49 protein-coding genes (1 of these 49 cut by a window edge) are annotated in these 56,614 nt (G+C 69.3%); 25 read left to right on the forward strand and 24 right to left on the reverse strand.

The features are described from left to right. The 3 genes from dnaG to rpsU all read right to left on the reverse strand — a co-directional run. The coding region (gene dnaG, locus FMQ63_RS21330; RefSeq protein ID WP_194866442.1) for a DNA primase at positions 1–1,361 on the reverse strand (1,361 nt) is incomplete at its 3' end. 332 nt (positions 1,362–1,693) lie between these two features. Then, entirely contained in the window at positions 1,694–2,152 is a 459-nt protein-coding gene (locus tag FMQ63_RS21335; protein ID WP_026114338.1) for a GatB/YqeY domain-containing protein, read from the reverse strand. A gap of 104 nt (positions 2,153–2,256) precedes the next feature. Next, entirely contained in the window at positions 2,257–2,451 is a 195-nt protein-coding gene (gene rpsU / locus FMQ63_RS21340; RefSeq protein WP_002614080.1) for a 30S ribosomal protein S21, read from the reverse strand. A gap of 111 nt (positions 2,452–2,562) precedes the next feature. On the opposite strand from rpsU, the gene FMQ63_RS21345 reads away from it, so the two are divergent. Next, positions 2,563–4,176, forward strand: coding sequence for a HEAT repeat domain-containing protein (locus FMQ63_RS21345; RefSeq protein ID WP_011555171.1), 1,614 nt, complete (start codon positions 2,563–2,565; stop codon positions 4,174–4,176). Between the two features lie 22 nt (positions 4,177–4,198). On the opposite strand, the gene FMQ63_RS21350 is transcribed toward FMQ63_RS21345, so the two are convergent. Both FMQ63_RS21350 and FMQ63_RS21355 read right to left on the reverse strand, forming a co-directional pair. Next, positions 4,199–5,110, reverse strand: coding sequence for a GGDEF domain-containing protein (locus FMQ63_RS21350; protein ID WP_026114337.1), 912 nt, complete (start codon positions 5,108–5,110; stop codon positions 4,199–4,201). Between the two features lie 60 nt (positions 5,111–5,170). Next, a complete protein-coding gene (locus tag FMQ63_RS21355) occupies positions 5,171–6,232 on the reverse strand; it encodes an asparaginase (protein WP_011555169.1) in 1,062 nt (353 codons plus the stop codon). Positions 6,233–6,304: 72 nt separating this feature from the next. Between FMQ63_RS21355 and FMQ63_RS21360 the strand changes: the two genes are divergently transcribed. From FMQ63_RS21360 to truD, 3 genes are read left to right on the forward strand one after another with little or no spacing between them, the layout of a single operon-like run. Beyond that, positions 6,305–7,291, forward strand: coding sequence for a thioredoxin domain-containing protein (locus tag FMQ63_RS21360; protein ID WP_020479170.1), 987 nt, complete (start codon positions 6,305–6,307; stop codon positions 7,289–7,291). Between the two features lie 7 nt (positions 7,292–7,298). Further along, entirely contained in the window at positions 7,299–8,636 is a 1,338-nt protein-coding gene (locus FMQ63_RS21365) for a DUF4388 domain-containing protein (protein ID WP_026114336.1), read from the forward strand. After that, a complete protein-coding gene (gene truD, locus FMQ63_RS21370) occupies positions 8,633–9,667 on the forward strand; it encodes a tRNA pseudouridine(13) synthase TruD (protein ID WP_011555166.1) in 1,035 nt (344 codons plus the stop codon). The genes FMQ63_RS21365 and truD overlap by 4 nt, the downstream gene beginning before the upstream one ends. Positions 9,668–9,759: 92 nt before the next feature. On the opposite strand, the gene FMQ63_RS21375 is transcribed toward truD, so the two are convergent. Further along, positions 9,760–11,169 carry an OmpA family protein gene (locus FMQ63_RS21375; RefSeq protein ID WP_026114335.1) on the reverse strand — a complete coding sequence of 470 codons (1,410 nt, stop codon included), beginning with the start codon at positions 11,167–11,169 and terminating at the stop codon, positions 9,760–9,762. Between the two features lie 17 nt (positions 11,170–11,186). Then, positions 11,187–11,504: a DUF4398 domain-containing protein gene (locus FMQ63_RS21380; RefSeq protein ID WP_011555164.1), complete on the reverse strand. Its 318-nt coding sequence runs from the start codon at positions 11,502–11,504 to the stop codon at positions 11,187–11,189. 77 nt (positions 11,505–11,581) lie between these two features. Here FMQ63_RS21380 and FMQ63_RS21385 point away from each other — a divergent pair, with 77 nt between their 5' ends. Both FMQ63_RS21385 and FMQ63_RS21390 read left to right on the forward strand, forming a co-directional pair. Continuing rightward, positions 11,582–12,637 carry a HEAT repeat domain-containing protein gene (locus FMQ63_RS21385; protein WP_011555163.1) on the forward strand — a complete coding sequence of 352 codons (1,056 nt, stop codon included), beginning with the start codon at positions 11,582–11,584 and terminating at the stop codon, positions 12,635–12,637. Beyond that, on the forward strand, positions 12,634–13,599 hold the full coding sequence (locus FMQ63_RS21390; protein WP_011555162.1) for an N-acetylmuramoyl-L-alanine amidase-like domain-containing protein: 966 nt from the start codon (positions 12,634–12,636) through the stop codon (positions 13,597–13,599). The genes FMQ63_RS21385 and FMQ63_RS21390 overlap by 4 nt, the downstream gene beginning before the upstream one ends. Before the next feature lie 6 nt (positions 13,600–13,605). Here FMQ63_RS21390 and FMQ63_RS21395 read toward each other — a convergent pair whose 3' ends face one another. Both FMQ63_RS21395 and FMQ63_RS21400 read right to left on the reverse strand, forming a co-directional pair. Then, positions 13,606–14,088, reverse strand: a complete 483-nt coding sequence (locus FMQ63_RS21395) for a DUF2007 domain-containing protein (protein ID WP_011555161.1) — start codon at positions 14,086–14,088, stop codon at positions 13,606–13,608. Positions 14,089–14,172: 84 nt separating this feature from the next. After that, positions 14,173–14,535, reverse strand: a complete 363-nt coding sequence (locus tag FMQ63_RS21400; RefSeq protein WP_026114334.1) for a response regulator — start codon at positions 14,533–14,535, stop codon at positions 14,173–14,175. A 169-nt stretch (positions 14,536–14,704) separates the two neighbouring features. Here FMQ63_RS21400 and raiA point away from each other — a divergent pair, with 169 nt between their 5' ends. From raiA to FMQ63_RS21420, 4 genes are all read left to right on the forward strand, one after another. Then, a complete protein-coding gene (gene raiA / locus FMQ63_RS21405) occupies positions 14,705–15,064 on the forward strand; it encodes a ribosome-associated translation inhibitor RaiA (RefSeq protein WP_011555159.1) in 360 nt (119 codons plus the stop codon). Between the two features lie 144 nt (positions 15,065–15,208). Then, entirely contained in the window at positions 15,209–17,251 is a 2,043-nt protein-coding gene (locus FMQ63_RS21410) for an MXAN_5187 family protein (RefSeq protein ID WP_141276699.1), read from the forward strand. Positions 17,252–17,388: 137 nt separating this feature from the next. Then, the gene (locus FMQ63_RS21415) at positions 17,389–17,721 is read left to right on the forward strand and encodes an SMR family transporter (protein WP_011555157.1); all 333 of its coding nucleotides are present in this window, start codon (positions 17,389–17,391) and stop codon (positions 17,719–17,721) included. A gap of 52 nt (positions 17,722–17,773) precedes the next feature. Beyond that, positions 17,774–18,598 (forward strand): class I SAM-dependent methyltransferase, encoded by an 825-nt coding sequence (locus FMQ63_RS21420; RefSeq protein WP_011555156.1) that lies wholly within the window; start codon positions 17,774–17,776, stop codon positions 18,596–18,598. Between the two features lies 1 nt (position 18,599). On the opposite strand, the gene FMQ63_RS21425 is transcribed toward FMQ63_RS21420, so the two are convergent. From FMQ63_RS21425 to FMQ63_RS21450, 5 genes are all read right to left on the reverse strand, one after another. Beyond that, entirely contained in the window at positions 18,600–20,249 is a 1,650-nt protein-coding gene (locus FMQ63_RS21425; protein ID WP_026114331.1) for an ATP-binding protein, read from the reverse strand. Between the two features lie 10 nt (positions 20,250–20,259). Next, positions 20,260–21,630: a peptide ABC transporter substrate-binding protein gene (locus tag FMQ63_RS21430; protein WP_011555154.1), complete on the reverse strand. Its 1,371-nt coding sequence runs from the start codon at positions 21,628–21,630 to the stop codon at positions 20,260–20,262. Beyond that, positions 21,627–22,985: a hypothetical protein gene (locus tag FMQ63_RS21435; RefSeq protein WP_011555153.1), complete on the reverse strand. Its 1,359-nt coding sequence runs from the start codon at positions 22,983–22,985 to the stop codon at positions 21,627–21,629. Before FMQ63_RS21435 ends, FMQ63_RS21430 begins: the two co-directional genes overlap by 4 nt. Next, positions 22,982–25,480, reverse strand: a complete 2,499-nt coding sequence (locus FMQ63_RS21440; RefSeq protein ID WP_011555152.1) for a penicillin-binding protein 1A — start codon at positions 25,478–25,480, stop codon at positions 22,982–22,984. The genes FMQ63_RS21435 and FMQ63_RS21440 overlap by 4 nt, the downstream gene beginning before the upstream one ends. 225 nt (positions 25,481–25,705) lie before the next feature. Then, positions 25,706–26,806 (reverse strand): tetratricopeptide repeat protein, encoded by a 1,101-nt coding sequence (locus tag FMQ63_RS21450; RefSeq protein ID WP_020479132.1) that lies wholly within the window; start codon positions 26,804–26,806, stop codon positions 25,706–25,708. Between the two features lie 197 nt (positions 26,807–27,003). Between FMQ63_RS21450 and xth the strand changes: the two genes are divergently transcribed. The 7 genes from xth (at position 27,004) to FMQ63_RS21485 (ending at position 37,900) form a co-directional block, all read left to right on the forward strand. After that, positions 27,004–27,774: an exodeoxyribonuclease III gene (xth, locus tag FMQ63_RS21455; RefSeq protein ID WP_011555149.1), complete on the forward strand. Its 771-nt coding sequence runs from the start codon at positions 27,004–27,006 to the stop codon at positions 27,772–27,774. Between the two features lie 99 nt (positions 27,775–27,873). Beyond that, positions 27,874–28,074 carry a hypothetical protein gene (locus FMQ63_RS21460; RefSeq protein ID WP_011555148.1) on the forward strand — a complete coding sequence of 67 codons (201 nt, stop codon included), beginning with the start codon at positions 27,874–27,876 and terminating at the stop codon, positions 28,072–28,074. 81 nt (positions 28,075–28,155) lie between these two features. Beyond that, the gene (locus FMQ63_RS21465; protein ID WP_011555147.1) at positions 28,156–30,696 is read left to right on the forward strand and encodes a serine/threonine-protein kinase; all 2,541 of its coding nucleotides are present in this window, start codon (positions 28,156–28,158) and stop codon (positions 30,694–30,696) included. A gap of 425 nt (positions 30,697–31,121) precedes the next feature. Then, the gene (locus tag FMQ63_RS21470) at positions 31,122–33,197 is read left to right on the forward strand and encodes a hypothetical protein (RefSeq protein ID WP_225909404.1); all 2,076 of its coding nucleotides are present in this window, start codon (positions 31,122–31,124) and stop codon (positions 33,195–33,197) included. Between the two features lie 82 nt (positions 33,198–33,279). Further along, on the forward strand, positions 33,280–34,977 hold the full coding sequence (locus FMQ63_RS21475) for an MBL fold metallo-hydrolase (protein WP_011555145.1): 1,698 nt from the start codon (positions 33,280–33,282) through the stop codon (positions 34,975–34,977). Next, the gene (locus FMQ63_RS21480; RefSeq protein WP_011555144.1) at positions 34,977–36,398 is read left to right on the forward strand and encodes an HEXXH motif-containing putative peptide modification protein; all 1,422 of its coding nucleotides are present in this window, start codon (positions 34,977–34,979) and stop codon (positions 36,396–36,398) included. The genes FMQ63_RS21475 and FMQ63_RS21480 overlap by 1 nt, the downstream gene beginning before the upstream one ends. Beyond that, positions 36,395–37,900 carry a radical SAM protein gene (locus FMQ63_RS21485; protein WP_011555143.1) on the forward strand — a complete coding sequence of 502 codons (1,506 nt, stop codon included), beginning with the start codon at positions 36,395–36,397 and terminating at the stop codon, positions 37,898–37,900. The genes FMQ63_RS21480 and FMQ63_RS21485 overlap by 4 nt, the downstream gene beginning before the upstream one ends. Before the next feature lie 31 nt (positions 37,901–37,931). Here FMQ63_RS21485 and FMQ63_RS21490 read toward each other — a convergent pair whose 3' ends face one another. From FMQ63_RS21490 to FMQ63_RS21500, 3 genes are all read right to left on the reverse strand, one after another. Beyond that, the gene (locus tag FMQ63_RS21490) at positions 37,932–38,732 is read right to left on the reverse strand and encodes a glycosyltransferase family 9 protein (RefSeq protein ID WP_225909403.1); all 801 of its coding nucleotides are present in this window, start codon (positions 38,730–38,732) and stop codon (positions 37,932–37,934) included. A gap of 251 nt (positions 38,733–38,983) precedes the next feature. Continuing rightward, the gene (locus FMQ63_RS21495; protein ID WP_216609125.1) at positions 38,984–39,187 is read right to left on the reverse strand and encodes a hypothetical protein; all 204 of its coding nucleotides are present in this window, start codon (positions 39,185–39,187) and stop codon (positions 38,984–38,986) included. 375 nt (positions 39,188–39,562) lie between these two features. Next, positions 39,563–39,763, reverse strand: coding sequence for a hypothetical protein (locus tag FMQ63_RS21500; RefSeq protein WP_216609124.1), 201 nt, complete (start codon positions 39,761–39,763; stop codon positions 39,563–39,565). A gap of 275 nt (positions 39,764–40,038) precedes the next feature. Between FMQ63_RS21500 and FMQ63_RS21505 the strand changes: the two genes are divergently transcribed. After that, the gene (locus tag FMQ63_RS21505) at positions 40,039–42,462 is read left to right on the forward strand and encodes an ABC transporter permease (RefSeq protein WP_011555139.1); all 2,424 of its coding nucleotides are present in this window, start codon (positions 40,039–40,041) and stop codon (positions 42,460–42,462) included. 4 nt (positions 42,463–42,466) lie between these two features. On the opposite strand, the gene FMQ63_RS21510 is transcribed toward FMQ63_RS21505, so the two are convergent. Then, positions 42,467–44,224 (reverse strand): ABC transporter ATP-binding protein, encoded by a 1,758-nt coding sequence (locus tag FMQ63_RS21510; RefSeq protein ID WP_011555138.1) that lies wholly within the window; start codon positions 44,222–44,224, stop codon positions 42,467–42,469. A gap of 107 nt (positions 44,225–44,331) precedes the next feature. Further along, positions 44,332–45,552 carry a M20/M25/M40 family metallo-hydrolase gene (locus tag FMQ63_RS21515; protein ID WP_020478716.1) on the reverse strand — a complete coding sequence of 407 codons (1,221 nt, stop codon included), beginning with the start codon at positions 45,550–45,552 and terminating at the stop codon, positions 44,332–44,334. Positions 45,553–45,838: 286 nt separating this feature from the next. On the opposite strand from FMQ63_RS21515, the gene FMQ63_RS21520 reads away from it, so the two are divergent. Next, positions 45,839–47,455: a GMC family oxidoreductase gene (locus tag FMQ63_RS21520; RefSeq protein WP_043612451.1), complete on the forward strand. Its 1,617-nt coding sequence runs from the start codon at positions 45,839–45,841 to the stop codon at positions 47,453–47,455. A gap of 2 nt (positions 47,456–47,457) precedes the next feature. Here the strand turns inward: FMQ63_RS21520 and FMQ63_RS21525 are convergent, their stop codons facing one another. After that, positions 47,458–47,973 (reverse strand): OmpA family protein, encoded by a 516-nt coding sequence (locus tag FMQ63_RS21525; RefSeq protein WP_011555135.1) that lies wholly within the window; start codon positions 47,971–47,973, stop codon positions 47,458–47,460. 246 nt (positions 47,974–48,219) lie between these two features. Here FMQ63_RS21525 and dgt point away from each other — a divergent pair, with 246 nt between their 5' ends. After that, the gene (gene dgt / locus FMQ63_RS21530; RefSeq protein ID WP_011555134.1) at positions 48,220–49,638 is read left to right on the forward strand and encodes a dGTP triphosphohydrolase; all 1,419 of its coding nucleotides are present in this window, start codon (positions 48,220–48,222) and stop codon (positions 49,636–49,638) included. A gap of 15 nt (positions 49,639–49,653) precedes the next feature. Here dgt and FMQ63_RS38085 read toward each other — a convergent pair whose 3' ends face one another. Next, complete coding sequence (locus FMQ63_RS38085; RefSeq protein ID WP_225909401.1) at positions 49,654–50,394, reverse strand: hypothetical protein; 741 nt, start codon at positions 50,392–50,394, stop codon at positions 49,654–49,656. A gap of 52 nt (positions 50,395–50,446) precedes the next feature. Further along, on the reverse strand, positions 50,447–50,629 hold the full coding sequence (locus FMQ63_RS21540) for a hypothetical protein (protein ID WP_020478714.1): 183 nt from the start codon (positions 50,627–50,629) through the stop codon (positions 50,447–50,449). 96 nt (positions 50,630–50,725) lie between these two features. Here FMQ63_RS21540 and FMQ63_RS21545 point away from each other — a divergent pair, with 96 nt between their 5' ends. Continuing rightward, positions 50,726–51,400, forward strand: coding sequence for an SOS response-associated peptidase (locus FMQ63_RS21545; protein WP_011555132.1), 675 nt, complete (start codon positions 50,726–50,728; stop codon positions 51,398–51,400). A 10-nt stretch (positions 51,401–51,410) separates the two neighbouring features. Here the strand turns inward: FMQ63_RS21545 and FMQ63_RS21550 are convergent, their stop codons facing one another. Continuing rightward, the gene (locus FMQ63_RS21550; protein WP_011555131.1) at positions 51,411–51,800 is read right to left on the reverse strand and encodes a DoxX family protein; all 390 of its coding nucleotides are present in this window, start codon (positions 51,798–51,800) and stop codon (positions 51,411–51,413) included. A gap of 58 nt (positions 51,801–51,858) precedes the next feature. After that, positions 51,859–53,373 (reverse strand): Hsp70 family protein, encoded by a 1,515-nt coding sequence (locus tag FMQ63_RS21555; protein WP_011555130.1) that lies wholly within the window; start codon positions 53,371–53,373, stop codon positions 51,859–51,861. A 260-nt stretch (positions 53,374–53,633) separates the two neighbouring features. Between FMQ63_RS21555 and FMQ63_RS21560 the strand changes: the two genes are divergently transcribed. The 4 genes from FMQ63_RS21560 to FMQ63_RS21575 all read left to right on the forward strand — a co-directional run. Continuing rightward, positions 53,634–54,374: an AzlC family ABC transporter permease gene (locus FMQ63_RS21560; protein WP_225887919.1), complete on the forward strand. Its 741-nt coding sequence runs from the start codon at positions 53,634–53,636 to the stop codon at positions 54,372–54,374. Next, positions 54,371–54,679, forward strand: coding sequence for an AzlD domain-containing protein (locus FMQ63_RS21565; protein ID WP_011555128.1), 309 nt, complete (start codon positions 54,371–54,373; stop codon positions 54,677–54,679). Before FMQ63_RS21560 ends, FMQ63_RS21565 begins: the two co-directional genes overlap by 4 nt. A 99-nt stretch (positions 54,680–54,778) precedes the next feature. Next, positions 54,779–55,621: a pesticin C-terminus-like muramidase gene (locus FMQ63_RS21570; RefSeq protein ID WP_011555127.1), complete on the forward strand. Its 843-nt coding sequence runs from the start codon at positions 54,779–54,781 to the stop codon at positions 55,619–55,621. A gap of 281 nt (positions 55,622–55,902) precedes the next feature. Next, on the forward strand, positions 55,903–56,614 hold the 5' portion of the coding sequence (locus tag FMQ63_RS21575) for an aminotransferase class V-fold PLP-dependent enzyme (RefSeq protein WP_011555126.1). It continues 701 nt past the right edge of the window; only the first 712 of its 1,413 coding nucleotides appear in the window; it begins with the start codon at positions 55,903–55,905; its stop codon lies beyond the right edge, outside the window.

Consider the following 56,614-nt stretch of genomic DNA (forward strand, 5'->3'; position numbering starts at 1 on the left):
GGCTTCTCCAGGGGCGGGGCGGGGCGGTTGGGGCTCGAAGGAGGTGCGTCCCCGCCGGCGGGCTTGGGCAGGGGCACCTTGCTGCGCAGGGCTGCCTCCACGTCCGCAGGCCGCCAGCCGAAGTGCTCGGCCACCGCGCTGAAGAGGGTGGCGCGCACCAGGCCCACGGGGACCTGCCCCACCACCGGCTTGAGCCGCTCGAGCGCTGCCATCTTCTCCTCGAAGCTCGCGGCCTTGCCCTCCGGGAGGAGCGAGGCGAACAGGTGGCTGGTGAGCGGGTGGGCGCCTTCCAGCAGCCGTTCCACGCCCTCCTGGCCCTCTCGACGCGCGAAGGTGTCTGGATCATCCCCTTGCGGCAGCAGGGCAACTCGCGCGGTCGCTCCCGCGGCGAGCAGGGGACCGGAAAGCCGTTCGACAGCGGCAAGGCCGGCCGAATCTCCGTCCAACAGCAGAATCAGCTCGCGGGCCTCGGCGCGCTTCAGCACCTGCATGTGTCCGGCGGTGAGGTTGGTGGAGCACAGCGCCACCGCGTGCCGCACGCCCACCTGGTGGAGGCCAAGGGCGTCGAAGTAGCCCTCTACCAGCACGGCGGCCTTGCGCTTGCGAATCTCGTCGCGAGACTGGTCCATGCCGAAGAGCGTCTCGCTCTTGTTGTAGAGCCGGGACTCGCGCGAGTTGAGGTACTTGGGCCCTTCATCCGCGCCAATCAGACGGCCACCGAAGGCGATGGGGCGGCCCTCCGGCGCGCGGATGGGCACCATCACTCGGCTGCGGAAGAAGTCGTAGTAGCCGTCGCCGCTGTTGCGCTTGAGGACCAGGCCGGCCTTCGCCGCCCACTCCAGCATGCCCAGCTTCTGGAAGCGCTCCGTCAGTGAGGCCCATTCGAGCGGCGCCCAGCCCAGGCCGAACGCCATGGCCGTCTCGTCGGAGACGCCGCGGCTGGCGATGTAGGCGCGGGCGGAGCGGCCTTCGTCCTGCTGCCACAGCATGGCGCGGAAGTGCTCGGCGGCCTGGTCCGTGGCCTCCTTGATTTGCTGCCGCTCCCGCATGCTGGGGTCCTGCTCGGCTTCCAGGTCCACGCCCAGCTCGCGCGCCAGGTCCCGCACCGCATCCAGGAACGTCTTGCCCAGGTAGCGCTGGACGAAGGACACCGCGTCACCGCTCGCGCGGCAGCCATGGCAGAAATAGAAGCGCTTCTCCGGCACCACGTAGAACGAGGGGGTCTTCTCCTGATGGAAGGGACAGCAGGCCTTCCATTCGCGCCCGGCCTTCTTCAGGTCGACATGCCGGGAGATGAGCCCGACGAGGTCCACCCGTTCGAGGACCTCCTGGATCTTGTGCTCCGGAATCACGACTCCCACCCCCTGGCCCACCCCTGGGCGGGCCCAGCCTCTGCATCCTGCCTGACAGGGCTGACGTCGCCTGCCCACCGGCCGACCTGGCGGATCATCCCCATGGGGGCTGAAGCCGGAGCGTTCGCGAGGGCAGGGAGTGGTTGCGGCATGGGGTGGACTCCTGAGGCCCCTGCACGCGACTTCCGCTGGGGGGAGCGGGGGGCACGGCGGGACTGACCCAGGCACTTAATGACGAGGGGCCGAGGGAGCAAGTTTCCGCATCCCTGTCCAGCCCTTCAATGCAAAGGCGCCGCCGGTTTCCCGACAGCGCCAGCGCTGACCTCAGAACGGTGGAATGCTCAAGAGAGCTTCGCGAGCTCGGACTTCACGGCCTCGGAGATGGCGCGGCCTTCCGCCTTGCCGTGAATCTTGGCGTTCAGGTTCTTCATCACCGCGCCCATGTCCTTGGGACCCTTGGCGCCCGTCTCGGCGATGGCGGCACGGACCTCGGCGGCCAGCTCGTCGGCGGTCAGCTGCTTGGGCAGGTAGTTCTGAAGGATGCTGATTTCAGCCTCTTCCTTCTCCGCCAGCTCCGGGCGGCCACCCGTCTTGAACTGCTCCACGGAATCACGGCGCTGCTTGATGAGGCCGGCGATGATGGTGAGGACTCCCGCGTCATCCAGTGCGGACGCGCCGGGCTCCACTTCCTTGTACTTCACCGCGCTCTTGAGCATCCGCAGCACGCTGAGCGTCAGCTCGTTCTTGGACCGCATCGCGTCCTTCAGGTCCGCGTCGATCCGCTCCTTCAGGGTGGCCATGGTCGCAGCTCCGGAGGGTAAGACGTTGTTCAGGGGGACTTCGACGGCGGGAGCCAGGGCACCTGACATCGGTGGCGCCCCGGCTCCACGCGCGAGGCACGCGCCTAGAACGACTTGCGGGCCTTCTTCACAGCGCGCTTCTTGGCGGCGAGGGCCTTCTTCTTCCGCTTCACGGAAGGCTTCTCGTAGTGCTCGCGCTTACGGATCTCGGAAAGGATTCCAGCCTTCTCGGTGGCCTTCTTGAAACGCTTGAGGGCGCTCTCGATGGACTCTCCTTCCTTCACTCGGATACCGGGCATGCAGTCACCTCCTTCCGCCGTACGTAGATGTGGGTGTAGATCAAAAGGGGCAGCGGGTATGACCCACTGAGAGGGAAAACGCAAGGACGCTGGACGAAAAGGCTAAGTCGGATGGACTACACTGTCCGCCTCGTGAGCCCAGCCCTCCTCCTGGTGGTACTCCTGACGACCGGCCAGCAGCAAGGTGGGACCCCGACCCGAGAATGCTGGATGTCCTGCCAGCGGCACGTGACGGATCCATCCCTGCGCGCTCGGACCTGTGGCAGCTGCCTGCCGGGCGGCCGCGTGGATTCCTGGGTGCAGGGCCTGGCGGGGCAGCGGCCCATTCCCCGGGCGCCGCTTGTCTCCGCCATGAAGGACCCGGACTGGCGGGTGAGGTGGGCGGCGGTGCGCGCGGATGCCAGGCGTCAGGGCGTCACGGATCGCCGGGCCCTGGCGGATTGGGTCATGGCGGAGCCGGTGTCGTCCAACCTGACGGCGTGTCTGACGGCGGCTCGCGCCGCGGCGGAGGCCGGGGCTTCCTCCGCGAAGTTCCTGCGAGATGCCGGACCTCGCGGCGCCAATGCCGCGGCCCGCGTGTGGGGGCGGAGGGATGCCATTCGCGAGGCGCTGGAGCTGGAGCTGTACGCGGAGGACCTGGCGGTTCGGGGCTCGGCGCTCGCCCACCTGGCCGGGTTCCTGAGCCGCAAGCCCGCACGCGTCCTGCTGGACGCCATGGCGGCGCGGCCGGAGAGCGTGGATGCGGTCAGCGCCAGCGCGCTCAAGGTGGTGGCCGGGCGCAGCCGGTCGTCGGTGGGACGGATGCTGCTGGATGAGGCGAAGCCCGCGGAGGAGGCGCGCATCAACCGGCTCTTCGCTGTGTATTCGAAGGAGCTGGAGGGCATGCAGCCGGAGCTGACCGTGGCGGATCCACTTCAGCGCCGACGCGCGGTGGAGTCGTTGCGAGTGTATGGGCCGCTGGCGATGCGGGAGCTGGAGCGGGCGCTCGGCGATTCCGACCGGTGGGTGCGCCGGGATGCGGCGCGGGCGCTGGCCGAGGCTGAAGGCGTCCCGCTGCGCACGGCGGCGGAGCGGCGCATCGAGTCGAGTGATGCGATGCAGGCTCGGCCGTGGCTGGAGGCCATGGCGAGGGAGAAGGGGTGTGTGGCGTTCTTCCTGGGGACGGCGCGGGACAAGGCGCTGGCCGCATCCGTCCGAGGGGCCGCGCTGGCGCAACTGGCGGACTGTAGCGAGGGGGCTCGGGACCGGGTGTCCTCGGTGGAGCCGTTTCTGACAGATGCGCAGCCGTTGCTGCGGGCAGGTGCCGTGCGGGCCTTGAGCGGTTTGACGACGCGGCAGCCGGGAGTGTCGGAGGCCACCACGCGTGCGCTGAGGGACGGGGCTCCCGAGGTGGTGAGCGCCGCACTGGAGTTGCTGACGCTTCAACGGCAGACGTCCCGAGGCGATGAGGCCGCGATGCTGCTGGAGTCGGAACATGGGGTGGTGCGCACCGCCGCCGCCGAGGCACTGGAGCAGATTGGCCGCGCGTCACATGTGAAGGCGCTGGCCGGGTGCCTGCGGGAGGACACGGAGGCCGCTGTGCGGGTGGCCGCGGCAACGGCGCTGGGCCGGATTGGCGGAGCGCAGGCGGCGGCCGCGCTATCGGACGCAGCGGCGCGCGACCCGGATTCCCATGTGAAGCACGTATCGCGCGAGGCGCTACGGCGACTGGGCTTCGGCCAGTAGGCGCGGGGGCCGCGCCCGAAACTCAGAGCCCGCTGATGGCCTTCGCGTCCACGCGGTTCCGGCCCGCGCGCTTGGCCCGGTACAGGTACTTGTCCGCGGCGGCGATGAGGTCCTCGGGCTGGGAGAAGTCCGAGTCCAGCAGCGTGGCCACGCCCAGGCTGATGGTCACCTTGATGGGCGTGCCACTGAAGACGAAGTCGGCCTTGTCCACGGCGTACCGGCAGCGCTCCGCGCACGCCAGGGCCTGGTCCTCGGCGGACTCGCGCAGCATCAGCGCGAACTCCTCGCCGCCGTAGCGCGCGAGCAGGTCCTCGGTGCGCACCGTGTCGCTCACCCGCTGGGCGATGCGCGTCAGCACGTAGTCACCGGCCGGGTGGCCATACGCGTCGTTGATCTTCTTGAAGTGGTCCACGTCGAAGAGGACCAGCGACAGCGGCACCCGGTGGCGCAGGCAGTAGCTGAACTCCTTGCGCACCGTCTCCAGGAAGTACTTCTTGTTGTAGACGCGGGTGAGGCCGTCACGCGTGGCGGACTCATAGATGCTGCGCTGGTACTGCTCCTCCAGCGCGTCCTGGATGGAGAACTTGAGGACGGTGTTGGAGCCGATCTGGATCTTGTCGCCGTCGTAGAGCGGGGCGGCGTTGACCTTCAGGCCGTTGAGGTACGTCCCGTTCGTGCTGGCCAGGTCCACCAACTGGAACCGGCCGTCTCCCAGCGCCACCACCTTGGCGTGCTTGCGGGAGATGCCGTCATCCTCGACCTGGAACTGCGCCTCGGAGCTGCGCCCCAGGACGACCTCGGAGCGGTCCAGCTTGAACATGCGCCCGATGCCCGCCGCGGACTTGGCGCTGATGACGATCAGATAGGCGCTCTGCTGCTGGGCACTGCCCAGCAGGTCCGAAATCGAATGGACGGAAGTTTTCTCCTCGGACATCGCGGCACCCATCTTACGGGCCGCCTTTTCGCGGCGGCAAGCATACTGCCCGACTCTCCACTACTCTCCTCGGGGCCGCCGAGTGGCGGGGGGGCCGGCGGGGGCCTCCGGAGCGACTGTCGGCCTTCCGACGGTCAATTCTCCGGCCACCGGGGTCTGGATGTAGCGCGCCAGGGCCCCAGACGAGCCGGAGTGGTAGGCCAGCCCCTGCATCAGCTTCACCAGGGCCGCCGACGGCGTCATGTCCGCGCCGCCCATCGCCCCGGCCTCCAGTGCCGCCGCTCCGGACTCATACAAGGAAAGGTCCACGCCATTCCGGTGCGCCTGGCTCACCACCACCACGGGGACGCCCCGCTCGCGCGCCTGGAGGAAGAGGGGCGTCAGCGAGCGCCCCAGTTCCGGGGCGATGGGGAAGTTACCTGCCCCGTAGGCCTCCAGCACCAGTCCCCGGACGTGCGGTAGCAACTGGAGCGGCAGCGCGGGGTCCAGCCCCGGGTACACCTTGAGGAGGAAGACCTTGGCGTCCAACCGCTCGTAGAGGCGGAAGGCCCCGCGGGACTTGAGGCCCGGCTCGAAGGTGGTGTCCACGCCCAGGGTGCCCAGCACGGGGAAGTTGGGGCTGTCGAAGGCGTCGTACTCGGACACCTTCACCTTGCGCGCCCGGTTGCCTCGGTACAGGCGCGAGTCGAAGCAGATGGTGACCTCGCGGGGCCCGTGCAGCGCGGACAGCACCGCGTCGATGAGGTTGAGCCGCGCGTCTGAGCGAATCTTGCCCAACGGCCGCTGCGAACCCGTCAACACCACGGGGCAGGGCGGGTTGCGCAACATGAAGGAGAGGGCGCTCGCGGTGTAGGCGAGCGTGTCCGTGCCATGGGTCACCACGGCCCCGTCGAAGTGGGGCAGGCGCGCGTGGAGGTGCGCGGCCATCCGGCTCCAGAGCTCCGGCTGCATCTCCGAGCTGTCCAGGTTGCTGAACAGCTCCAACTCGATGTCGGCCAGCTCGAACAGCTCCGGCACGCGGGCCTTGAGCGTCTTGAAGAAGGCCGCGGGCTTCAGGGCGGACGGGCGCCCCCCGGCCATTCCGAGCGTACCCCCGGTATGCAGCAGCAGGACTCTGGGCATGATGAACAGGCGCTTCCCTGCCAAGGCTGGCGTTGCTTTACAAGCCCCCCGCGCGTCGCTAAGACCCGCCGCGTGCTCCTTTTCTGCTGGAAGCGTGTCGTTCCCCTGCTGGCCGTCGCGGTCCTGACGGCCCCAGGGTGCAAGAACCCCGAGAGCGCGGCCCCGACGGGGGGGCAGTCGGCGTCGCCCGCCCCGCAAGCTTCCGCCGCTCCGGCCCCGGCCGAGCCCGCCGCCGCGCCCGTGGACCCGGCCACCGCCGTGTCGGGCATCCCGGGCATGGACTTCTCCTCGCTGTCGCCCACGGCGAAGCGGGAGCTGGCCACCGTCTTCAATGACGAGTTCTGCTACTGCGGCTGCCCCCACACGTTGGGCGCCTGTCTGAAGTCGCACACTCCCTGCAAGCACGCCCGGCGCATGGCGCAGCTGGCCGCGCGGAGGGTGTCCGAGGGCAGCCCGGCCACCGAGGTCATCCTCTCCCTGTCGACGTACTACTCCGCCTTCCGCGACCCGCGGGCGCAGTTCAAGGTGGATGACCGGATGTGCATGGGCCCGGCCGGCGCGCCGGTGACGGTGGTGGAGTTCTCCGACTTCGAGTGCCCGTATTGCGCCAAGGCTCGCCCGGTGTTGGAGGCCTTCGCCAAGAAGCACGCGCAGCAGGTGCGCTTCTGCTACCTGCCGTTCCCCCTGTCCATGCACGCCAACGCGAAGCCGGCCGCCCAGGCGGCGCTGTGGGCGAGGGATCAGGGCAAGTTCTGGCAGATGCACGACGCCCTCTTCGAGCACCAGTCCAACCTCAAGCCCGATGCGATTGCCGCCCTGGCGACGTCGCTGGGCCTGGATGGCGCGAAGCTGGCGGCGCTGCTGAAGACGGACGCGTATAAGGAAGAGCTGGACGGCTACCGCAGCCAGGGGCGTGCGGCGGGCATCAGCGGCACGCCCTCCGTGTACTTCAACGGACGTGCGCTGGACCTGTCCTTCGTGGAGGCGGAGATGCTGTCGCACAGCCTGGAAGACGAGCTGGAGTGGTCCGCCAACAAGAACGCCTGGGCGGCTGACTGACGCCGCCATGACACCCCGCTTCCGCATCGACGCGTCGGCGCAGCTCGTCCCCGAGGACCGGCATGTGCCTTCACCGCTGGCGGGGCGCTCGGGAACGTACGCGCTGATGGCGACGGCGCCCGACCTGCTGGTGTTCTCCCGTACGCCCGCGGAGGGCGGCTCCATTCCGCTGCCGCGCGTGGTGCTTGCGGGGGACGCGGGCGGCTTCCCGCTGTCGGACCTCATCGCCTTCCTCAGCCAGTCGCGCTGGAGCGGCGTGGTGCGCGTGCACTCGCCGGGCGGAGAGCGCTCCGTCACCCTGCGCGAGGGTGAGGTGCGCGGCGCCTCCTCCGACGACCCAGCCGACCGGCTGGGCGAGGTGCTGGTGCGGATGGGCTACGTGGAGCGCGCCCAGGTGGAGGCGGCGCTGCGTGAGCAACCGCCCTCCAAGGTGGGGCGCTCGCTGGTGGAGAAGGGGCTGCTCAAGTCGCACGACCTCTTCAAGTGCGTCACCCACCAGGTGAGCGAAATCTTCCACGCCATCGTCCTGTGCCGGGAGGGGACCTTCTTCCTCATCGACCAGCCGGTGGAGGACAAGTCCGGTCACATCATCCAACTGTCCACGCAGAGCCTGCTGATGGACAGCATCCGGAAGATTGACGAGATGGCGCACTTCCGGAAGCGCATCTCCCACGGCCGGCTGTATGTGACGCGCAAGCGCGCCTCGGACGGCAAGCTGGAGGAGGACGAGGACCGGGTGCTGGGCCTGCTCGACGGCCGACGCACGATTCTGGAGCTGGGGCACGCCGCGCGCCTGTCGGAGTTCGACGTCACCAAGGTGGTCTTCCGCCTGCTGGAGGGCGGCTTCGCCTCGGTGACGGACAAGCCGCTGATGGTTCCTGGCCCGGGCGTCCCGACGCCGATTCCCCAGCCGTCCGAACGCACGGCGCAGGCTCCGGCCCGCGCGCCCGCGCGCCCGGTGGTGACGGTGGATCCGCGCCCGGTGGCCCGCGTCTTCAACTTCATCTTCCGGGAGATTCGCGACGAGGTGGCCAAGCAGGGCATGGATCGCGAGTTCATCGCCGCGGCCAACGCGGCCCTCTCCGGTCAGGGCCTGTCGTCGTCGCCGGTGCTGGAAGGGCTGGCCTTCGCTCCGGATGGCAGCCTCCCGGAGAACAAGCTCATCGAGAGCTTCGAGCGCCACCGCGCGCAGTTGGGCAGTGAGCCCCTGGCGACCTTCAGGCAGGCGCTCAGCGACATGATGTTCTTCCTGCTCTTCCAGGCCGGTGAGTTGCTGGAGTCACGCGCGGACGAGGACCTGGCCCGCCGCGTGAAGGAACTGCTGTCCACGCTCGAGGTATCGTGACGGATTCTGGTTGGCCGCGCCTGACGGCGGAGGTGCCCGGCTGTGGGGGCGCCTTCAAGCTGGTTCCCGAGGACTTCGAGGTCGAGGAGGTTCCCGCCTACCTGCCTTCCGGCGAGGGCGAGCACCTCTACCTCTGGGTGGAGAAGCGGGGCCGTGACACGCGCGAGCTGGTGCGCGCGCTGGCCGCGTCACTGGGCGTGTCCGAGGATGACATTGGCGTGGCGGGGATGAAGGACCGGCACGCCATCACCCGGCAGTTGGTGTCCGTGCCCGCGCGCGCCGAGCCGAAGGTGCCGGAGTTCGCCTTGGACGGCGTCCAGGTGCTGTGGACGAAGCGCCACGGCAACAAGCTCCGCACCGGGCACCTGCGGGGCAACCGCTTCCGCCTGCGCCTGCGCGACGTGAAGGATTCCGGCGCGGCGCGGGAGACGTTCTCCCGGTTGGTGGCGCAGGGCGTGCCCAACTACTTCGGCGAGCAGCGCTTCGGCCGGGCAGGGGACAACGCCGACCTGGGCCGGCTGCTGGTGCTGGGCCAGCGGCTGCCGAAGCGGCCGGACCGTTTCCAGCGCAAGTTGTACCTGTCCGCCTTCCAGTCGCGCCTCTTCAACCAGGCGCTGGCGGCGCGGCTGCACGCGGGGACGCTGGCCACCGCGCTCGCCGGCGACGTGCTGCGCAAGGAGGAGACGGGCGGCCTCTTCGTGTGCGAGTCACCCGAGGTGGACGGCCCCCGCGTGGCCTCCTTCGAGGTGAGCCCGGCAGGCCCGCTCTTCGGGCCGAAGATGACGGCCTCCGCCGGAGCCGTGGCCGAGCTCGAGGCGCGGCTGCTGGCGGAAGCGGGCGTCACGCCGGAGGACTTCAAGCGCGGCGGTGGTGAGACGGAAGGCAGCCGCCGCCCCTACCGCGTCCGCCTGGGCTCGCCCGAGCTGACCGCGGAGAAGACGGCGGACGGCGAGGACCTCTGGCTCACCTTCGAGTTGCCTCGGGGCGCGTATGCCACCGAGGTCCTCCACGAGCTGCTCAAGGACGGCTGAGCCCCGAAACGACGACGCCTCCGCAGGCGCGAGGCCCCGGAGGCGTCTGGTGCGTCGTGCCCCGGCCAGGTGCGGCCGGGGCAGGGCGGTTGTTACTCCGCCACCTTGAACTCGGTCCGGCGGTTCATCGCGCGGCCCGTCTTGGTGCTGTTGGGGGCAATGGGCTGCGTCTCGCCAAAGCCCACGGCCTGGATGCGGCCCGGGTCGATGCCGCGGCGGAGGAGCTGCGCCATGACGGCGTCCGCGCGGCGCTGGGACAGCCGCAGGTTGGAGGCGTCGTTGCCCATCGAGTCGGTGTGGCCCTCGATGCGGATGCGCTTGATCCACGGCGCGTCGCGCAGGGCCTGCGCCACGTCGTCGAGCACCGCGGTGCTCTGCTTGCCGTAGATTTTGTGCGAGCCGGAGCTGAAGAGGATCTGCTTCTTGATTTCAATCCGGTCGCGCTTGATGACGACCATCTTGTACTGCTTGGCGCAGCCACGCTCCTCCTGGACGCCCGGCTCCTCGGGGCACGCATCCAGCCGGTCCACGATGCCGTCACCGTCGGTGTCCTTGTCCGGGCAGCCGCCGTTCTCCGTCGGGCCGGCCTCGTTCGGGCACTTGTCCTGGACGTCCGGCGTACCGTCGCCGTCATTGTCCAGGTCGGGGCAGCCGTCCTCGTCCTGGAAGCCGTCCTTGTCCTCGGGCTCGTCCGGGCACTTGTCGTCCACGTCGAGGATGCCGTCACCATCCTTGTCGACGATGGGGCAGCCCAGGTTCTGCATGGGGCCGGCCTCGTTGGGGCACTTGTCGGCCGTGTCGACGATGCCGTCGCCGTCATTGTCCAGGTCGGGGCAGCCGTCCTCGTCCTGGAAGCCGTCCTTGTCCTCGGCCTGGTCGGGGCACTTGTCCTCGGAGTCGATGATGCCGTCGCCGTCGCGGTCCTTGGGCGCCTCGGCCGGGCAGCCCTGGTTCTCCGGCACGCCGGGGGTGAGCGGGCACTTGTCGTTGCCGTCCAGCACGCCGTCGTTGTCGTTGTCCGGGTCGGGGCAGCCGTCCTCGTCCTGGAACCCGTCCATGTCCTCGGCCTGGTCGGGGCAGGGGTCGTCCTTGTCCAGGATGCCGTCGCCGTCGCTGTCCGTCTCCTCGATACGGACCACCACTTGCGGCTGTTGCGGCTGCTGGGGCTGTTGCGGCTGCGAGGCCTCCGGCCGGTCGCGGACCAGCACCTGGCGCGGGCCACAGTTCTTGGAGAGCTCCAGCGCGCGGGTCACCGCGGCGTCGGCGGTGCGCGCGTGGGTGTCGGCGCGGCCGCTGTTGCCCTGGCTCAGCTCGCCACGGGCGAAGTCGAGGTGGGCCTCGGCGGTGGCCAGCTCCACGGGCGCGCAGCGCAGGGCGCCGCTACGGCGGGCGCGCTCCACGTTGGCCGCGAGCACCTCCGTGTCCGCGCGAATCTTGCTGCCGCTGACACAGGAGAGGGAGAAGAGGAGGGGAAGCAGCGTGACCAGGGAAGGACGCGTCATCGGGAAGCGCTCGGTCATCACGGGTTCGGAGTACGGCCGCCGGGCTCGGTGCTTCCGGCCACGGCCATGGCCTTCTCGCGGGCCTCGTTGGCGTAGCGGGAGGCCTTCACGGCGAAGTCGACGCCGGCTTGATAGTCGGAGTACCCCACCTCCTCGCGGGCCTTGCCGATGTACAGGTTGGCCGCGGTCCACTCGTAGGGCGCGAGCTTCTCCGCCCCGGCGGTGCGCGCGGCCTGAATCTGCACTTCAGCGTCGAGGATGTTCGCGGTGGACTTCACGGGGCCGCACGCGGTGAGCGTCCCCGACACCGCCACCAACGCCATCAGCTTCTTCATAGGGTGGCGCCTTGAGAGAGAGGTGAAACCTGGCGGTCGTATCAATCGCCCCCTGGAGGGTCAAGAATCGGGCAGACGTGCCGGCCGGGGAACCGGGCATGGGGCGGGACTTTGACGGCCGGCGCCGCCCTTGCCATCGTCGGGGGCCCGTGCCTCCGTCCGTCCGCCTCGTCCTCCTGCTCTCGCTGCTCCTCCCCTGGACCGCCCTGTCCGGCCCGGCGTCCGCCGCCAAACGGAACTCCCGGCGCGCGGACACGGACGCGGTCATCCAGGCCGTGGTGCAGGGGGGCGCCGTCCCCGCGGCCGTCTCCCGCCTGCGTTTCCTGCGCGAGGAGGCCTACGCGGCCCGGGAAATCGCCACCACGCTGCGCACCGTCCACGAGGAGCGGCTGCGCCGCAACCTCACCGCGGTGCTTGCGGGGCTGGGAACGCGCGCCGCCGAGCCCACCCTGGCGGGCCTGGCGTCGGATGAGGACAGCGCGGTGCGGATGTATGCCGCGCAGGGCCTGGCGAAGCTCAACAGCCGGCTCACCCAGGTGCTGGTGCCGCTGCTGGAGGACAAGAGCAGCGGGGTCCGCCGCGAGGCGGCGCGGGCCCTGGGCGCCTCACGCAATCCGAAGATGGGCGCCCTGTTGGTGAAGACCGCCCGGAAAGAGCCGGAGGTGGAGGTGCGCGCGGCCCTGCTCGCCGCCGCGGGGGAGGCCGGGGACGCCAAGCAGGCGCCGGCCCTCAAGGAGTTCCTCGCCAGCGATTCGGAGAGCACCCGCTTCGCGGCGGCGCGCGGCCTGTGCCGGCTGGGCTCGCCGGAGGGCTTCGCCTTCGCGGGCAAGCTGCTCGGCTCGGACGACCGCTTCGTGCGCCGGCAGGGCCTGGAGCTCTACGAAGGCGTCAGCGCGAAGAAGGCTTCGCCCGCGCTCAAGCCGCTGCTGGAGGACAAGGACCGCGCGCTGGCCGCCGGCGCCGCCCGCATCCTCCACGAGGGCGGGGACGCGTCGATGTTGGAGTGGCTGGTGCTGGCGTCGTGGAACGCGAAGTCCGACGAGAAGCTCGCGTACGAGCGGGAGCTGGAGACGCTCCAACTGCGTGACGACCGGCGCAAGGCCATCCTCCGCAAGGCGGGTGTCGCGCAATGAAGGTCGTCGCGGTCCTGGCCGCGGCCCTGCTGTCGCAGGCGCCCGCGGTCCCCACGCCCCTGGAGGACGTGGACACCCGGCCCGGTGCCGAAGCGCTCCTGGAGTCGCCCTCGGCGTCCAAGCAGCTCGCCACGGCCCGTCCGGCGAAACCCAATGGTTGGGTGGGGCTCAGCGCGGAGGCGCGCGCCGCGCTCGTGTCGGAGGACGCGGACGCGCCGCTGGCCGGGCGGCTGCTGCGGATGAGCGAGCGCTTCATCAACACGCCCTACGTCCTGTCGCCGCTGGGCGAGGGCCAGGGCGTGGACCCCGACCCCACCTTCCGGCTGGACGCGGTGGACTGCCTCACCTTCGTGGAGCAGTCGATGGCGCTGAGCCTCGCGGGCAGCGAGGACGAGGTGGCGCCGCTGCTCGAGCGCATCCGCTACGCGAGCTCGCCCACCTATGAGGACCGCAACCACCTCATGGAGGCGCAGTGGCTGCCCAACAACATCCGCAAGGGCTTCCTGACGGATGTGACGCGGCGCTACGCGGGGGATGACGCCGTCACGGTGACGAAGTCGCTGACGAAGGTCTCCTGGCAGTCGCGCTCGTCGCAGGCGCTGGGCCTGCCCAAGGCGCAGCATGTGGTGGGCACGTACCCGCTGAACATGCTGCCCCTGGAGCGGGTGATGGCGCACGCGCGCGACATCCCCTCGGGCACCATCCTGGTGGTGATGCGCGAGGACCTGCCGCTGAAGGTCACCCGCATCACCCACCTGGGCTTCGTGGTGCAGCGCAAGAAGCGCACGTACCTGCGCCACGCCTCTCGCGGCGGCTACAATCGCGTGGTGGACGAGGACCTGGAGACGTTCCTGGCCCGCAACGGCCGCTATTCGAAGTGGAGGGTGACGGGCGTCAGCCTCTTCGAGCCGCGCCGCCCCGATGTGGCGAGCGGCGGCTCGGTGGCGCGCCCGGTGCCCTGAGCGCGTTCAGTAGGCCGGTGGCGGCGTGGCGGGGGATTCGGTCTCCCGCTCCTTGGCCTCAGCGGCGGGAGATTCGGTCTCCCGCTCCTCGGCCTCGGCGGCGGCCGCGGCCTCGTCGTTGGTGGCCAGCTCCCGCAGGCGCTCCTGCTCAATCAGCGTCGCGGCCCGGACCTGCTGGTCGGCGGGGACGTGGATTTCCCACCAGGGCAGCACGTTGCCGGTGGTCAGCTTGTCCACGACGCCCGAGCGGCCAGCGCGCACCAGGACGGGGATGTTCGCGTCCTGGAGGAGCTGCGCGTAGACCTCGGCGGTGAAGGGGTCCTCTGCGGAGCCAGCCCGGACGAAGATGCGGGTATCCAGCTCATGCGGGAGCGGCAGCCCCCTGCTGCGCATCTCCTCCGCGCTCACGAGGAGCGGGTTGCCTGGACAGTCAGCGCACGCGTTGACGCCGTCCTGATACTCGGAGCCGCACCTCGCACAGTATTTCATCGCCGTCCCTCCTGCCCGTGGGTGTCTGGAGGGAAATAGTAGGTCTGGGTTCCGTGGAACGGCACCCGGGGCCCGTCACTTCGTTCAGTGTCGAGCTTCGTCGCCCAGCCTGCACACCGCGGCGCTGAGGCGTTCCACGTCGATGGGCTTGCGCAGCACCACGTCACAGTGTTCGGAGCCCTGCACCTGTGTGTAACCGGACACGAGGATGACGCGGGCCCGGGGCTCGCGCTCCTTGACCTTCTGCGCGAGCTCGGTGCCGCACATGCCTGGGAGGGATTCGTCCGTCACCACCACGTCCGGGTGCTCGGCCTCGAACATCTCGAGGCCGGCCAAGCCATCCGTGGCCGTCTTCACGTCGAACTCCGACTCCAGCAGCTCCGCCAGCAGCTCCCGGCTGTCCCCGTCGTCCTCGACCAGCAAGACCTTGATTCGTTCGGCGCCCATGCCCTTGAGAAACCCGCGCGGCGGTGGGGATTCGTCCTTCCCGGATGCGAGCGCTTCGCTGCCCACCCGGCCGGAGAGCAGGGGAGCGTCAGGCGGGCTCCATTAATGGGCAGGGGGTGGCTCACCACCGGGCGTCAGGCTGCCCATCTTTGGGCTCGGAGGAAATGCCATGAAGGTGTTGCTGCGTGGAGTGCACCTGAACCTGTCGGATGCTCTCAAGTCGTATGTCGACGAACACCTGGTGCGCCATATCGAACGGTTCGCGGATGACGAGGCAGCGGAAATCGACATCTCGCTGGTGGACACCAACGGGCCCAAGGGCGGCATGGACAAGGAATGCCGGGTCACGGTGCGACTGCCCGGGCTCTCCTCGGTGCACGTGACGGAGACGGCGGACTCGTTGTTCCCCGCCATCGACGCATCGCGTGACCGGTTGGAGACGAGCCTCAAGCGCATGCTGGGGAAGCGGCGCGACGTTCATACCAACGGCCTGCCCGAGGACGTGGCGGTCGACGTTCCCACCTACTAATCGCGGTTGGCGGTAGCAAGAGCCCGGCCACCCAGGTCGTACACCTGGCGGCCGGGCTCGTCTTGTCCAGTGCCCGAATCTTGCTGGGGCGGAACGGTGAACGCTATAAGCGGAACCCTTCAACCTCGGGCTAAAAGGACGGCGATGGTCCGCCTCAAGTTCCTCGTCTTCGCATTCCTGGTCATCGGACTGGGCGTTGCTCATCTGCCGATGCTGTCGGGACCGCTGCGCGAGCGCGCCGTCGCCGGTGCATCGGCCCAGGCTTCCGCGGGCGCCGCCGAGGTGGCGCGCCGTGTGGATTCTCGTCGTGCCGAAGTGCAGTCGCTGGCGCTGAAGCTCGCGGCCATGCCGGAAGTGGTGTCCGTCGCCGCGCCGCCGCTTCCGGAGCAGCCCGCGCCGCGCAACCAGCGTGAGCGTGAGCGCGAGCGCGTCGAGGTGGATGCCGCCGCCGCCCGCGCCTTCACCGCCGAGCGCTTCGCCGCGGTGCGCAGCGCCGTCGAAGGCTTGATTCCCCAGGAACTCAAGGGCGCGGTGGTGGCCGTGGTCGCCCAGGACACGCAGTTCCACGCGGTGGCCGGGGCCGAGCCGTCCTCGGACGCGGCGAAGCTGGACGTGGTGAGCCTCGTCAAGTCCGGGGCCAGCGTGGTGGATGCCTTCGGTGCGCCGCATGCGTTCGCCGCGGTGCCGCTGTCGTGGAACGCCGGGGCGCCCGCGGTGACGCTGGTGCTGGGCGCGCCGCTGCTGGACGAGGGTGCGCTGGAGGCCGCCGTCCAGGCGTCGGGCGCGGCCGCGCTGGCGCTGGTGAAGGGCGACGCGCTGGCGGGCGTCGCCGGTCCGCAGAAGCTGCTGGCGGAAGGCTCGCTGACGAAGGTCGCCGCGGATGCCTCGGGCGTGGTGCTGAGCACCGGCAAGTTCCTGGAGCTGGGCCCGGTGGCGTTGCCCGTCTTCACCCAGAATGACCCCCTGGGGGGGAACGCGCCGTTGATGGTGGGCGCGCGCCGCGCGCTGGCCAGCACGCCGCTGGAGGTGCTCGCGATCGCCAGCACGCAGCCGGTGCTGGGCATGCTGGCCGCGTATCAGCAGAACGCGCTGTTCGCCCTGGCGGGCCTGCTGGGCCTGAGCCTCCTGTGGACGCTGATGATGGGCTCCGGCCGCAAGGCGGCTGACGCGGAGGCGTCCAGTGGCAGCTCCGACACGCTGAGCCTGTCGGCCGCCATGGCCTCCGCGCCTGCGCCGGCCGCAGTCACGCCGCCGCCGGCCCCCGCGCCCGCCGCCGACCCGTTCGCTTTCGCGCCGCCGCCCGCCGCGGACCCGTTCGCCTTCGCGCCGCCGCCCGCTGCTCCGGCACCCGCCGCCGACCCGTTCGCCTTCGCGCCGCCGGCCGCTCCGGCTCCGGCACCCGCCGCGGACCCGTTCGCCTTCGCGCCGCCGCCGTCGGGAGACCCGTTCGCGAATTCGCGAACGGCGCAGGCTCCCATGGGCGATCCATTCGCGTTCGCCCCGCCGGCTCCGCCTCCGGCCCCCGCGGCGGACCCGTTTGCCTTTGCCCCTCCGGCGCCCCCGCCCGCGGCGGACCCCTTCGGCTCGGCCGAGGCGTTCCCGTTCCCCGCGCCGCCGCAGCAGCAGCCCGCGCACGTGGGGGCGATGCCGTTCGAGTCCTCACCCGAGTCCTTCGGTGGGCCCGAGCCGCTGTCGCCCGCGTCGCCTCGCCGGGGAGCGTTCGCCTTCGAGGACCAGCCCACGGCGGCGTACTCGCTGCAGCAAGCGGCGGACCCCTTCGCCCTGGCGGCCTCCCAGGCCGCACCGGACAGCCCGGAGACGACGCGCGTGGCGGCGATTCCGCGCGAGCTGCTCCAAGCCAGCGCGCGGCCTCCGACGTCGGACGCCATCCCCATGCCGCCGCCGCGCTCCGCCCCTCAGCCCGCCGCGATTCCGCTGCCGGGCCTGGGCAACTCCGCGGTGGCGCTCACCGACGAGCAGCACTTCCAGGAGGTCTTCCGCGAGTTCCTCACCACCCGTGAGCGGTGTGGCGAAGCGGCCGACGGCCTGACGTACGACAAGTTCGTGCAGAAGCTCCGCAAGAACAAGGAGCAGCTCGTCCAGAAGTACGCGTGCAAGACGGTGCGCTTCCAGGTCTATGTGAAGGAAGGCAAGGCGGCCCTCAAGGCCACGCCCGTCAAGGACTGAGCCCGAGCGCGGCCCTGTCCGCTGCTGAAGTGCCGAAGGCCCGTGGTCTCCTCGAGAGGCCGCGGGCCTTCTCGTTTCGGACGTTCGCGCGGGCCGCCTTCGGAGCCGGTGGTTATAGAGGCCCGCGGAGGCGGTTCATGCACAACGCGGTCTATCTGGGGATTGCCATCGTGGCCGAGGTGGTGGCGACCTCAGCGCTCAAGAGCTCCAACGGCTTCACGCGGCTGGGGCCGTCCATCCTCGTGGTGCTGGGCTATGGCGTGGCCTTCTTCTGCCTGTCCTTCGCGCTGAGGACCATCCCCACGGGCATCGCCTACGCCATCTGGTCCGGGGCGGGCATCGTCCTCGTCTCCGGCGTGGCGTGGCTCCTTCACGGGCAGCGCTTGGACGTCCCCGCGCTCGTGGGCATCGGGCTCATCCTGGCGGGCGTCATCGTCATCAATACCTTCTCCAGGTCGGCGGCGCACTGAGGCGCCTGGCGGAGCTCGCCCGGGAGGTGTCGTTGATATCAGGAGGGGGACGATGCAGACGCGGTACGTGCCGAACCTCACGGGGATTCCGGAGACGATGCTCTGGACGCTTCATTCCCGGGCAGGGGAGGCGAAGCGGCCGGACGGCGTCCTGAAGGACGCGGAGGCGCTGCGCATCTACGGCGCCATCGACTACGACTTCGAGAAGTCCTTTGGCCGCGCGGAGCCGTCCCTCGCGATTCGCGCGGTGGAGATGGACCGGAGCATTCGCGCGTGGCTGGCCACGCACCCTGACGGCTTCGTGGTGTCGCTGGGAGAGGGGCTGGAGACGCAGGCGCAGCGGCTGGACAACGGGCGGCTGCGCTGGCTGAGCGTGGACCTGCCGGAAGCCGTGGCCATCCGGGAGCGCTTCCTCACGCCGAACGAGCGGCTGATGCACTTCCCGGTGAGCGCCATGGACCGCGCATGGATGGACCGCGTGGACGCCAGCAAGGGCGTGTTCATCGTCGCGCAGGGCCTCTTCATGTACTTCGAGGAAGACGACGTCCGTCGGCTCATCGTGGACATCGCCGAGCGCTTCCCGGGCGCCGAGCTCCTCTTCGACACGATTCCCCGCTGGCTCTCACGGCGCACGCTCAAGGGGCTGCACCGCACCCGCGCGTACCAGGTGCCACCCATGCCCTGGGGCATCAACCGCGACGCGCTGGAGGCGACGCTGCGGCGGTGGGCGCCGCGAATCCGCCAGGTGGAATTGAAGCCCTACACCTTCCCGCGGGGCTTCTTCCGGTACGGTTACAACGGTCTCAACATGCTGCCCTGGGTGAAGGAACGGTTGCCCGCGCTGGTCCACGTCCGCTTCGCGGAGCGCAGCGTCTGAGTCAGGCCGCGCGCGGCAGCACGAGGCTGAAGCGCGCGCCGTGGCCGGGCTCTCCGCCCACCTCCAGTTTGCCGCCGTGCTCCTGGAGGATGCGCGAGGCGATGGCCAACCCCAGGCCGGTGCCGCCGTCCTTGGTGGTGAAGTAGGGCTCGAAGATCCGGGCGCGGTGCTCCAGGGGAATGCCGGGGCCGCTGTCCTCCACCTCGACGATGGCGTCGGCTTCGGTGGAGCGTACGCGCACGCGCAGGGTGCCACCCGTGGACGCCATGGCCTCCTCGGCGTTCTTCACCAGGTTCACCAGCACCTGGGTGAGCTGGTCGCGGTCCACCCGCGCCACCACGCCCGTCTGGAGCGTGGGCAGAATCTGGATGCCGGTCGGAGGCGTGGCGTACAGCGCCAGCACGCTCTGCGCCAGCTCGCCCAGGTCCACGGGCGCCAGCTGCGGCTTGGGCATCCGCGCGAAGTGGCTGAACTCGTCGACGATGCGGCGCAGCCGGTCCACTTCCTCCAGCACCACACCCGCGCTCTCCTTGAACATGTCTTGGAAGCGCGGGTGCTTCGCTTCTTGCGCGGCCTGGAGCGTCTCCAGCGACATGCGGATGGGCGTCAGCGGGTTCTTGATTTCGTGCGCCAGTCGCCGCGCCACTTCCTGCCACGCGGCGATGCGCTCGCTGGCCATCAGCCGCTCGGTGGTGGCCTTCAGCTCGGACGTCATGCGGTTGAACGTCCGCACCAGCTCGCCCACCTCGCCGCTGGCCTTCACCGTCACCTGGGACTCCAGCGCGCCTTCGGCCACGCGCCGGGCGCCCTCGGTGAGGGCCTCCACAGGCCGCGTCATCCACCGGGACACCAGCAGGCCCAGCAGCACCGCGAAAGTGCCGCCCAGCGCCGCCAGCAGGAGGAAGGCGCGCATGACGCCCTGTTCCGCTTCACGCGCGGCGGCGCGGCTGAAGACGAGCCGCACCGTGGCCGCGTCTCCCAGCGGCAGCGCCTTCGTCACCGTCGGCGGTTCGGCCGTGCCCGCGCTGGCCAGGGGCGTGTCACCCGCCAGCAGCGTCACCTGCGTCTGGGTGAGGCGGGCCAGGTGCTGCGCCAGGCTCTCATCGAGCAGCACGCCGCCCACGGCCCACAGCCGCAGGTCCCCGAAGTCCACCGGGCGCGCGGTGACGAGCGCCGGAAGCTGACGGAGTCCGGAGGCCGTGCGCACCTCCACGCGCACTGGCACGGGCCGGGGTGACTTCTGCTGCGTAACGGCGAAGAGGGCCGGGTCCGGGTCTCCCCGGCGCGCGGGCAGGTGGCCGGAGGAGAGCACCCTTCCTTCGCGGTCGAAGAGGGCCAGCACGCTCAGGCCGCGGCTCTTCATCAGGGCCTCGGCGGTGCCGGCCTGGATGGCGCGGGTGGGGCGGTCGCGGGCCTCGCGGGCCAGGTCCTCCATGCTGGTGCTGTCCACCAGCTCCTCCACCGCGCGGCGGGCCGTGGCGCTGGAGCGCTCCAGGGACTCCTGTGCGGAGGCGGTGGCGGCCTCCATGCGCGCGTCCAGCTCGCGCGACAACGTGTCGCGCAAGCGGGTGAGGGTGGGGGGCACGACGACCGCGAGCGGAACCAGGGCCAGCAGGGCGAAGGCGAGCGCCAGCCGCGTCCTCAAGCGCATGCCGTTCTCCTCAAGGACGTCCTCCCATCGCCGTCCCCTCCGGTGGAAGCACGTGCAGTCCGTCCAGCGAGGGGAGGCCTTGTGCATCCATCATCACCCCGCCCACGTCCGGAGCGAAGCGCATTCCCAGCCCCTGCACGTACAGGGGGACCAGGGGCACGGACGCTGCCAGGGCCAGGGCCCGCTCGCGCGCTCGCGCGTCCCGCGCCGCGGTGGACGCAAGCGCGCCGATGGCGGGCAGCTCCACGCCCAGCAAGTCCTTGCGTCCACCGGCATCCAGCACCACCGCCAGCGCGGGCCCGGGGATGGGGGGCAGCAGCAGCGCGTGCAGCATCAGCTCGAAGTCGCCCTGGGCCCAGCGGGCGCGCAGGGCCGCGCGCGGGAGCGCCTCCAGCGCCACGGTGTAGCCGCGCTCGTGCAGCTTCACCTGGATGCGCTCCGCCACCGCGCGCTGGTCCTCCACCGATGCGTCGTAGCGCAGCGTCACCGTCCGTGCGGGTCTCGCCGACGGCGCGGACGGCCGGGAGCGCGCGGGAGCGTCGAGCATCACCGGCGGGAGCAGGTGCGGCATGGGCTGCGCGGGCGCCTGGACGAAGAGGCGGGTCAGGTCCTCGCGGTCGATGGCGCTCTCCACGGCCTGCCGGAAGTCCGGGGGCAACCGCCGTGGGGAGAAGGCCAGGAAGGTGGCGTAGAGCGGGTCGCCGGCCGTGGTGTCCGTCTCCGACGCGACGCCCAGCTCCACCTGGACCTGCCGGGACGACCACAGCCGTGAGAGGCCGCGCTGGTCCGTGGAGGTGAGCAGCAACCGGTCCAGGTACGGGCGCCCCTGGGGCCAGGCCGTCTGCGCTTCCAGGGCCCCGCGTCCCGCGGCGGTGAAGGGGCCCAGGGCGTTGGCGGAGGCGGGCGGCGCCAGCGCTGGATGGCACAACGCGCGCTCGAGGTCCGGCCAGGGATAGGCCAGCGTCAGCTCCAGCGTGGCGCCCTGGGGCGTCACCTGCCGTGCCTCACCGCGCAGCGGATGGAAGAGGGCTCGGTACGGTGATGCGCCGTCGTGGCTCGCCAGCCGCATCCATGCCCGCGCGAGCGCGGTGGCGGAGGCGGGGCCGGGCAGGGTGATGCGCAGGGACTGGGGCGTGGGGCGTGACAGCTCCCGCGCGAGCGCGGGCTCGAAGCCGCCGTCCCGTGTGGCACGGCACACCGGTGGGGAAAGCAGCCCCAGCAGCGTTGCTTCCAAGGGTGTGTCGGCCAGCGCGGGCTCGGCCACTTCCGGCGGGCCGCCGTGGGCGACGCGCAGCTCCCCCCCGTAACGAGGACGGCCGGCCGCCTGCGCGGACGCGGATGCGAGCAATGCGAGGCAGGCAAGGGTGGAGCGGAGTCTCATGGCGCCCCCTGGCGCAGGAGGAACAGCTCGCTGGTGCCGTCCGGCTTCCAGAGGCCCACGATGACCTCGCGGCGCGTGTCGCCGTCCAGGCGGGCCGTCACCACGTACAGCGCGCGGCCCGTGGGCAGGGCGCCCTGCCACAGCGGTTCGTGCGTGCCGGGGTCGCCCCCGGAGGTGCCGTGCACGCGCAGCACATCGGGGGCGGGGGTGAGCTGAGTCGAGGTGGTGATGAGCTCCGGCACGCCGTCCCCATCCAGGTCTCCCAGCGCGCTGCCGGCGCCCAGGTTCGTCCAGCGCGCCGGTGCCGCGCCCGCGTGCGCGTAGAAGGCCGCGGTGCCATCCGGGTGGACGAACAGCATCCGCTGGGCATCCATGCTCGCGGTGGTGAAGGGCGCGGGCACCGTCAGCGCGCGGCCCTCCGCCAGCTTCAGGGTGGGCGCGAAGGCTGTCTGTCCCGGAACGAAAGTGCCTCGCTCGGTGGCGCCCAGCGGCGCCGTGTCCAGCGTCCCCACGGCGCGCAGGGTGGCGCGGGCCTTGTCCAGCGCCAGCAACTCGCCGTGCGCATGGCGGGTGCTCCACGCGGCCAGCCGGGGGGGCCCCGGCAGGAACGCCAACGCGCCAAAGGGCTCCCGGGTGGTGGCGCTTCCAGCGGGCAGGGAGTCCAGCTCCTTGCGCGCGACGAGCCGCCCCTCCGCGTCGAAGACAGAGACGTCATGCTCCGTCAGGGCCACCACTTCATCCCGGCCATCCCCGTCCAGGTCCCCGGCGGCGAGCGCCGCCAGGGGATGCTCCAGACGCGCCAGCGCCGCGCCCAGCAGTCGGATGCCTTGAGGGCCCGTTTCCGGGGGCGACGTGGGCGAAGTGCCTGCGCCCTCCAACGCGAGCGCCAACACGGTCGGGTCCGCGGGCACCGTCTCCACCAGCGTGGCGGCGGGCTTGGGCGGCCGCGTGGGCGTGCGGCCGGACCAGAAGTTCACCCAGGTGCCAATCACATCACCTCGGGCGCGCAGTTCGCCGCCTTCGACGTTCAGCGAGAGTCGCACCAGCGTCCGGGCACCTTGCGCGCGCGCCAGCGTCTCGGCGGCATCGGCCGTGGGCGCCTCCAGCACCACGGGCGACAGGCCCGCGGAGGAGAGCTGCGAGGCGAGCATCGTGCTCACCGCGCGGCGGAGCTCGGCCGAGCCGCCCGTGACATTCACCGCCACTGGCGACTCCACGCCACGCTGCGCGCGCACGGCCCCCGTCACCTGCCGGGCGAGTCGGGGAATGGCGGCGGTGGTGTCGGCCGCAGGCGCCGCCCGCGCCACGAGCGTGGCCAGCACAGGGGCGAGCAGCAGGGCTCGGGCAGGGCTCACAGTCCCCGCCTGTTGCCTTCGTCGAGGAAGAACTGGTCGGTGGTCACCTGTCCCGGCGGCGGTGCCTCCGCGGTGGGCTGCGTGCCTTCGAGGAAGGGCTCCAGCCGGCCCGGGACGGAGTTGCCCGCCAGCAGTCCGCTGATGGGGTCGATGCGCACTTGCACGACGCCGGGGGGCACCTCGAACTCCCGCGTGGGCAGCCCTTCGTGGGCCACGCGCATGAACTGGAGCCAGATGGGCAGCGCGGCGCGGCCACCCGTCTCACTGCCGCCCAGCGGCGAGTTGTTGTCGAAGCCCACCCATGCGCTGGCCACCCAGTCCGCCGTGTAGCCGGAGAACCACGTGTCGCGGGACTGCTGCGTGGTGCCCGTCTTGCCAGCGGCGGGGCGCTCCAGCGCGAGCACGGCCCGGCCCGAGCCGTCCTCCACCACGCTGCGCATCAGCGACGTGGTGAGGTAGGCCACCGCGGGCGGCAGCGTCTCCTCGAAGGCCGGCTGATGCTCCTCCAGCACCTTGCCGCGCGCATCGCGCACGCGCAGCAGCAGCAAGGGCTCCGCATAGCGGCCATTGGCCTGGAGCGTGGCGTAGGCGTTGGCGGCCTCCAGCATCGTGACTTCACCGGTGCCCAGGGCCAGCGTGAGGTTCTCCGGCAGCGGGGAGTGGATGCCAGCCCGGCGCGCGACGTCGATGGTGGTGGCCGGGGTGAGCGCCTCGATGAGGCGCACGGACACCGTGTTCTTCGACTTGGTGAGCGCCTCGCGCAGCGTCATCGGCCCGTGGAACCGACGGTCGTAGTTCTGCGGCTTCCACGTCTTGCCCGTGTACGGGTCGCGGACGGCTTCAGGGGCGTCATTGACCTTGGACAGCGGCGTGTAGCGGCCACTGCCCATGGCGGCGGCGTAGAGGAATGGCTTGAAGGACGAGCCAGGCTGCCGCTTCGCCTGCGTGGCGCGGTTGAAGGACGAGCGCTCCGCGTCGTAGCCGCCCACCAGCGCCACCACGTGCCGGTTCTCCGGACGGATGACCACCAGCCCGCCCTGCACCTCGGGAACCTGGTCCAGCGCCGCTTCCACGAAGGCTGGCGCGGGCGGTGCCTTGAGCACGCGCACGAAGACGAGCTCCCCCTCCGTGAAGACGTCGGAAATCTTCTTCGGCGCGCTCTTGCCCTTCTGCCGCGCCCAGGAGGCGGCGGCGAAGGCCACCTCGGCGGTGCGGCCCACCAGGTCCACGCGGGCCACGTTGCGCTTGTCGTCCACCTGCATGACGTAGCCCGTGAGGCGCAGGCCTTCCTCCATGGGCTTGAGGCGCACGGACTGCGCCAGGAGTTGGTCCGCGGAGAGGGGCGCCTCGTCTTCGGGCGACAGGTCCGGCCGCTGCTCCTCGGTGCCTTCCTCTTCCAGCGGGTCCAGGGGCGCACCCGCGATCTCGGGCGTCTTCGGCTCTTCCTTCTCCACCTTCGCCAGCGAGGACAGGTCCGCGACGTAGCCCTGGTCCTTCTGCCGGCGGCCCGCCTCCTCGATGCGCGTGGCGATGAGGGCCCGGTATCGCTCCCACTGGCCCTTCTCCAGCGCGCCACGGGGACCGCGGTAGCCCTGGCGCCGGTCCACCGCCTCCAGGCCGTCACGCACCGACTGCTCCGCCGCGAGCTGGAGCTTGGGCACCATGGCGATGTCCACGCGCAGCCCGCCCTCCATCACCGCCTGCTCGCCGTAGCGCGCGATGAGCGTGCGGCGAATCTCCTCCGTGTAATACGGCCCCACCACCTTGCCCCGCCGGGGAGCCAGGACGATGGGCTTCTCCTTCTCCGCCTCCGCCACGTCCGCGGACACGAAGCCGTTGCGCGCCATCTGGTCCAGCACGTAGCGCTGACGCGACTTCGCCCGCGTGATGTTCGTCACCGGGTTGATGCGGTGCGGGAGCTGCACCGTGCCCGCGAGCACGGCGGCCTCGCCCACGTTCAAGTCCTTGGCGTGCTTGCCGAAGTAGAAGAGCGCCGCCTCCTCCATGCCGTAGCGGCGCTGCCCGTAGTAGGACTGGTTGATGTAGAGCGAGAGAATCTGGTCCTTGGTGAGCGCTTCCTCCACGCGTGGCGTGAGAATCCACTCGCGCGCCTTGCGGGAGAAGCTGCGCTCAGGGGACAGCAGCAGGTTCTTCACCACCTGCTGGGTGATGGTGGACGCGCCGGACTTGCGGCTGTTGGGGATGAGGTTCTTGATGGCCGCGCGGGTGATGCCGAAGAAGTCCAGGCCCTCGTGCTTGTAGAAGTCCGCGTCCTCGGCGGCCAGGAAGGCGTTGCGGACGTGGGGCGGCAGGTCCTCCACGCGAATCAACGTGCGCCGCTCGTGCGCGAACTCGGCGCAGAGCGTGCCGTCACCGCACGTCACCTTCGTCACCTGCGGCGGCTGGTAGTTGCGCAGCGCGTCCACGGAGGGCAGGTCCTGGCTGTAGTACGCGTAGCCGCTCGCCAGGGTGATGGCGCCGAGCACCAGGCACACGAGGCCGGTGATGAGCAGCCGCTTCGTCCAGCGCCACAGCCGGGCACCGAACCCCGGTCGCGAAGGCGGCGCGGGGGGAGTGGGTGTGGAGGAATCGGGCGAAGAGGGCATCTGGGGAGCCGTGGTCATTGCGCTGGAAAGAAAGTCCGCAGGTTAGACCGGGGGACACCGAACGGGAACCGCTCTGGAGGCTCGCCCGGCGCAGGGCCTCCAGGCAGGAAGGCGCTACCGGGAAGCAGGCGCCTCTCCCTGGGAGGGGAGCAGCTGCTCACGAGCCGTCCGGGCGCCGGCCATGTCCGCGTGGGCCGTGCGGCGCATCCGGTCCGCGTTGACGCGGGCCTGGACGTAGCGCGGTGACAGGTGCATGGCGGCGGCATAGGCCGCCCGGGCCTCCTCCACCTGTCCGAGCCGCTCGTAGGCCACGCCCAGGTTGTTGTGCACATAAGCCACGTGAGGGAGCAGCTCCGCCGCCCGGACGAGCACGTCCGCGGCCTTCTGGGCTTCTCCGGCACGCAGGTAGGTGAGGCCCAGGTTGTTGAGGGCGTAGCCGTGCTCGGGGTGGAGGTGGACGGCCTGCTCGAAGCGCAGCATCGCTTTCGCCAGCTCACCCTGCACAAGGTGCGCGCGCCCGAGCACCTGATAGGCCTCCACGTACTCGGGATTGCGCAGCACGGCCTCTTCGCCCACGGACACCGCTTCGGCATGGCGGCCCAGGGACACCAGCAGCCTTGCCTGACGCACCAAGGGGCGGGCATCCAGGGGAAGCAGGCGGCCGAGCTGGGCATGGGCACGCACGGCCAGGTCCGTCCGGCCCGTGAGCCCGGCGAGCTCCGCCGCCAGCGCCAAGGCGGCCACGTCGTCGGGGGCGTCATGAATCGCACGGCGACACTCGGTGAGCGCGCCAGCGAGGTCGTCCCAGTCGCGCAACAGGTGGGCCCGGCTCAAGTGGTCCACGCGCCGTCCATGCCTGTGTGGCAACGCGAGCTCGGCGTCCGGCGCGATGTTCGAACCTTCCGATGCGGCTTCGGACGCGGCTCCGACGTGCGCGATGCCGATGTCTCTACGCGTCGCGCGCTGCTCGAAAGCCGGCGGAAACGCGGCGGCGTCACCCCGAGGACTGGCTGCATCCGGTGCCGCGGCGTCCGCATTGGACGTGGACTGCTCCTCCGCGGCCAGCCACGCGCGCAGTGCCCTGGGCAGCGGCGCATCCGCCCACGCCAGGGCCAGTCCGAGCACCACGAGGCTTGCCAGCACCAGCGCGCGCCGCACGGAGGCCGGCGGGCGGAAGCTGGAGTGGGACGTGGGCTTCGTGTGGTTGCGGCGCATGGCGGCGGCCTCGACTGCTGGCGGAGCTCCCGGGACGGGGACTCCGGGGGGCCGTGTGCCGGCCTCCCACCCGGCGTCATTGCGACTGGCGTGCCACGCATGCTCCCAGAGGGACGGAGGGGGCTGTGTGGCCCTGTGGCCACAGGGCCGGGGAAAAGCATGGCGGGGGGCGCGGGCGGCATGCGACGGTCCGCGCGATGAAGATCGCCACCTGGAACGTGAACTCGGTGCGGGCCCGTCAGGAACGGCTGCTCGCCTGGTTGAAGAAGGCCCAGCCGGATGTCCTCTGCCTGCAGGAGCTCAAGTGCGTGGACGACGACTTCCCCATGGAGGCCGTGCGGGAGTTGGGCTACCACGCCGCCGTCCACGGGCAGAAGACGTACAACGGCGTCGCCATCCTCGCGAAGGAGGAGCCGAAGGACGTCGTGAAGGGCCTGTCCGACGGCGTGGATGATTCGCATGCGCGCCTCATCGCGGCGACCGTGGGCGGCATCCGCGTGGTGAGCGCGTACGCGCCCAATGGCCAGTCGGTGGACTCGCCGCAGTACCAGTACAAGCTGGAGTGGTACGGCCGGCTGCGGCGCTACCTGGACACACGGCACAAGCCCGACGAGCCCCTGGTGCTGGGCGGGGACTGGAACGTGGCGCCCGAGGACATCGACACCTATGACCCGAAGTTGTGGGAAGGCCAGACGCTCTTCACGCTGAAGGAGCGGGATGCCCTCCAGCGCCTGGGCGCCTTCGGGCTTTCGGATGCCTTCCGCAGGCTGCACCCTGGCGTTCAGAAGTTCACCTGGTGGGATTACCGCATGCTCGGCTTCCCGAAGAACCTGGGCCTGCGCATCGACCACCTCTACGTGACGGCGCCCGTGGCCGAACGACTGACGGTCGTGGACGTGGACCGCGAGGAGCGCAAGGGCAAGCAGCCCTCGGACCACGCTCCCGTGTGGCTCGAACTGCGCGACTGAAGCGGTATTCGCGAGCGGCCATGTCATCGCTGGCATGGCCGCTCTCCACGAGCACCAGGCACGTGGTGGGATTCGTGCGATGCTCCAGGACCGAAGGCCATGACGACGCCCCCGCCCGAATCGCTGCCGTTTCCCGACAGCCTTTGCCACCGCTGCGCCGCGCCACCTCGCTACGTCCAGTCGAGGACCACGACCTTCATCCTCTGCCCGCTGCTGCCTCAGAAGTACCCGCCGCAGCCGGTCCGCGCGTGCGCGCTCTTCAAGCCGAAGCCGCCGGAGACGCCCCCGGTGTCTCGCTGAGGCCGGTCTCGATATTCCAGAAATCCTGGGCCCATCCTGAATGCCGGGCGCCCCGACTTCCGGCAGGGTAGATTCCGCGCTGTGTCCGAGGAGAAAAACCGGAGTGCGCCACCCGAGGGGACCGATGCGACGTTGCTATCGCCGCACCCGCGTCCCGCCATCACCGACGTGACGGAAGGCGCGCTGTTCGCCGGGCGCTATGTCCTCGAGGATTTGGCCGGGCGCGGTGGAATGGGCGCGGTGTACCGGGCGCGGGACACGCTGGTGGGCGACGTGGTGGCGTTGAAGTTGCTGGAGTTGGGCGCTTCGCCCGCGCCGGAGTGGCTGGAGCGCTTCCGCCGCGAGGTCCGTCTGGCCCGGCGCATCACCCATCGGCACGTGGCGCGGACCTTCGACCTGGGCGAGCACTCGGGCCGCCTCTACCTGACCATGGAGTACGTGGAGGGAGAGAGTCTTCAAACGTTGATGGACCGCGAGCACACGGTGCCTCCCGCGCGGGCGGCGCGGCTGGTCCTGGCGCTCTGTGAAGGCCTGGCGGCGGCGCATGCCGCGGGTGTCGTGCACCGGGACTTGAAGCCGGCCAACGTCCTGGTGGAGGCCCGTGGCCGCGTGGTGCTCACCGACTTCGGCATTGCCCGGGCATTGGCGGGCGAGGGGGCTTCGCGCACGCAGGGACTGGTGGGCACGCCCATGTACATGGCGCCCGAGCAGTTGGAGAGTGGCGAGGTGGATGCCCGCGCCGACCTCTACGCCACGGGCCTGGTGCTCTACCAGTTGCTCACCGGAGCGCCTCCGTTCGCCGGTGATTCGCCCATGGCCGTGGCTGTGGCCCGTCTGAGGCAGCCGCCGCCTGATCCACGTTTGCTGGCGGCGGTGCCGGATGCGCTGGCGGAGTTGGTGCTCGCGTGCTTGTCGCGTGAGCCCTCCGGCCGGCCGCGGGACGCGGCCTGTGTGGCGGATGCGCTGAGGCAGTGGCTTGGTTCTGTCGGCGAGGCCATCGAGCCCAAACATGCCCATGGCGTGCACCTCGGGACGCGAGGACACGCGCTGGGTGGCGATAGCGTGTCCTCCGTGGTGGGAACTCACGGCACGTCCACGCCAAGGTCCAGCGGCGCTTCCCAGGTTTCGGCTGCTACCCATGGCGCGTCCACGCCACAGCCCAGCGGTTTCGGCCATGCCTCGATGTCCTCGGGCGGGCTGGTAGCTCGCACGCCGTTGCGCCCTGATGAGCAGTCGCTGGCGGTGCTGCCGCTGCGCTTCCTGGGCGCTTCAGACCAGGCATTTCTGGGCGACGGCGTGACGGAGGCGCTCATCGACGTGCTGTCGAGGACGCGGGGCCTCCGGGTGCAGAGCAGCGGGGCCACGGAGCGTTTCCGGCAGGAGCGGGACCCTCGCGTCGCGGCGCGCGAGCTGGGAGTGGAGTTGCTGGTGGATGGGACGCTCCAGGCCGCGGGCAAGACGGTGCGCGTGACGCTCCGGGTGGTGGAGGGCGCGTCGGGCACGCAGCTATGGAGCGGCCGTTTCGACGATGCGGATGACGACCCATTCCAGCTCCAGGACCGGCTGGGGCAGCGTCTGGCGGAAGCCCTGCGCGGCGAGTTGACCATCCTGGCCTACCGCTCCACCGTGCCAGCGGAGGCCCTTGCCCTCTACCGGCAGGCGCTCTCCCGGATGCTCGCGCACTCGATGACGGGCGAATTGAAGGACGAGGTCATCACGCCGCTCGAACAGCTTCACGCCTCGGTGCCTGGCTTCCCGCACGCGGCGGCGCAGCATGCGGTGGCGACGCTTCGGGCGGGCTTCATCAGCACCCTGGCGGACGAGGTCGACTGGGATGCCCTGGCGCGGACCAGCCTGGAACGGGCCCGCCAGGTGGCGCCGGAACTCGTGGAGACGAAGCTGGCCCAGGCCATCCTGGCCACCCGCGAAGGCCGGTGGCGGGACGCGGTGGTGGCCTTGCGCACGGCGCTCGACACGGCCCCCACGTTCGCTCCCGCGCTCCAACTCCTCGGCAACCTCCAATGTGAGGCGGGGCGCGCGGACGAAGGACTGCCGCGCTTGAAGCTGGCCTACTCACTGGAGCCGGGCATGACCATCTGCCTGGTCGAGGTGGCGCGTTGCAGTGCGCTGCGTGGCGATGATGCGACCTACCAGTGGTGCATGGCGCGCCTGAACAGTCAGCCCCTGCTGGGCATGCCGGTCCTCATCCTCCGCATGCGGGTCGCGGCCTGGAGGGGCGACATGGACGACGTCCGCCAGTGCCGGGACGCGTTGAACGAAGACCCGAGCCACATGGCCTCCTACGTGGCCACCTACTGCTCGGCGGCCCTGGGCGAGGTGTCGGTGGAGGCCGCGATGGCGACCCTGGACGACATGCTCACCCGGCAGCAGGTGAGCTCGCGCTTCGCGTCGATGGTGTGTCAGCTCGCGGCGGAGTTGATGTGCATCCGGGGCGCGCCCGCCGAGGCGCTGCGTTATCTCCAGCAGGCGGCGAACCTGGCGCTCATCGACCTGGAGTGGATGGACCGCTGCCCGGCGCTGACGCCCCTGCGCGCGCAGCCCGGCTTCGCGGAGGCGCGGCGCAAGGTGCGCTCCCGCGTGGAAGCCATCTGGTCCGCATGAAGCGCTCCTCGGCGCCTGTCCGCGCATCCCCGTAACGGCGGGGAGCTGGACGTAGCACGCGGGGGACACCAGCTTCGCCGGCTGAGGCATGCGGCCGTGCTTGCACGCCACCAGGAACCCGTGGAGCGACTCCTCGGACCATTCGTGCAACAGCAGCCGGAAGCCCCCGCGCGTAACACCCGCATCGGCTTCACGCTGGCGGACACGTCGTCCCGCCAGGGGCCCCGGTACGTGTTTCGCGCCGGGGCTTCGGGCCCTCGCTGCCGGGTGGAGGATGGAGCGCCGCGAGAGTATCAGTTCGCCAATTTTACAAGGAGTGGGGGTCTAAATTGATTTCAGCAATTTACATGGAGAGGTGATTGACCCTGAGCTTCGCGCTCGGGCACGCTTTGCGTCCATTCGCCAGCGTTGCTCGGAGGAAGCCCGTGTCTGTTCAGAGTCCAGGAGAGCCGATCCGGCCCACGGCAGAAATGCTGGATGGCGCGATTGGCGCGGCGGTTGCCGCACTGGAGCAGTTTCCCGTCGCGGAGATGCTGGCTTCCACGGGAGCGGGCGTTCATTCGGTGGACTCGCCGGCGGCGGCAACGCTGGTTCTCCTCGCGCTGGCCGAGAGCGAGGGGGCTGCGAATGCGCATGGGGCGTCCTGCGTGCGGCGGCTGCTCTCCAGTCGCGCGTCGACCGGCTTCTGGCGTTTCTCCCCGGATTCGGAACGGTCGGAAGCGGGGGAGTCGGCCCGCGCGCTGGTGGCGTTGAGGCAATGGAACATGCCGCTGGACCCACCTCCGGCGCTCGCTGCGCTCCTGTCGCGCGACGCAGCGCAGACATCGTCCGAGTCAGGGGCGGCGGCCATCGAGGGTGTTCCCCCTGAAGCAGACGTCGCCACGACCGCGGACCTCCTGCTCCTGGCGGCGCACGAAGGGCGGTCGCTACCGGGCCGCGCCGCGCTTGTTTCCGAGAAGGTTCGAACCCAGGGGCTTCTGGGCTGCGCACGCGGTGAGCCCGCGGTTTCGCCTTTCCTGCTGGGCTATCTGCTGACGCGCTGGGTTCGTCACGTGGGTGACCACTGGCAGCTCGCGGTCCCCCTTCGGGCAGAACTCATTTCGCTCTGGGAGAAGGGGGAGGTGCGCGGCGCGGTGAATGTCGCCCTCGCGATGAGCGCCCTGATGAACCTGGGGCGTCCGACGGACGTCAACCTCTTCGAGCGGACGTTGGATTCCATGGCGTCCCTGCTGCTGAGCGGGCAGAGCGAGGAGGGGCTCTGGCCCGTGGCGCCGCTGTACGAGGCCGGGGACGTCGTCTACGGCTCGCTCGAGGCATCGGCGGCGCTGTGTATCGAAGCGCTCGTCCGGTACGTCCGAATCGCGCGCATCGCGGCGGAGCGGACCGACAACTTCCTCCCGGGGGCGCTCCCGCCTCGGTCGGGCACCTGGAAGGAGACGTTGGCGGCCTTCGACAATGATTATCCGCCCGCGCTGTTTTCTCCCGAGTCGCGAGCCCGCCTGCTCGCGCTGGGTGAATGGCTGCCCGCGGCGCTGGAGGGAGATGGGGGCTTCGAGGTCCGGCTGCTGGAGGGGACGCCTCGGGTGGACTTCATCCTGGGGATCAAACACGACGGGCAGGCGCTGCTTGCTGGCAGGCATCCGCACTCAGAACTCCCAGCGCCCTTGTTCGCCGCTCCCGAGTGGCGGCGCATTCGCGACTTCGCACGAGCGTGGGCTGAGCCGGGCGGGCTGCTCGACCGGGAAGTCGACGCGTTCTGGCTGGAGTTCGACCTGGACGCGCCCGTCGCCTCGCCTCCGCTGCCCATCGTGTTCCTCTGCACACGGGACCAGCCTGTCGCCGTCAACGAAGCGCTCCACCAGCAGAAGTCGGATACCTACCGCGCGACGCTGCACGCGGGGCTTCCGCTCTTGCGTGGGGATGAGGCGCCGCTCACGCCTGAGCTTCAGCGGGGAATGGATGTCTGCATCGAGGCGCTGCCTCCCGGTGCACACCTCTATGCGGCCTGCGTGATGATGTCGCGGCGCAGCAAGAACCTGCGCTTCACGCTCAAGAACGTGCCTCCCGAGCGCGTGGTGGCGTACCTGGAAGCCGTGGCGTGGCCAGGAGACTTCCAGCAACTGCGGGACACCCTCGCGTGGGTCCTCCCGCTCGGCGTCAATCGCTTCATGCTCAACCTGGACCTGGCGCCGCAGTTGCTGCCGACGCTGGGGCTCGAGTGCTCGTTCCAGGGACGTGCGCAGCCCGCCGAGGAGCCCCGGTGGCAACGCCTGCTCGACGAACTCGTGACGCGGGGGCTCTGCGCACCCTCACGGCGTGACGCGCTGCTGGCGTGGCCGGGACGCACGCAGGTCAATCTGCCCGCTGGCTCGGCCACGCGAGAGAGTGTCTTCGATAAGCGGCTCGCGCACGTCAAGCTGGGTTTGACGGGGGCCCCGGTGATTGAGGCCAAGGCCTATCTGGCCACACACCGCACGTCCGAGCTGCTCCGGCCGCGCTGAGTCGTCATTCCCCGTGGCCTGGATTGACGCTCGGGGATGTGAATTGATACGTTGAATTCTGAATATTCATAATGGGCAGGCTGTGCAGACTTTCATCGAGCACCTGGGCCACACCTCTTTTGTCATTCAGCGCGGTCCTCTGAGGGTTCTCATCGACCCGGTGCTGGTGCTGCGGGAGCTGGAGTTTCGGCAGCCTGCATGTCCCGCGTGGTTCTTCGATGACCTGTCGTCGGTGGACGCGGTCTTCTTCTCCCACGCGCACGACGACCATCTCCATCCACCCAGCCTGTTGGGGCTTCGCGAAGACGTCGCCCTCTACTTCCTCGACAGGCCGAAGCCTGGCGCGGCGCCTGAGTCGAGCGCTCGCGCGATTCTCACGGCGCTGGGCTTTCGCAATCTCCATCCCTTCCTGGAGGGGGACGTCGTCGAGCTGGCCCAGGACCTGCGCATCCACATCCTGCCCGCGCAGTGTTCGGGAGAGGGCGAGGAGCAATGTGCCCTGCTGGTGGAGACGCCGGATGTGCTGGCGCTGGACGCGGTGGATGTGACGGATTCACCCCGGACGCGCGAAGCGCTGGAGGCCTTCCGGGGCCGGGTTGATGTCGCCTTCGTTCCCACGGGGGCCTCGGTCCAGTGGCAGGGCTTCTGGAATCAGATGGACTCCGTGGGAGCGCTCGCGTTCTGCGATTGGCTGAAGCCAGCGCGTATCGCGACCTGTGGGGGCACGCTGTCCATGGCGGGGCGGCCGCGGGAAGACCGCCTGGAGCGCTACCCGGTCGACAGAGCGCATTGGATGGCCGCCGCGGTGACTCGCGCTCATGACTCGGCGCTCGTGCCCTGGAAGCCTCCGTATCGGCTCGTCTATGGCGAGCACGTCCTGGAGCGCTGCGCGCTGCTGCAGCCCGGCCGTCGTTTCGAACCGGCGCGGGGGCAGCGGCGTCCCCAGGCCCTGCTGACGACCTTCTTCACGGGATATCACCCGAGCAAACCCATTCAGCGTTGGGGCTGGGGAGACAACAACGACCTCGTGCGTTGGCTGGAGCCATTCGAAGCCATCCGGGAAGTGGTGCGCGCATCCACCCGCGACCTGCGCTACTTGCTGGAGCGGTGCCAGGTGTCCGTCAACAAGACCCCCGCGGCGGTCCTGGCGCCCCGGACGCTCCGCTGCCTCGTGGAGGGCAAGGCCTTCGAGCTCGCGGCGAGGCTGGTCTCGCTCCTCCCGTCGAAGGTCTCGGAGCCCACGGACATGGATGCTGGCTACTTCGCCGCTGTCGAGGCCGCGCTCCTGTCTGAGCCGGCGCTCGAGGAGCCGCAGCGGGAGGACCTGGCGGCCTGCCTGTGGATGGACCGGGGCCTGTTCCACATTCAGTGCATGTCACGCCGGATGAAGGAGTTGGCCCGCCGTGACGAGCGCACCGAGGCGCTTCGCGCGAGCCATCAGTCGGTCCTGCGTGACAGCCTCCTCCAGCGCCGCCCGGTGTTGGGTCCCTACCACCTGCGAGTCACACGAGACCTGGCGCGGCTGCTGGACGCGCGCCCGCTGTCGCCGGAGACGTCCGAGGTCCTGTGTTACGCGAGCCCGGCGGGCATCCGCTATCAGCCGCTGTCGACGCTCGAGGCGCTCCTGCTGGACCAATGTGATGGACGCACGGTCGCCGAGATGGTCGGCGACGTGAGCGCGGCCCTCTCCCTGCCTCACGACGACGTCCGGTCGGCCATCTTCACGTTCCTGTCCCATCTGTCGCACGAGTCGCCGTTGGTGCTCGACTGGAGTCACTGATGCAATTCCAAGATGCCTTCACGTTCCCGACGCCGTTGTCCCCCGAGACGGAAGCCTCGGCGCGTGAGCTGTTGCGTGCGCAGCAGATGGGGCAGCTCGATCTGCTCATGGGCTGGGTCCAACAGCCGGAGCGGCTCGGGAAGTTGGGGGGATGTGCCACGGAGCTTCAGTCCCTCCTCTCCGAGGCGTTCGAGCTCGTCGAGCGCGCGCCGGCGCTGGCGCGTGAGTTCCTGGAGCACTGGAGCACGACGGTGCTGCTCGGCCGCTTGCTGGGGCCCGCCGCCGTCGGGCCTGGCTTGATTCAATGCCTGATGGGCAACCTTGCTTCTCTGCTCATCGTCCAGCGGCTGCGGGGAGAGGTCACCCACGGCGAAGCCTTCTTCGTGACGCCGCGGACGCTCTACTGCCTGCCTCGGGGTGAGCGGCTCGACGTGCGCGGCCCCGGCGAGGGGCGCGTCGTTTGGCACTTCTCTGGCGCGGAGTGCCTGCTCTCCGTCGAGGGGCACTCCGGCCCCGGGCTGCGCATCCCGCTGCCGCTCATGGGCGATGCGCCCGTGAGCATCCAGCCATTGCCCTGGTCCGAGACCTGGAACGTTCCGGTGCTGGACGACAGCGAGATGCTCGGCATCACCGGCCGGCGCGACCAGGCGGGCATCCCGGACGATGGGAGCACGGGCACCTGGCGGCCCATGCCCCTGCTGCAAAGCACGGAGGAGGCCTTCCACATCCTGGGGAAGCTGTGGCCCGAAGTGCTCGACTGGGCCCGCGTGTTGCTCCCCGCGCTCGTCGACATGGGGGGCCCGGAGAACCGGAGCGTGCGTTGCTCGTCCTCGTATGGGGCTGGCACGCCTGTCTTCCTCACGCGCGTGGCCAACGGCCTGGAGCATGCGGAGGACCTGGTCCACGAGCTGCAACACGAGCGCATGTATCTGCTGCTCGACTCGCGCGCATTCGGACGGTGGGACGACTCACGTCCCGAGTTCGTCTCCGCCTACCGCACCGACCCTCGCCCCCTCCGAGGCGTGCATCTGGGCCTGCACTCCTTCCTGGCGGTGAACCGGCTCCGGCTGCTGGCGCTGGACAGGCCCGAGTTCAAGCAGCGGGAGTGGCGCTTCCAACTGCTCAAGTCACACCGCTGCAACCTGCTCTCCTTCCGGACCCTCCTGGACTTCGAGCGTCCCACGCCCGAAGGGCGCGTGCTCCTCGCGCAGATGGCCCAGGCCCTGAGTGAGCAGCATCCGCTCATCGAGCGTGTCGCGGATGCGGACATGGACCAGGCCTTCGACACCTGGATGAAGCAGCACTTCTCGCGAGTGGCCGCCAGCGGTCCCGTGGTGAATGACGCCGAGACATACATGGGCTGGCGCGAGGCGGCAGTGCTCGCGGCCCGCTATACCCAGCACGCCGGAGGTGCCGCATGAGGGTCCCAGGGTTGCGTTATCGCGACGAGTGGCTGCCCAACTTCTTCCCCGCGAAGCAGGTGGGCCCGGACCACTTCGTGCGGCTGTCCCGGACGGGCGCCATGCAACTGCTGTCCGGCGCGGAGAATGCCCAGCTCGATGAAATCTCCATGGATGAGGCCCTGTTCGAGCGGCTCGAGCAGACCAGCCACCTCATCACCGCGCAGAACTCGTCGCGCGTGCTGGAGGACCTCAAGCGCTGGCATGACCGGACCTACGCGGGGCCGGGGCTCCATATCGTCGTGCTGTCCAAGCGGTGCAACCTCAACTGCACCTACTGCCACATGAACCCGGAGAACATCTCCGCGGACTCCAAGCGCTTCGACATGCAGCCCGACGTCGCGGATGCCATCATCCGCTTCGCGCTCGGTTCTCCGGCCCCCTTCCTGGGTTTCGAGTTCCAGGGCGGCGAGCCCTTCTTGAACTTCGAGGGCATGAAGTACTTCGTCGAGGAGGCCCGCAGGCAGAACGAAGCCGTGGGCAAGCGGCTCCGCTTCTCCGTGGTGAGCAACCTCATGGTCGCCACCGACGAGCACATCGCGTACTGCAAGGAGAACCGCATCAACGTGTCGTATTCGTTGAACGGTCCCGAGGACATTCACGACTCATTCCGAGTCACTCGGAGCGGGGCGGGCAGCTTCCGCAAGGTCATGGAGCGGCTGAGCCACTTCCGCGACCGATTCCCCGGCGTGCTCAGCGCGTCGCCCCTGTGCGTGGTGGGGGCCTCCAACGCCAAGGAGCTGAAGCGCACCATCGACTTCTATCATGCGGAGGGCTTCAAGGACCTCGCCATCCTCAAGCTCAAGGCCCTGGGCAACGCCCGCAAGGAGAAGCTGCCCTTCGACATCCAGGACTTCCTCCACTACTACCTGGACGCGCTCGATTACATCTACGAGAAGAACCGCCAGGAGAACGAGAACTACTCCGAGCGCGTGGTCCGGGTCGTCCTGGCCAAGATTCTCCAGTCGACGGATACGGGCTTCGTGGACTGGCGCAACCCGGTCGGGGACTTCGGTTCGGCCATCACCTATGACCATGACGGCGAAATCCTGCCGTCGGACGAAGCCCGTTCGATGCGCTCCGAGTTCGGCTTGGGCAACGTGAAGGGGACGACCTATGACGCGCTCATCCGCAACAAGGCCACGTTCCGGTCCATGAACCTGTCGCTGCGGGATCGTGACCCGCAGTGCCGCGAGTGCGCCTTCAATCCCTACTGCGGCGTGCTGCCGGTGCTCGACTATGCCCGGACCGGGGACGCGACGCCGCGCCCCCATGCGTCCGAGGAATGCCTGCAGACGTTGGCGGTCGTGGAGTGGGTCCTGCGCAAGCTCGTGGAGGACCCCATCCCCCTGTTGCGGATGATGCCTGGAATGGACGCCGCCCTGGTGGAGATGGCCAACGGTCTGCCGACAGAGCCTTCCTCGCAGGCCATGCCGCCGATGCTGAGCGTGCAGAGCGGCTGAGGCCAGCCGGGGCTGGCGCCCTCGCCGCTGCTCAGGCGGGGCGCAGCCGCCCGGCGGCGAGGTCCGTGAGCGCGCCGAGGACTTCTTCCTCGGTGATGTCGTCCATGCTCCCGTTCCCGGTGGGCTCGCGGAAGGCCGGCGTGAAACGGAAGCCCCATTGCTGGGGAGAGGTCGTTCCGAACAGGCCCACCGAAGGGAGCCGGAAGAAATCCGCCGCGTGCAGCATGCAGGAGTCGATGCCGAGGAAGCCATCACAGGCGCCGAGCAGCGCCATGGCGACATCGAGTGGGGCGCCTGGGACGGACAGCACGCGGCCTTCATGGACCATGGGCGCCAGCTCCGTGGCGCTGTAGTCCACGTTGAGCACGAGCCATTCGGGGTGGGCTGTCAGGAAGGCATCCAGCACGGCGCGGTAGCGGGCGACGGGCCACTGTTTCCGGGCGCCGGTCTCCGTATGGAGCGCGAGCACCTTGGCCCCATCGGGGACGCTGTCACGAAAGTGCCTGGCGGCCTCGGTGGCCTCGGCCGTCAGCACGGGGGCCTGGGCGAAGTCCTCCAGCCTCAGGGAGGGATCCACCTGCTGGGCCAGCGAGAAGAGCCGGTCCGCGGAATGCTGGAGTTCTTCACTCCGGACCCACTGCTTGTAACGGCGATACAGGCCCACTGTTTCGGTGGCCGCCGGGAACCCCTCGAGCAGCTCGGAGACCCCCGTCGCGTGCCAGGTGTTGAAACAGACAAACAAGTCGCAGGCCCCCACCGCCTGCCGGAGCATCTCGGCGTCGATGCTGCGCTCCGTGCCCTGCGTGGTCGCGCGGACCTCGTGAATCTTCATGAGCCCGAGCTCTTGATAGAAGAACAGGCTTGAATCACCTGGCGCACCCACCAGTCTGATTCGACCCGGGTACAGCTGACTCAGGGCTCGCAGGGCGGGAAGGGCGAGGAGCCGGTCCCCAATCCCATTCAGGTGAAATACGACGGGGGCTTGGGCAGAACGAAGTTTCTGCTGCATGGAGGGGGCAATCCTTGCGTCACGACAACCTGCTCCCCGGTACCCAGGGATGGGCGCCGGGGAGCAGAGACCTGCTAGAACCAGCCGTCAGACGTGTGGCTGGTGTGATCCTGCGGCTCCTGGTCCTTGACGGGGCCGACCGCGCGCGCGGAGATCTGGGCGAAGTCGCCACGACCCAGAATCATGCTCAGCTGGCCGCGGAGCGCGTCCACCTTCGCGGGATCCAGCTGCTTGAACGTCACCACCTCGGGCTTCAGAACGATGTTGCTCTCAACCATGAGGAACTCCTGGGGAGGTGAATCAAAACACACGCGCGGCACGAACTTGTCGCCGAACGTGCCGAGTCTGACGCCAATGGATGCTCGCAGCTCGGATCCCCAAGGGTACGGCGTACCTCGAACGAATGTCCAGGCGTAGACGTGTTTTCAGTGAAATAAATGCTACGCGTGAGATTCGGCGCGATCGACCCGGGTACGGCTGACTCAGGGCTCGCGGGTTGGGAAGGGCGAGGAGCCGGTCTCCAATCCCATCCAGGTGGAACACCACCGGGGCTTGGAGCGAGTGATGCTCCTGCGGCGGGAAGGGGGCAATCCTTGCGTCAAGACAACCTGCTCCCCGGTGCCCATCGCTGGGCGCCGGGGAGCAGAGACCTGCTAGAACCAGCCGTCAGACGTGTGGCTGGTGTGATCCTGCGGCTCCTTGACGACGACGGCGCCCGCGCGAGCGGACATCGTGGGGAACTCGCCACGACCCAGGATCATGCTCAGCTGGCCGCGGAGCGCGTCCACCTTCGCGGGATCCAGCTGCTTGAACGTCACCACCTCGGGCTTCAGAACGATGTTGCTCTCAACCATGAGGAACTCCAGGGGAGGTGAATCAAACCACACGCGCGGCACGAACTTGTCGCCGAACGTGCCGAGCCTGACGCCAGTTGATGCATTCAGCTCGGATCTCGAAGAGTACGGCGAACCCCGAGCGGATGTCCAGGCTTAGACATGTTTTTGATGAAATGTCTGCCAGCTTTGAAAATTCGCGGACTTGGGTGTTCTCGGGCGCCGGGCCTGGGCCTTCGTGGTGATGCGCGTCGCCGCGGTGCACGCCGCATGGCATGCTCTTGCGTGAGAGGGACATGGATACAATTCGTCAGGACATCCGGTTTGGCGCCAGGTTGTTGCTCAAGAGTCCGACGTTCACCCTGGTCGCGATGATGACGCTGGCGCTGGGGATTGGCGCGAGCACGGCGATATTCAGCGTGGTCAACTCCATCTGGCTGCAACCCATGCGTTTCCCGCATGAGGAGCGTCTGGTGATGGTGTGGGACTCGCTTCCCAAGGCGGGTGTCGAGCGGAGCGAGACATCCCTGGCGACGCTGGAGGACTGGACCGCGCAGGCGGGGGGCTTCGAGCACGTGGCGGGGATTGTTCCGCGGAGCTTGAACATGGGCGGCGCGCTGCAGCCGGAGCGGCTCCAGGCGTTTCGGGTGGGCGCCGCGCTGTTCCCCGCGCTGGAGGCGAGGCCCTCGCTGGGCAGGGCGTTCTCCGCGGAAGAAGACCGCGTGGGTGGCGAGGCGGTGGTGGTGCTGTCGGACGCGTTGTGGCGGCGCCGGTTTGGTGGCGCGCCCTCCGTGCTGGGTGAGTCCGTCACGCTGGATGGTGAGCCCTACACGGTCGTGGGCGTGATGCCGAAGAGCTTCGACTTCCCGCCTGGCGCCGAAGCCTGGGTGCCGCTCGCGCCGACGCAGGCGGAGCTGGATGCGCGCGGGGACCGGAAGGTGCGGGTGGTGGGCCGCCTCAAGCCTGGCTTCTCCGTGTCGATGGCGGAGGACGCCCTGCGGGTCCTCGCAGGGCAACTGGCGGAGCGGTACCCCGACACGGATTCGGAGCGCACCGTGCGGCTGACGTCCGTGCGCGAGGCCTACCTGGGGCCCTTGAGGCCGCTGCTCATCACCCTGGCGGGCGCGGTGGGCTTCGTGTTGCTCATCGGGTGCGCGAACGTCGCGAGCCTGCTGCTGGCGCGCGCGGCGGCCCGGCGGCGGGAGCTGGCCATTCGCGGGGCGCTGGGGGCGAGCCCGACGCGTCTGATGGTCCAGGCCCTGACCGAGAGCGTCTTGCTGTCGCTCCTGGGAGGAGGATTGGGAATCCTGGGCGCGCTGTGGGGCACGCACATGATTGCCACCATGCTGCCGCCCGGGTTGGCGGAGCGCCTGCCAGGGTGGCAATCCATCCAGGTGGATGGAGGGGCGCTGCTGTTCTGTGTCGGGCTGTCCGCCATCACCGGGGTGCTGTTTGGCCTGGCGCCCGCGTTCCAGATGTCGCGGCAGAACCCGCTGGAGGCGATGCGGGAGGGGGCGGGCGCCACGGCGGGGCGAAAGAGCATCCGCTCGGCCCTGGTAACGGCGGAGGTGGCGCTGGCCTTGATGCTGGTCGTCGGCGCGAGCCTGATGCTTCGAAGCCTCTACCAGCTCCAGGGGACCTCACCCGGCTTCGCCGCCGAACGCGTGTTCTACTTCGACGTCACGCTGCCGGAGACCAGGTATCCGACGGACGCCGAGCGGGTTCGCTTCTTCCATGCGCTGCAGGAGCGGTTGTCCTCCATTCCGGGAGCCCAGGCCGTCTCGGCGGCGAGCCTGCCGCCCATCAGCCGTCGCAGTCAGAGCTCGAACATCTATCCGGATGGGCAGCCGAAGCCGCTGCCCGGGCAGTTGCCCGAGGCCAGTCAGCGCGTCATCTCCCCGGGCTATTTCCGGACCATGGGCATCCCCTTGCACGAGGGGCGCGATTTCAACGCGTTGGACGTGGAGGACTCGCCCCGGGTCGCGATGATCAACTCGGCCCTGGCGCGGCGCTTCTGGCCCGGAGAGTCGCCGCTGGGCAAGCGCTTCTTCACGGGCGGCACCGAGCCGTGGGAGGTCATTGGCGTGGTGGGGGACGTCCGGACGCTGTGGCGCGGGCAGGTGCGTTCATCCGTGCCGGAGTTCTACCTGCCGCTGGCGCAGGCCCCACGTGACGCGATGGTGATGATGGTGACCGTGGGAGGGACGGGGGCGGCGGCGTCGTCGCTGGCGCTGTCCTTGCGAGAGGGCATGGCGTCGTTGGACCCCGAGCAACCACCGCCGTCGCCGCGGCCTTTGGAGGAGCTCATCGCGGAGTCGTTCGGCTCCAGGCACCTGCTGGCCGCGCTGCTGGGGTTCTTCGCGTGCGTGGCGCTGCTGCTGGCCGCCGGGGGCGTCTACGGCATCATGGCCTACTCCGTCACCCAGCGGCGGACGGAGATTGGCGTGCGCATGGCGCTGGGCGCGCGGGAGGGGAGCATCTTCTGGTTGATATTGAGCCAGGCGCTGCGGCTCGCCGGGCTGGGGGTCATCATCGGCTCCGTGCTGGCGTTGGTCCTGGCGCGGGGCCTGTCGAAGTTGCTCTTCGAGGTCAGCCCCGCGGACCCGCTCGTCTTCCTCGGGACGGCTTGCGTGCTGCTCTTCGTGGCGCTGGTGGCGGGCTACGTGCCCGCCTGGCGCGCCGCGCGCGTCCCGCCCAGCATGGCCATGCGCGAGGAGTGAGGGCTCAGGCGGCGATGAACTGCCGTTCCACGAGGCGCTTGTAGAGGCCGTCCTGGGTGATGAGCGCCTCGTGGTTTCCGTGCTGGACGACGCGGCCCTGGTCCAGCACGAAGATGCGGTCGACGCCCGCCACGGTGGACAGGCGGTGGGCGATGATGAGGGTGGTGCGTCCCACCATGAGCCGGTCCAGCGCCTCCTTGACCAGGTGCTCGCTTTCGGAGTCCAGCGCGCTGGTGGCCTCGTCCAGGATGAGCAGCCGCGGATCCTTGAGGACCGCGCGGGCAATGGCGACGCGCTGCTTCTGCCCGCCCGAGAGCTGGATGCCCCGCTCGCCGACGCGCGTGCGGTAGCCTTCTGGAAACCGGCTCACGAAGTCGTGGGCATTGGCGACGCGGGCCGCGGCTTCCACTTCCGCATCGGTGGCGTCGGTGCGTCCGTAGCGGATGTTGTCGGCGATGCTGCCCGAGAAGAGCGTGGGCTCCTGCGACACGATGCCGATGTTCTGACGGAGCCAGCGGACGTCGAGCGTTCGCAGGTCTGTCTCATCGACGAGGATGGCCCCTCGGTCCGGATCGTAGAAGCGCATCAACATCGAGGCGACAGTCGACTTGCCCGCGCCCGAGTGTCCCACCAGCGCCACGACTTCACCGGGCGCGACGTCCATGTCCAGGCCTTGGAGGACGGGCACGTCCCGGCGCGTGGGGTAGCTGAAGTTGACGTCGCGGAAGCGCAGGTTGCCTTCCATGTTCGCGGGCCGCTCGCCGCCGCTGACGGAGATGGCGGGCGTACGGTCGATGAGCTCGAAGACGCGCTCGGTGGCGCCTCCGGCCTTCATGAACTCCGCCCACAGCTCGCTCAGGGCACCGACGGCCATGACGACCATCAGCGTGTACATCAGGAAGGAGGTCAGTCCACCCACCGTGATGTCGCCCGAAACGACCATGTGCGTGCCGTACCAGAAGACGAGCAGGGTCGACGCCAGGCCGGTGAAGCCCGTTCCTCCCATGAAGAAGCCCGAGGAGACGATTCGCGTGCGCGCCAGCGCCAGGGCCTTGCCAATGGCACGGCCATAGCTCCGGCGCTCCGCGTCTTCGGCGACGAAGGCCTGGACGGTCTGAATGCCATAGAGGGACTCGGCGGCGACTTCATTGGCTTCGGCCACCGCGGCCTGGGCGTCTCGCGCGAGCTGCCGTGCCTTGCGGCCATAGAACAGCGCCCCCAGCGTCACGGGGGGGACGACCGCCAGCATGACGAGCGTCAACCGGGGCGAGGTGTAGAGCAGCAGCGCCAGCCCTCCAATCAACGTGGTTGCGTTGCGGAGCATGATGGCGATGTGCGTACTGACGGCGCCCTGGATGAGGGCGGTGTCAGTGGACAGCCGGCTGGTGAGGCCGCCAGTGCGGTGCTGGTCGAAGAACGCGATCTCCTGCTCCAGCAAGCTGCGATACAGCCGCTCCCGCAGGTCGCTGACAATGCGCTCACCCGCGATGTTGAAGAAGGCGAAGCGCAGCCCGATGGCCACCGACTGGATGAAACACACCCCCAGCATCCACAGGGTGGTGTCGTTCACCATGTCGAGCGTGGCGGTAGTCAGGGCTTCGTCGAGGATGACCCGGATGGCCTGTGGGAAGAGCAGGCCTCCCGCGCTCCCGATGAAGAGGAAGCACGTGCCGAGCAAGAGCAGCCTCCACTCGGGACGAGCCAGTGCCAGGACGCGACGAAGGGATGCGTGGCTCAGCGGCGGATTCTGAATCAAGCCCATTGCACGCAGGCTAGTCCAGATGCCGGCAAAGTTGTAATCCCGACAAAACTGGTGATGCAGGGGGACCCCGGTGCATGTCTCGCGCCGGGGCCCCTGGGCTTCAGGGCCTACTGCGCGGTGCCCTTGGCCAGCTCGGCGACATAGGCGGCGGCAATCTTGGAGAACTTGAGCGCGTGCGCGGCGCTGCTGTCGGAGTTCGCCAGGGTGTCCCTGGGGGTGTGGATGTTGGGGTTCTTCTGGACGACAGTCCCCTCGAAGGGGATGGAGGCCGCGTAGCCCTGGCTGTGCCAGGAGGCGTGGTCCGAGCACCCGTAGCCGCAGGTCGTATTGGTGAACGGCACGCCGACGTACGTCGTTATCAGGTCGCGGATGAACTGGTTCTGGGTGGCGTTCGTGTTGTCGGTGACGATGCCCACATCCGATGTGGCGTTGGGGTGCTTGTAGTTCGTCATGTCGAGCTGCATCACCCCCACGACGTTGATGTTGTTGTTCTTGTGCGAAAGGGCGATCTCCCGCGAGCCGCGCAGGCCCGTCTCCTCCGCGGCGTAGGCCATGAACTTCACCGTCCGCTGGGGCCTGTAGTTGCGAGCCATGGCGGCGCGGATGACTTCGGTGAACGTCGCGATGCCGGACGCGTCGTCATCGGCGCCAGGCGCGGCGCTGGTGGAGCTGATGGAGTCCAGGTGGCCGCCCACCACGACGACCTCGCCAGACAAATCGGTGCCGGGGATGGTGAGGATGACGGAGGGCTGCCGCCAGCCCGTGTGCGGGTAGTACGCCACGGTGACGTCCGTGCGTCCCGCGCCAGTGACGTAGCCCTGCCACTTCGCCAGGAGCATGGCCGCGGCGTCCACGCCCCCTTGCGAGCTCTGGCTGCGCGTGGGGAAGGCGGACAGGTCGGCGATGGTGGTGCGGATGTTCGCGGCAGAGAGCTCACCCACCAGGGTGTTCACGGTCGCGGCGTTGGTGAGGGTGTAGCTGACGGCCTTCTGGGCCGCATTGGGGGCTACGGGCGCCAGGGACGCCAGTGCTTCCTCCTGCGTCTCGTAGGTGATGAAGCCCGCGCATCGGTCGAACTTCTCGTGCATCATCAGCGCCAGCCGCGACAGCTGGGACTCCTTCAGTTGGAACACGCCCGCGTGCTTCTGCTGCTTGAGGGCGGTGGGCACGTTCCAGCCTTCGGCCGCGAAGGTCTCCTGCATGGGCGTGATGGCATCCGTGCCAATCGCAATCCAGACAGTCTTGTCCGTTGGCTTGGCCTTGAGCGGCTCGGCAAGGGCCAGCGGGGCATTCAGCAGCAACAGCGAGACCGGCATCCAGGTCTTCATCCGCATTGCTCCTCCAGGGAGACGGCGTTGCGTCGCAGCACGGGGGACGTGCTGCGGGGAGGAGCCTCCGCTTTTCGAGAAATAAAGGCTTTCTGTGGCTTGGTCGGAGTGTGAAAAAGAAGACGTGCTCAGGGTGAAGTCGGGCTGGGCGGGCAGGCGCTTCGTTCCCCGCACCGCCTGAATCTCCGCGCCGGGCTGATGCATCCCTTTGTCGTAGAGTGGCGCCGCCGTCATGCGCTGGTGCGTGACCTGTGTGGCGTGGTGCCCGTCGGGAGGCAGGATGGCCATGGACTGCGACTGGCTCATCATCGGCTCGGGGTTCGGGGGCAGCGTCAGCGCGCTCCGGCTGACCGAGAAGGGCTACCGCGTCATGGTGCTGGAGAAGGGGCGGCGCTTTCGCGCCCCGGACTTCCCGAAGACGAACTGGGCGCTGAAGCGCTGGCTCTGGATGCCCACGCTGGGGTGGCGGGGCCTGTTCGAGATGTCGTTCTTCCGCCACGTCACCGTTCTGTCGGGCGTGGGCGTGGGCGGTGGCTCGCTCGTATACGCCAACACGCTCCCCATCCCCCGGGACGACTTCTTCCAGGCCTCCACGTGGGGCCACCTCGCCGCGTGGAAGGAGGAGCTGGCGCCGCACTACACCACCGCGCGGAGGATGCTGGGCGCCACGCCGAATCCACTGCGCACCGTGCCAGACCAGGTGCTCCAGGACGTGGGCACGGACCTGGGCCGCACCGACTTCCAGCCCACCACGGTGGCCGTGTACTTCGGCGAGCCGGGCGTCACCGTGAAGGACCCATACTTCAATGGTGAGGGACCGGACCGGACGGGCTGTACCGCGTGTGGCGGGTGCATGCTGGGGTGTCGCTTCGATGCCAAGAACACGCTCGACAAGAACTACCTCCACCTGGCGGAGCGGCGCGGCCTCGCGCTGCACGCGGACACCGAAGTCACCTGGGTGCGACCGCTGCCAGACGGGGGCTACGAAGTCGAAGCGCTTCAAGGGGCGCGGCGCTTCTTCCGGAAGAAGGTGCGGTTCACCGCGAAGCACGTCGTCTTCGCGGGGGGCGTGCTGGGCACCCTGGACCTGCTGCTCAAGTTGAAGGCGAGCCCGGACGGACTGCCGCGCCTGTCGGACCGGCTGGGAGACGGCGTGCGCACCAACTCCGAGGCGCTCGTGGGGGTGGTGAGCGGCCGCAAGGGGCAGGATTTGTCACGGGGCATCGCCATCGGTTCCATCTTGCATACCGATGCCCAGTCCCACCTGGAGCCGGTGCGCTACTCGGCGGGCTCGGGCTTCTTCCGGTTGTTGATGGCGCCGCAGGTGTCCGGGGCCACGATGCTCCAGCGCTTCGTGCGGCTGGTGGGCCTGCTGGTCCGGCATCCGCTGCGCTTCCTCAAGGCGTGGTTCGTCCCGGACTTCGCTCGGCGGACGATGATTCTGCTCTACATGCGCACCCTGGAAGGGCACCTGCGCATGACGCGCTCGCGGAGGCTGGGGCTGAGCACGGCGCTCCAGGAGGGCCCGGCGCCGAGCGCCAACATGCCGGAGGCGTTCGACCTGGCCCGGCGCGTGGCGGACAAGCTGGATGGCTATCCGATGACCATCGTCAGCGAGACCCTGCTGGGCATTCCGACGACGGCGCACATCCTGGGCGGCTGCTGCATGGGGGACTCGGCGGAGACGGGCGTCATCGACTCGCGGCACCGCGTGTTTGGCCATGAGGGGTTGTATGTGGTGGACGGCTCCGCCATCTCCGCCAATCCGGGCGTCAATCCGTCGCTCACGATTACGGCGCTGGCCGAGCGCGCGATGACCTTCATTCCCGCGGCCCGGACGGCGCCGCGGGACGAGGTGGCCGTGCCCGCGGGGCCCATGTCCTCGGGCGCCCGCACGAGCTGAGGCTACAGGCGGACCTGGAGCTCGTAGCGGCGGTTCTTCGCCTTCTTGGCGGCGGTGTCGTCGGGCTTCACCAGCGGCTTCTCGGAGCCGTAGCCCACGGCGATGATTTCGCCCCGGGGGATGCCGCGCGCGATGAGCTCCTTGACGATGGTCTCCGCGCGCTGCTCGCTGAGCTTCTTGTTCTTGGCCGCGTCACCGGTGGAGTCGGTGTGGCCGGAGACCTCGAACTTGTAGGACTTTACGCCAGCGGCGACGAGCTGCTTCTTGGCGTCGACGAGCGCGTTGGTCAGCTTCTTGAGCTTGGCTTCGCAGCCGGCATCGAGCTGGGCGGTGCCTGTCTTGAAGCTGCACTGGTTCTGCCGGCCCTCGTCCATCAGCTTGGTGTTGACGCGCTTCTCCACGGCGGACTTGCCGGCATCGCCCGCGGCCTTGGTGAGGGCGCCGAACCCGCCCTGCGCGAAGGCCACGCCGGGAAGGGTGAGTAGCGACACGGTGATGCACAGGGCCTTGAGCTTCATACGTGAGGACGCCTCCGTTGGATGGGCGGTGTTCGCCGGGCGGAAGGCTGCCCGGGGGCCGCGCCTTCGTCCAGCGGCGCGGTGTCTCTTGGGAGGGGTGACGGGGGCCCGTCCGCCCGGCTGGTAAAACTTGCCTCGGTGCGTGAGGGGGGCAGCATGTCACCCCGGGTCCCTTCGCACAGCGAGGCAGGCGTGAGCAGCAGCAGTCGAACGGAGCGTTGGCGGCGGCTTCTTTCAGGTTACCGGGTGGGCTCGGAGAAGAAGCCGGTGGAGGAGCCGGCGCCCGTCCTGAGTGACATGGACGCGCTGCTCCAGGACGAGCGGACCGACTACGACCGGGACTATGACCGCATCGTCTTCTCCGCGGAGTTCCGTTGCCTGCACGACAAGACGCAGGTGTTTCCGCTGTCCACGAGCGACTACACGCGCACGCGGCTGACGCACAGCATCGAGGCTTCCTGTGTCGGGCGCTCGCTGGGGAATCTGGCGGGACGGGGACTGCGGGCGCGCGACGTCATGGTGAATCCCTCGCACCTGGGCACCATCGTCGCGGCGGCGTGCCTGGCGCATGACATTGGCAATCCGCCCTTCGGCCACTCCGGCGAGGCGGCCATCCAGCATTGGGTGTCACAGCGGCTGGCGCGGCCCGGTGCCGAGGTGGATGGGCGGAAGAGCCCCTTCGAGACGGTGGAGCAGTGGCAGGACCTGGAGGCCTTCGAGGGCAACGCGCAGGGCTTCCGAATCCTCAACCGGCTTCAGTCGCGCGAGCGGCGGGGCGGCCTGCGCTACACGGCGGCGACATTGGGGGCGATGAGCAAGTACCCGCGTGCGTCGGTGCTGCCGGGCGGGCGTGAGCGGGACAAGGGGCGCGTGTCTGAGAAGAAGTTCGGTTACTTCCAGGACGACGAGGCCCTGGCGCTGGAGGCGTACCGCGCTGTGGGCCTGGTGGAGCGGGAGGCTGGCGTGTTCTCCCGGCACCCGCTGGCGTTCCTCGTCGAGGCGGCGGATGACATCTGCTACGCGGTCATCGACCTGGAGGACTCGGCGAAGCTGGGGCTGATTCCCATCAAGGATGCGTGTGAGTTGCTGGACGCGGTGTTGCCCAAGCTGGTGAAGGGGCCGGTGCGTCCGCCACCGTCGCATCCGGAGACGCGGCTTGCGCAGGCGCGAGCGCGGGCCATTGGCGAGCTCATCCAGGCCTCCGTGAAGGTGTTCCTGGAGAACGTGGAGGCGATGGAGGACGGGAAGTGGGAGACGCCATTGGCCTCCGCGCGGGACGACGTGGCGAAGCCGCTGAAGGCCATCCGCAACCTCACGCGGCGCTACGGCTATGAGAGCGAGCGCGTGCTCCAGATTGAGAGCGCGGGCTTCAAGACGCTGGGCGGATTGCTGGACATGTTCGCGATGGCGGTCGTCACCGACACGCCGAACCGCGAGGAGAAGAAACTGCGGCAATTGCTGCCACTGGACCTCTTCCAGCGTCCGGAACACGTCCGGGACATGGCGGAAGAGCCCGCGTCCCGGGACGAAGCCATCACCGAGGCGGTGGCCCGTCTGTCGAAATACCAGCGGCTGCTGTGTGTGACGGACTACATCTCCGGCATGACGGACGGCTTCGCCGTGGAGCTGTTCCAACGGCTGTCAGGCATCAAGCTGCCGACGTGATTCGCGTGGCGTGCCTCAGTCCCCCGCGACTGCAATTTGCCAGTCACCTTCGGGGGTGATGCCCACGCGCAGGCCGAGGTAGCTGCCCTGGTCCTTCATCCCCGCGATTTCCTCGTCCGGGTAGACGCCCTTGAGCGCGCCCCAATCCTTGTCGGATGTCGCGCCGGTGACGTGGACGGCCGGCCAGAAGTAGAGATTGTCCTGCTTCGCGTAGGGCAGGTTCAGGACCTTGACGATGCGGGCCAGCTCCGGGTTGCCCAGCTTCTCCGCTGCACGCCAGTACTCTCCCGCGTCGGTGCCGTCGCCGAAGGTGAACCGCACGGCCTTGCCGTTCTCGTCGGCCAGGGTATTGAGCGCCGTGTAATCACAGGCCACCGCCGCGGCGATGATGCGCTGACGCATCGACTCCACGGGCGCTGGCAGCGCCGGGGAAGCCGGTGCTGCGCGCGGAGACAAGCTCGCCGCTGAGCAGGTGCCCTTCTCCGCGGCCGGCGCTCCCGTGTACTCGCCGACGCCCGAATCGGCGTTGGCCGCTTCGGCCGTTGCCGAGCCCGGCACCGCAGCATCCGGGCTGCCCGCCCCCTGGGGCTCTGTGTTCGGAGCGGGGGAGGGTGTCTGTCCCTTGCCCGGTGTGGCAGGCGCGACAGGCGCGGCGGCGATACCGGAGTCGACTCCGGCGGCGGGGCTCGAGGTTCGCTCGGTGCAGGCGACGAGCGAGGCGGCGACACAGAGAGAAAGCAGAGCAGTCCGGTTCATGGCCCGCCCGTTGTAGTCCAGCAGACAGGCGGCACGCTCCGGATTCCGTCGCTCAGCCGCCGCCTTTTGGTGACTCGATGACGACGGCGAAGGGGTCGAAGGGCTTGTCATCCTTCTTCTTCGCGCTCGGCATGCCGAACTCGCCGGTGGGGTGCTCGGGCCGGACCGACGTGTACGGGTCGATCTTCACCGGAACGCCAAACACCTTCGGGCTCTTCTTGGGGCCGTCGCTCATACTGTCCATGCTACCGCAGCGGCCCCCCGCCTGTTTGGCTGCACTGGCAAGGCGTCTTCTTGGGCATTCGGCCAGCCAGGGCGATACTTCCTGCCCATGTGTGGCCGTGTCACCGTCCGAACTTCTCCTGAGCAGATTGTCACCGGGCTGGGCCTCGCGGGCATCCGTACCGCGGTGGAACGCCCGCGCTTCAATCTCTGTCCCACGCAGTTGATGCCCGTGGTGACCAACGATGGCGCGCGGATGCTGGATGCCTTCCGCTGGGGGCTCGTCCCGTCGTGGGCGAAGGACCCCGCCATTGGCAACAAGCTCATCAACGCACGGGGCGAGACAGTGGCGGAGAAGCCCAGCTTCCGCTCCGCGCTCAAGCGGCGCCGTTGCCTCGTCGTGGTGGATGGCTGGTACGAGTGGAAGCAGTCCACGAAGCCGAAGACGCCGTACTACTTCCACCGCAAGGACGGGCAGCTCCTGACGCTCGCGGGGCTGTGGGAAGAGTGGACCGCGCCCGACACGGGCGAGGTGCTCAACACCTGCACCCTCATCACCATCGGGCCCAACGCGCTGATGGCGCCCATCCATGACCGGATGCCCGTCATCCTCGAGCCGGAGGCCCAGGAGGTGTGGCTGCGTCCGGAGCCGCAGGAGTCCTCGGTGCTGCTCCCGCTGCTGGTGCCCTGCGCCGAGGAGGCGCTGGACGTCTACGAGGTGTCGCGCGTGGTGAACTCCCCTGCCAACGACACCCCGGAGTGTGTGGAACGCGTGGCCGCCTGATTCGCGTGACTCAGGCGCGACGGCGGACCTTCGCGTCGAGGCTCCACGGCCCCGCGCCGATGAGCGCGATTCCGGCCATGACGGCGAGGTAGAGCAGCGCCATTTCCATGCGGCCGAAGGGGTCCGCGCGGTGCCGGTAGAGGGCCACTGCCATGGTGAAGCCCGCCATTGCCGCCGCCGGACGCGTGAAGAGGCCCACGGCCACCAGCAGCCCGCCCAGGAACTCAGCCAACGTGGCGCACCAGGCGAAGAACGTCGGAAACGGGAATCCGAGCTGCGCCACGCCCGCCGCGAACTTGCTCATGTCGCCGGTGAGCTTGGGCAGGCCGTGCCCCAGCGCCAACGAGAGACCGAACACCACGCGGATCAACGTCAAACCCACCGCGGACTTACCCACCATGCTGTGTACCTCCCAGGTTGCCCGAGCATCTTCGCACGGCGACGTGCGTCACGCTGCGTTACGCGGAGCGCTTGGGTGCGCGCATGTCGCTGATGGCCAGCGGATGCCGGGCGCCCTGAGGGGAGACGAGCGCGGCGCTGAGGACGAAGTCCTGACCCATGCGGAGCTCCAGCGTGGTGGGGCCCTTGTAGGTGGTGCGCCAGTCCAACTCGACGCGGACGGTGCCCAGCAGCTCGCGGTCCACGGTGGTGGTGTCCAGCGCCTCGAAGAGGGCGATGGAGAGCGGCCCGGGAATCATCGGCAGCTCCATCGTCACGGACTTCGTCGCGGGCACGGGGGTGTTGGCGGGGATGACCTCGTGCTGCGCGCCGCCGGGGACCATGATGCTGATGGGCATGGGCACCACGTCCGCCAGGCCGGTGATGCCGCGCGCCAGGTTCCGGCCGAGGATGGCCGCGCCCACCGCGACGCCGAGCTCCGGGTTGACCTCCTTGTCGGAGGACATGCGCTTGAAGTGGGAGAAGCGCTGGCGGATGGCGGGCATGCGCGTCTGGCCGCCGACGAGGACCAGCTCGTCAATCTGGTCTGCCTTCAGCTTCGCGCGCTCTAGCACGTCGTCGCAGGCGGATGCGGTGCGCTCGATGAGCTGGAAGGCCATCTCCTCCAGGCGCTTGCGGGTGAGCGTGTAGTCGAAGTCGATGAAGCCGCCGTCCTTCTGGGCGATGCACGGCACGCGGAGCACCGTGGCGTCGCGCTGGCTCAGCGCCATCTTCGCGGACTCAGCGGCGAAGACGAGCCGCTGCATCACCACCTTGTTCCCGCGCAGGTCGATGCCGTGCTTCTGCTGGAAGTCGTTCACCAGCATCTCCACGATGCGCTCGTCGAAGTTGGCGCCGCCCAGGAAGGCATCACCGCCGGTGGCCAGCACCTTCACCACCTTGTTCTGCACCGCGAGCAGGGTGGCGTCGAAGGTGCCGCCGCCCAGGTCGAACACCATCACCGTCTGCTCGGGGTTGCGCAGGTTGGCGTAGTAGAGCGCGGCGGCGGTGGGCTCGTTGATGATGGCGCGCACCTGGAGGCCGGCCTGCTCCGCGGCATGGCGCACCGCCGCGCGCTGGCGACTGCTGGCGTGCGCGGGCACGGTGAGCACGCACTCGCGGAAGGGCGTGCCGGCGGCGTGGTTCGCCAACGTGTGAATCTGCTTGATGATGAGGTGCGCCACGTCCGTCAGCGACGTCTGCTTCCCGTACATCGTCACGGCCGTGTAGCCGTCCTCGGCCTCGACGAGCCCGAAGGCGTACTTGTCCTTGTGCTGGGTGACGTACTCGGACTGGAAGCGGCGGCCCAGGAAGCGCTTGGCGCCGAAGACGGTGTGGCGAGGGTCGTCAATGATTTGCCGGCGCGCGGCGTGGCCAACGATGGCCTTGTCCGCCGCGTGGAACCAGACGACGGAGGGCAGCGTGACGCTCTTGTCCGTCACCGGAACGACACGAAGCTTGCCGGCCTTGTCGAAGAAGGCCGCGGCGGTGTTGGTGGTCCCGAAGTCGATGCCAAGGATGGAGCCCGTACTCATCACCGCTGACTCTCCCACGTCCCGTGGGCACGTTCAGCCCCTGAAAATATCGTCGAGTACAGCGTGGGTGGGTCACTTGAAGCCCGGTTGCTCTTCGCTTCACTCCGAGGCGGCGGTGGGAGGCGACGGGCAGTAGAAATGTACCGTTGGGTGGGCGCAGCGCGTACGCGGGGGCTTGCCGGCTCGAAGGCAGGGGCCTCGAGGTCCGCGCCGGTGTTCGTCGTTGACCGGCCCGTGCCTTCGTTTCATGGATGCGCGCCATGGCCATGGGGCATGTGGATCGAAGTCTGGTTCGGGATGTCGCGGCGATTGCCGCCGCCTCTAGCGTCATCGGGGCTTCGTTCGGTGCCATCTCGGTGGCGTCGGGATTGTCGGTGTGGGTCGCGTCGGCCATGTCCGTGTTCGTCTTCGCGGGCGGTTCGCAGTTCATGGCCGTGGGGGTGGTGGCGGGCGGTGGCAGTCCCGTGGCCGCGGTCATCGCGGGGCTGCTGCTCAACGCGAGGCACCTGCCGTTCGGTCTGGTGATTTCGGACGTGCTTGGAAGGCACTGGCTCGTGCGGCTGATTGGCACGCACTTGATGGTGGACGAGTCCGTGGCGTTCGCGCTCGCGCAGTCCACGCCGGAGCGTCGGAAGGCGGCGTACTGGCTGTGCGGTGGGGCGCTGTTCGTGGCCTGGAATGTGGGCGTCCTCGTCGGCGCCCTGGCGGGAACGGCGCTGGGCAGCCCGGAGGCGATGGGGCTCGATGCCGCGTTTCCCGCCGGGTTGCTGGCGCTGCTGCTGCCGTCGCTGACCGCCCCCGCCAAGCCTCCGAACGCCGAGCCCGGTACCGCGGAGGGGGAGGTCGAGACAGCACGCGCCCACGAAGCCCGCGCGGCGGCTGCCCGGGCGCGCTGGGTGGCGGGGGGCGCGGCGCTCATCGCGCTCGCCACCACGCCGATTCTTCCCACAGGGGTTCCCGTGCTGCTCTCGCTGCTGGCGCTCGGGCTGGTGCTGCGATGACGCTGCTCCCCATCCTGGTTCTGGCGGCGGGCACCTATGCCTTCCGGCTCGCGGGCCCGCTGCTGAGCCAGCGCATGCAGGTGTCCGCGCGGGTCCAGGGCCTGCTGTCCCTCTCCGCGATTGCGCTGCTCACCGCGCTGGTGGCCACGGCCACGCTGACGTCGAACGGGGGCTTCTCGGGCTGGGCACGTCCGGCGGGGGTGCTCGCTGGCGCCGTGCTGGCGTGGCGGAGGCTGCCCTTCGTCGTCGTGGTGGTGGGGGCGGCGGGTGTTACAGCTTTGTTACGAATGGCGGGTGTAGGTTGAATTCTGGCTAAATCACGCACTGCGGCTTGATGAAGGGTGATGTGGGTGGCAGGCTCCGCACTGTTAGTCGAATTTCCCCGGACTCAGTGAGGACTTGCCATGACTGGAATCGATCGCTCTTCGTCTTCAAGAAGCTCCCAGCGGGAATCGCGCGTGTCGGGAGGGGACGCCGCCCGCGGCCTCCGGAATGAGACGAACCGGCGCGAGGACGCGCGGCAGCCCGAGCAGAACAAGGCCAAGGGCTATTCGGTGAAGGACGGCTGGGATTCGCGGCCCGCCCACGCGGCGAAGCAGTCGCAACCGGCGGTCGAGGCCCAGGCCGTGGCCGCGGAGGACGGAGTTGCCGCCGCGACGGAGCCGGATGTCGACTGGGACTTCATCGCCGAGCAGGAAGGCCGGGCGGTACAGGATGGCTATGTCCCGGACGCCACGGGGAGCAAGAGCGGCGTTACCGTGGGCACGGGCGTGGACCTGGGCGCCCGGGACATGAACGATTTGGACCGGCTGGGGCTGTCGGACGCGCTGAAGACGAAGCTGGAGCCCTACCTGGGCAAGCAGGGCCAGGACGCCGCGGACTTCCTGGCGGAGAACCCGCTGAACCTGACGGCGGAAGAGGTCAAGGAGCTGGACCGGGCCGTGAAGGGTGAGGCGCTGGACAACGTGGTCAAGGAGTACAACACCGAGGTCGAGCGCCTGAACGCCGCGGACGGTGGCAGCCGGCCGAAGTTCGCGGAGCTGCCGCGGGAGATGCAGACGGTGATTGCCTCCGTGGGCTTCCAGTACGGCTCGCTGAAGACGGCCACGCCCAACTTCTTCGCGCAGGTGACGGAGCAGCGGTGGGACGACGCGAAGGCCAACCTGGAGGACTTCGGTGACCGCTATCCGTCGCGCCGTGGCCGCGAGGCGGATCTGCTGGGTGAGGGCATCGCGACCCTGAGCTGATCCCGCTGCGGCCAACAAGGCCCGGAGCGCGGCGGAGACGCCGAGGCTTCGGGCCTTCTTTGCGTCCGAAGGGGCGCCGCTTCGACCGTGAGGAATTACTTCACTTCGATGTGCGCATCCGTCCTTCGACGGGCGGGCCTACGACGCTCCGGTGTGAGGACCAAGACTCGGGAGGGGGACCGGCATGTGTCCGGTCCCCGACTGCGCGGTGCCCTGCGGGGGGATGTCCCGGAGTCGGAACCAGGTGCACGGTGGCTGACCCACTCCTTCCGGAGCGCCCCATGTTCAAAGCCCCCGACTCCGACGGGGCCGCCAGCGCGGCCGAGTCCGTCGATTGCCGTCCCCTCATCACGTCACTGTCCGACGTGGGGCTCCTTTCCAAGGAGCGAGGACGCGCGCTGACTGACAAGCTGAACCGCTTCTTTGAGGCGGTCCGTGCCCCATCAAAGAAGACCGACGAGGCGTTCTGGACGGATTTCCAGCAGGAGTTTGGCTTCGCGACGGTCGCGCCCTCCGAGCGCGTCACGCCGATGAACGCCGCCAACCTCTGCCCGGAGCCCACGGCGCTCATCGAGTCGCTCAACGAGCTGCGCCTCGAATACAACCTCAACGTCTCGCAACAGATGCGCACCGTGCAGGGCGAGCGGGTGCTCCAGTTGGAGCGGACGCGCAAGAGTCTGGCCTTCGGCCTGGGCCTGAGCGACCCGACCGACCTCGCCATCGTGCGTAATGCCACGGAGGCGAACAACGCCATCAACTGCGGCTTCCGGGGCTGGAGCGCGGACGGGAATGACACAGTGGTGATGTGGGCGGAGAACCATCCCACCAACCGCGAGGCCTGGAAAATGCGAGCCGAGTGGCCCGGCGGCCCGACGCCCTTCAAGGTGGAGGAGGTGTCCTTCCCGACGAACGCCCCGGAGGCGGACATCGCGACGGCCTTCATCAATCGAATCACCGAGCGCACGCGCTTCGTGACGTACACTGAGACGGCCA

Source organism: Myxococcus sp. CA005 (assembly GCF_006518205.1).
Taxonomy (GTDB): domain Bacteria; phylum Myxococcota; class Myxococcia; order Myxococcales; family Myxococcaceae; genus Myxococcus; species Myxococcus xanthus.

Coding starts and splice junctions, on each gene's coding strand:
- FMQ63_RS21335 (WP_026114338.1), bottom strand. CDS start 2,152: ATGGCCACCCTGAAGGAGCGGATCGACGCGGACCTGAAGGACGCGATG.
- rpsU (WP_002614080.1), bottom strand. CDS start 2,451: ATGCCCGGTATCCGAGTGAAGGAAGGAGAGTCCATCGAGAGCGCCCTC.
- FMQ63_RS21345 (WP_011555171.1), top strand. CDS start 2,563: ATGGACTACACTGTCCGCCTCGTGAGCCCAGCCCTCCTCCTGGTGGTA.
- FMQ63_RS21350 (WP_026114337.1), bottom strand. CDS start 5,110: ATGTCCGAGGAGAAAACTTCCGTCCATTCGATTTCGGACCTGCTGGGC.
- FMQ63_RS21355 (WP_011555169.1), bottom strand. CDS start 6,232: ATGCCCAGAGTCCTGCTGCTGCATACCGGGGGTACGCTCGGAATGGCC.
- FMQ63_RS21365 (WP_026114336.1), top strand. CDS start 7,299: ATGACACCCCGCTTCCGCATCGACGCGTCGGCGCAGCTCGTCCCCGAG.
- FMQ63_RS21375 (WP_026114335.1), bottom strand. CDS start 11,169: ATGACGCGTCCTTCCCTGGTCACGCTGCTTCCCCTCCTCTTCTCCCTC.
- FMQ63_RS21380 (WP_011555164.1), bottom strand. CDS start 11,504: ATGAAGAAGCTGATGGCGTTGGTGGCGGTGTCGGGGACGCTCACCGCG.
- FMQ63_RS21390 (WP_011555162.1), top strand. CDS start 12,634: ATGAAGGTCGTCGCGGTCCTGGCCGCGGCCCTGCTGTCGCAGGCGCCC.
- FMQ63_RS21395 (WP_011555161.1), bottom strand. CDS start 14,088: ATGAAATACTGTGCGAGGTGCGGCTCCGAGTATCAGGACGGCGTCAAC.
- FMQ63_RS21400 (WP_026114334.1), bottom strand. CDS start 14,535: ATGGGCGCCGAACGAATCAAGGTCTTGCTGGTCGAGGACGACGGGGAC.
- raiA (WP_011555159.1), top strand. CDS start 14,705: ATGAAGGTGTTGCTGCGTGGAGTGCACCTGAACCTGTCGGATGCTCTC.
- FMQ63_RS21410 (WP_141276699.1), top strand. CDS start 15,209: ATGGTCCGCCTCAAGTTCCTCGTCTTCGCATTCCTGGTCATCGGACTG.
- FMQ63_RS21415 (WP_011555157.1), top strand. CDS start 17,389: ATGCACAACGCGGTCTATCTGGGGATTGCCATCGTGGCCGAGGTGGTG.
- FMQ63_RS21420 (WP_011555156.1), top strand. CDS start 17,774: ATGCAGACGCGGTACGTGCCGAACCTCACGGGGATTCCGGAGACGATG.
- FMQ63_RS21425 (WP_026114331.1), bottom strand. CDS start 20,249: ATGCGCTTGAGGACGCGGCTGGCGCTCGCCTTCGCCCTGCTGGCCCTG.
- FMQ63_RS21430 (WP_011555154.1), bottom strand. CDS start 21,630: ATGAGACTCCGCTCCACCCTTGCCTGCCTCGCATTGCTCGCATCCGCG.
- FMQ63_RS21450 (WP_020479132.1), bottom strand. CDS start 26,806: ATGCGCCGCAACCACACGAAGCCCACGTCCCACTCCAGCTTCCGCCCG.
- xth (WP_011555149.1), top strand. CDS start 27,004: ATGAAGATCGCCACCTGGAACGTGAACTCGGTGCGGGCCCGTCAGGAA.
- FMQ63_RS21460 (WP_011555148.1), top strand. CDS start 27,874: ATGACGACGCCCCCGCCCGAATCGCTGCCGTTTCCCGACAGCCTTTGC.
- FMQ63_RS21480 (WP_011555144.1), top strand. CDS start 34,977: ATGCAATTCCAAGATGCCTTCACGTTCCCGACGCCGTTGTCCCCCGAG.
- FMQ63_RS21485 (WP_011555143.1), top strand. CDS start 36,395: ATGAGGGTCCCAGGGTTGCGTTATCGCGACGAGTGGCTGCCCAACTTC.
- FMQ63_RS21490 (WP_225909403.1), bottom strand. CDS start 38,732: ATGAAGATTCACGAGGTCCGCGCGACCACGCAGGGCACGGAGCGCAGC.
- FMQ63_RS21495 (WP_216609125.1), bottom strand. CDS start 39,187: ATGGTTGAGAGCAACATCGTTCTGAAGCCCGAGGTGGTGACGTTCAAG.
- FMQ63_RS21500 (WP_216609124.1), bottom strand. CDS start 39,763: ATGGTTGAGAGCAACATCGTTCTGAAGCCCGAGGTGGTGACGTTCAAG.
- FMQ63_RS21505 (WP_011555139.1), top strand. CDS start 40,039: ATGGATACAATTCGTCAGGACATCCGGTTTGGCGCCAGGTTGTTGCTC.
- FMQ63_RS21510 (WP_011555138.1), bottom strand. CDS start 44,224: ATGGGCTTGATTCAGAATCCGCCGCTGAGCCACGCATCCCTTCGTCGC.
- FMQ63_RS21515 (WP_020478716.1), bottom strand. CDS start 45,552: ATGAAGACCTGGATGCCGGTCTCGCTGTTGCTGCTGAATGCCCCGCTG.
- FMQ63_RS21520 (WP_043612451.1), top strand. CDS start 45,839: ATGGACTGCGACTGGCTCATCATCGGCTCGGGGTTCGGGGGCAGCGTC.
- FMQ63_RS21525 (WP_011555135.1), bottom strand. CDS start 47,973: ATGAAGCTCAAGGCCCTGTGCATCACCGTGTCGCTACTCACCCTTCCC.
- FMQ63_RS38085 (WP_225909401.1), bottom strand. CDS start 50,394: ATGAACCGGACTGCTCTGCTTTCTCTCTGTGTCGCCGCCTCGCTCGTC.
- FMQ63_RS21540 (WP_020478714.1), bottom strand. CDS start 50,629: ATGAGCGACGGCCCCAAGAAGAGCCCGAAGGTGTTTGGCGTTCCGGTG.
- FMQ63_RS21545 (WP_011555132.1), top strand. CDS start 50,726: ATGTGTGGCCGTGTCACCGTCCGAACTTCTCCTGAGCAGATTGTCACC.
- FMQ63_RS21550 (WP_011555131.1), bottom strand. CDS start 51,800: ATGGTGGGTAAGTCCGCGGTGGGTTTGACGTTGATCCGCGTGGTGTTC.
- FMQ63_RS21555 (WP_011555130.1), bottom strand. CDS start 53,373: ATGAGTACGGGCTCCATCCTTGGCATCGACTTCGGGACCACCAACACC.
- FMQ63_RS21560 (WP_225887919.1), top strand. CDS start 53,634: ATGGCCATGGGGCATGTGGATCGAAGTCTGGTTCGGGATGTCGCGGCG.
- FMQ63_RS21565 (WP_011555128.1), top strand. CDS start 54,371: ATGACGCTGCTCCCCATCCTGGTTCTGGCGGCGGGCACCTATGCCTTC.
- FMQ63_RS21570 (WP_011555127.1), top strand. CDS start 54,779: ATGACTGGAATCGATCGCTCTTCGTCTTCAAGAAGCTCCCAGCGGGAA.